At 70.7% G+C, this 48,472-nt stretch carries 18 protein-coding genes; 10 read left to right on the top strand and 8 right to left on the bottom strand.

The genetic code is table 11. From position 1 onward, the window contains the following. Both AOK09_RS18110 and AOK09_RS18105 read left to right on the top strand, forming a co-directional pair. Positions 1-1,164: N-acetylglutaminylglutamine amidotransferase (locus tag AOK09_RS18110; RefSeq protein WP_107101367.1), on the top strand; the 1,164-nt coding region annotated here is incomplete at its 5' end. Beyond that, positions 1,137-3,362: a prolyl oligopeptidase family serine peptidase gene (locus tag AOK09_RS18105; protein ID WP_055588247.1), complete on the top strand. Its 2,226-nt coding sequence runs from the start codon at positions 1,137-1,139 to the stop codon at positions 3,360-3,362. The genes AOK09_RS18110 and AOK09_RS18105, both read left to right, overlap by 28 nt. A 157-nt stretch (positions 3,363-3,519) precedes the next feature. On the opposite strand, the gene AOK09_RS18100 is transcribed toward AOK09_RS18105, so the two are convergent. After that, positions 3,520-4,107: a PadR family transcriptional regulator gene (locus AOK09_RS18100; protein WP_055588246.1), complete on the bottom strand. Its 588-nt coding sequence runs from the start codon at positions 4,105-4,107 to the stop codon at positions 3,520-3,522. Positions 4,108-4,196: 89 nt separating this feature from the next. Here AOK09_RS18100 and AOK09_RS18095 point away from each other — a divergent pair, with 89 nt between their 5' ends. The 3 genes from AOK09_RS18095 to AOK09_RS18085 all read left to right on the top strand — a co-directional run bounded on the left by AOK09_RS18095 (position 4,197) and on the right by AOK09_RS18085 (position 9,091). Next, positions 4,197-4,895, top strand: coding sequence for an ABC transporter ATP-binding protein (locus tag AOK09_RS18095; RefSeq protein ID WP_055588245.1), 699 nt, complete (start codon positions 4,197-4,199; stop codon positions 4,893-4,895). 5 nt (positions 4,896-4,900) lie between these two features. Next, a complete protein-coding gene (locus tag AOK09_RS18090; protein ID WP_055588244.1) occupies positions 4,901-7,696 on the top strand; it encodes an FtsX-like permease family protein in 2,796 nt (931 codons plus the stop codon). A gap of 186 nt (positions 7,697-7,882) precedes the next feature. Next, a complete protein-coding gene (locus AOK09_RS18085; RefSeq protein WP_055588243.1) occupies positions 7,883-9,091 on the top strand; it encodes an acyl-CoA dehydrogenase family protein in 1,209 nt (402 codons plus the stop codon). Positions 9,092-9,439: 348 nt separating this feature from the next. Here the strand turns inward: AOK09_RS18085 and AOK09_RS18080 are convergent, their stop codons facing one another. Together AOK09_RS18080 and AOK09_RS40185 are read right to left on the bottom strand one after the other, a co-directional pair. Beyond that, positions 9,440-10,282, bottom strand: a complete 843-nt coding sequence (locus AOK09_RS18080) for a helix-turn-helix domain-containing protein (RefSeq protein WP_169797042.1) — start codon at positions 10,280-10,282, stop codon at positions 9,440-9,442. Between the two features lie 1,122 nt (positions 10,283-11,404). Beyond that, positions 11,405-11,548 carry a hypothetical protein gene (locus AOK09_RS40185; RefSeq protein WP_157875938.1) on the bottom strand — a complete coding sequence of 48 codons (144 nt, stop codon included), beginning with the start codon at positions 11,546-11,548 and terminating at the stop codon, positions 11,405-11,407. Between the two features lie 653 nt (positions 11,549-12,201). On the opposite strand from AOK09_RS40185, the gene AOK09_RS18075 reads away from it, so the two are divergent. The 4 genes from AOK09_RS18075 (at position 12,202) to AOK09_RS18060 (ending at position 21,577) form a co-directional block, all read left to right on the top strand. Beyond that, complete coding sequence (locus AOK09_RS18075; RefSeq protein ID WP_055588241.1) at positions 12,202-14,859, top strand: outer membrane protein assembly factor BamB family protein; 2,658 nt, start codon at positions 12,202-12,204, stop codon at positions 14,857-14,859. 324 nt (positions 14,860-15,183) lie between these two features. Next, positions 15,184-16,248 (top strand): MsnO8 family LLM class oxidoreductase, encoded by a 1,065-nt coding sequence (locus tag AOK09_RS18070; protein ID WP_245687345.1) that lies wholly within the window; start codon positions 15,184-15,186, stop codon positions 16,246-16,248. Positions 16,249-16,687: 439 nt separating this feature from the next. Further along, entirely contained in the window at positions 16,688-20,773 is a 4,086-nt protein-coding gene (locus AOK09_RS18065) for a discoidin domain-containing protein (protein WP_055588240.1), read from the top strand. 438 nt (positions 20,774-21,211) lie between these two features. After that, positions 21,212-21,577, top strand: coding sequence for a hypothetical protein (locus AOK09_RS18060; RefSeq protein ID WP_063795994.1), 366 nt, complete (start codon positions 21,212-21,214; stop codon positions 21,575-21,577). Between the two features lie 235 nt (positions 21,578-21,812). Here AOK09_RS18060 and AOK09_RS18055 read toward each other — a convergent pair whose 3' ends face one another. The 4 genes from AOK09_RS18055 to AOK09_RS18040 all read right to left on the bottom strand — a co-directional run bounded on the left by AOK09_RS18055 (position 21,813) and on the right by AOK09_RS18040 (position 46,739). Then, entirely contained in the window at positions 21,813-41,528 is a 19,716-nt protein-coding gene (locus AOK09_RS18055; protein WP_055588239.1) for a toxin glutamine deamidase domain-containing protein, read from the bottom strand. Positions 41,529-41,622: 94 nt separating this feature from the next. Continuing rightward, entirely contained in the window at positions 41,623-45,684 is a 4,062-nt protein-coding gene (gene eccCa / locus AOK09_RS18050) for a type VII secretion protein EccCa (RefSeq protein ID WP_055588238.1), read from the bottom strand. Continuing rightward, a complete protein-coding gene (locus AOK09_RS18045) occupies positions 45,685-46,164 on the bottom strand; it encodes a WXG100 family type VII secretion target (protein ID WP_055588237.1) in 480 nt (159 codons plus the stop codon). Positions 46,165-46,166: 2 nt separating this feature from the next. Further along, a complete protein-coding gene (locus AOK09_RS18040; protein WP_157875937.1) occupies positions 46,167-46,739 on the bottom strand; it encodes a WXG100 family type VII secretion target in 573 nt (190 codons plus the stop codon). 170 nt (positions 46,740-46,909) lie between these two features. On the opposite strand from AOK09_RS18040, the gene AOK09_RS18035 reads away from it, so the two are divergent. Continuing rightward, on the top strand, positions 46,910-47,554 hold the full coding sequence (locus AOK09_RS18035) for a hypothetical protein (RefSeq protein ID WP_055588235.1): 645 nt from the start codon (positions 46,910-46,912) through the stop codon (positions 47,552-47,554). A gap of 44 nt (positions 47,555-47,598) precedes the next feature. Here AOK09_RS18035 and AOK09_RS18030 read toward each other — a convergent pair. Continuing rightward, a partial coding sequence (locus AOK09_RS18030) for an AAA family ATPase (protein ID WP_157875936.1) occupies positions 47,599-48,472 on the bottom strand: 874 nt, incomplete at its 5' end.

The raw sequence follows: 48,472 nt of genomic DNA, 5'->3' as shown, positions 1-48,472 counted from the left end.
GTGCGGGTGGTGGAGCCGGACGGCCGCCACCAGGACCATCTGTACTGGAAGCCCTCCTATGTGCGCAGCCCCGAGCACCGGGGTATGGACGCGGCCGACTGGAGCGAGGCGGTGCTGGAGGCCCTCCGTACCGCCGTCCGCCGCCGTATGGTCGGCGACGTGCCGGTGGGGGTCCTGCTCTCGGGCGGTCTGGACTCCAGTCTGATCGTGGCGCTGCTGGCCGAGGAGGGACAGGAGAACCTGCTGACGTACAGCGTCGGTTTCGAGACCGAGGGGTGCGAGCAGGGCGACGAGTTCTTCTACTCCGACCTGGTGGCGAAACGGTTCGCCACCGAGCACCACCAGCTCATGGTCCCCTCCGACCGGCTGGCCACCGCCGTCGACGGCGCCGTGGCCGCGATGAGCGAGCCCATGGTCAGCCATGACGCGGTCGCCTTCCACCTTCTCTCCGAGCAGGTCGTCAAGGAGGTGAAGGTCGTCCAGAGCGGGCAGGGCGCCGACGAGGTCTTCGCGGGCTACCACTGGTACCCCGACCTGGCGGCGGTGGAGCGCGAGCGGGCGTCCGAGCGGTACGCCGAGGTGTACTTCGACCGGCCGCACGCCGACCTGGCCCGGATGCTGCAACCGGACATGCTGGTCGCCCAGGACGCGTCCGCCGCCCTGGTGAACGAGCAGATGGCCGCCGACGGCGCCGAGACGGCGCTGGATGCGGCGCTGCGCCTGGACACCCACGTCATGCTGGCCGACGACCCGGTCAAACGGGTCGACAACATGACCATGGACTGGGGTCTGGAGGCACGCGTCCCGTTCCTCGACCATGAGCTGGTCGAGCTGGCGGCCGCCTGCCCTCCGGAGTTCAAGCTCGCCCAGGCAGGCAAGGGCGTGCTCAAGGACGCGGGCCGCCGCCTGCTGCCGCGCGAGGTCATCGACCGGCCCAAGGGCTACTTCCCCGTCCCGGCCGTCCGCCACATGGCCGGACCGGTCCTCGGCCGGGTCCGTGAGGCGCTCTCCGCCCCCGAGGCCCGCAACCGGGGCCTGTTCCGCGAGGAGTACGTGGCCGAGCTCCTGTCCGCACCTCGGGACCACCGCACCAGGCGCGGGGCGAACGCCCTGTGGCAGATCGCTGTGCTGGAGATATGGCTGCAGACACACGGAATCAGCTGACCGCGGACCTGAGCGGGCGGGCGCCGCAGACCGCCGCCGCGCCCTCCGCTCCCCCGGTCACGCCCTCGCCGGGCCCCCTCCCCGGGGTGCCCGCGGCGCCCGTCGCGGTGCCGCTGCCCGATGCGCAGGGCTTGGGGGACGCCCACGACCCGGTGCCGGCCCACGGCTGCTGGTACCCCTCCGCGGACCCCTCCGGTGTGCACCTGGCCTTCATCTGCAACCGCGGCGGCGTACCGCAGCTGTGGACGGGACCCGTCAACGGCGGAGAGTCCCATCTGCTCGACTCCGGGCCCGACCCGGTGCGGGAGGTGTCCTGGTCACCGGACGGCCGCTGGATCGCGTACACCACCGCTCCGGGCGGCGGCGAGCACACCAGGGTGCTGTGTGTCCACCCCGACGGCACCGGCAGGCGGATCCTGGGCGGCGCCGAGCCCGGAACCACCGCCTACCTGGGCCGCTGGGCACCCGACGGGACGGCCGTGGCCGTCACCGTCGCCCCGGCCGCCGGGCCCGGCGCCCCAGGGCCGGACGGCGCAGCCGTGACGGTCGCCGAGGAGCCGCTCACCACCTTCCCGGGCACCGGGTCCCGCCCCCCGGGGTGGGACTGCCGGGACGGCCCTGCCGTGCTGCTCGGCGGCGCCCCGTGGGAGGGCGCCGGGCCCGTGCCGTCCGCGCCGGGAGAGCGTCTGCAGATCCCGGCCCCGGCCCTGACGCCGCTCCCCGCCGCCGGCTCGTCCCCCGGGGGACTGGCCGCCTATCTGGTCGACCCGGACGGGGTCTCGTCGCCCGTCCTGCTGGCCGCCGAGGTGGGGGCGGCGGTGCTGCGGGTCTGCGACCTCACCTCCGACAGCCGGTTCGCCCTGCTGCTGCACGGCCCGCGTGGCCGGCGCGAGGCGGTGGTGGTGCGCACCGCGGGTCTGGAGGCGGCCTGCACGGTGCCGGTGGCCGACGGTGACCCCTGGATCGGCCGCTTCTCCCCGGACGGCCGCCGGGTGTGGCTGCGCAGCGACACCGGCCGGGAGTTCGCCGCCCTGCTCACCGCCGACCTGGGGCCGGAGGGGGAATGCCGGGGCCTGTCCGTGGCGGCCGGGCGCGACGACGCGGACCTGGAACTGCTGTCCTTCACCCAGGACGGCCGGTCGGCGGCCCTCGCCTGGAACGTCGGCGGCCGCACCGAGCTGGAGGTCGTCGACCTGCCCGGCGCCGGACAGGCCGGCCCGCTGGGGCCGGCCCGCACCGTGGAACTGCCGCACGAGGTGGTCACCCGGATCAACCCGGCGGGGCCCGGCGGCGGGCTGACGCTGGCCCTGTCCGGATCCGTACGCCGCCCCGGCGTGTGGTGGACGAGTGCCGACACCGCTCCCGTCCGCACCACCTGGTCGTCACGCGACCAGGACGCGGTGGCTCCCGGACGCCCGCCGGTGCGGCCCGACCTGCTGCGGCTGCGCGCCCGCGACGGCCTGCCGCTGGGCGGCTGGTACTACCGCGCGCCGGGCGGCGGACCGGAGCGTCCGGCCCCCTGCGTGATCCACCTGCACGGCGGCCCCGAGGACCAGGAACGGCCGGTGTTCGACCCCCTGTACCACGAGATCCTGGGCCGGGGCATCGACGTCTTCGCCCCGGATGTGCGCGGCTCCTCGGGGTGGGGGCGGTCGTTCATGGACGCCGACCTGGGGGGCGGCCGGTTCTCCGCCATCGACGACGTCGCCGACTGCGCCGCCCACGCCGTCCAGACGGGGCTCGCCGATCCGGGCAGGCTGGCGGTGATGGGCCGCTCCTACGGCGGCTATCTGACGCTGGCCTCCCTGGTGTGGCATCCGGAGCTGTTCCGTACCGGGGTCAGCGTCTGCGGCATGTCGGACCTGCTGACCTTCTTCGCCGGGACGGAACCCTGGATCGCCGAGTCGGCCGCCGCCAAGTACGGCCACCCCGAGCGCGACCGGGACCTGCTGCACGCCCTGTCGCCGATGAGCCGTGTGGCGGCCCTGCGGGTCCCGCTGCTGACCGTCCACGGCGAGCACGACACCAACGTTCCGCCCGGCGAGTCCGAGCAGATCGTCCGCGCGGCGCGTGAACGCGGCATCCCCGCCGAACTCCTGGTCCTGCGTGAGGAGGGACACGAGTTCCTGCGCACCGGCAACCGGGTCCTGTTCCGCCGGACCGCGGCGGACTGGCTGGAGGACCACCTCACCGGCTGAGCCCGGGGCCGCGCCGGGCACGTCACGGGCACGCGGGGTGGGGCCGGACCGCAGAGATGTGGAAGGCGCTCGGGCCGCCAGGCTGTCCGCCTTGCCCCGGCTGCGGAAGGCCGCCTCTCGGCCCGGCGTCGTGCCGGTGCGGCCCCCGTCGTCCCGGCTACCTCGCGACGCGCTCCTGGTCCTCCTCGGCCGGGGTCGTGACGGCGGTGGCGTCCGCCCGGGCGCGGGTGAGCGGCGCGAGGCGGCCGGTGGCACTGTCGACCAGCTCCAGGTCGGCCTTGGTGTGGGCGATGGCCGCGTCGATGAGCAGCGCCACCAGCGGGTCGTCGGCGTGGCCGCGCCGCAGCCGGGTGAGGCCTGCCAGCTCGGAGAGGTAGGTCTGGCGCTGGGCCGCCACCAGCGTCTCCAGCTCCTCGGGGCCGATGGAGGCCGCTCCGAGGAGCTTGAGGAACAGCTCGTCACGGAATCCGCCGGTGCGGGTCCAGGCGGTGGTGGCCCAGGAGCGCAGCTCCCCCTGGCCGTTGGGGGTGAGGGTGTACCGGGTCTTGTCGGGGCGGTCCGACTGCGTCACATGCGAGCGGGTGACGAAGCCGTCGCGGACCAGGCGGTCCAGGATCTGGTACAGATGCCCGATGTTGAGGCCGCCCCACTGGGGGCCGATCGCGGCCTCGAAGCGCCCCTTGAGCTCGTATCCGTGGCTTGGGCCGTCGGACAGCAGCGCGAGCACTGCGTGATGCAACGGCATGTCAGGCCCCCTTTGTATTGCGACACTCTAGCTGTGTATTGTCACAATGTACTGCAGCATTGTGACAATGTAGACAGGGCGGGAACGGCATGGGCGTGACCTTGCGGGGGGTGACCCGGCAGTACCCGGGCATCAGGGCACTCGACGGCATCGACCTGGCCATCGAGGACGGTGTCTCCGTGGCGCTCACCGGACCGTCAGGAGCAGGCAAGTCCACCGTGCTGCACCTGATCGGCGGCATGGACCGGCCGGACTCCGGCACCGTGGAGATCGACGGGACGGAGCTGACCCCCGGCCGGCTGGACGCGCACCGCCGCCGGATCGGCTTCGTCTTCCAGCGCTTCCACCTGCTGCCGGCGCTGACGGTACTGGACAACGTCGTCGCGCCCGTACTCCCCCGCCGGGTGGACTTCGACCGCAAGGCCCGCGCGATGGAACTGCTGGAGGGCGTCGGCCTGGCGAACCGGGCCGGCGCGCTCCCCTCCGAGCTCTCCGGCGGCCAGCAGCAGCGGGTCGCCGTCGCCCGTGCGCTGATCAACCTCCCGGGCCTGCTCCTCGCGGACGAGCCCACCGGCAACCTGGACAGCACCACCGGACGGGAGATCATCGATTTGCTGCTCACCCTGAGCGAGCGGTACGGCATGACGATGCTGATCGCCACGCACGACGCCGAGGTGGCCGCCAACTGCGACCGGGTCGTACGGCTGCACGACGGACGGATCGTCTCCGACCAGCAGGTGACGCCCGCGGCCGACGTGCTCGACCGGCTCGGGGGGCTCCGTCCGTGATCGCGATGATCCTCTCCCAGTTGCGCCGGCAGCGCGCCCGCGCGCTGGCCCTGACCGCCGGCATCCTGGTGGCGGCCACCAGTTTCACTCTGCTCACCTCGACGGTGACGACCAGTCAGGCCCGCACCACCGAGACCGTGCGGGCGAACGCCCGCTCCGCCTACGACGTCCTGGTCCGCCCGAAGGGCAGCCAGACCGAGGTGGAGAAGACCGACGGCCTGGTCGAAGCGAACTTCCTGTCCGGCATCTTCGGCGGGATCACCCTGGGCCAGTACGGCGCGATCAAGAAGATCCCCGGGGTGGAGATCGCCGCCCCGGTGGCCAACGTCGGCTATCTGATGGTCCAGGGCAAGATCAAGCTCGACCTCTCCCCCTTCCTCGCCGGCGGCTCGTCCGCCCAGATGCTCCGGATCAGGCCGACGCTGACGGCCGGGCCCAACCACTACCAGGCCGCCGACCAGTACCTCTATCTGAGCCGCAACCCCATCAAGGAGGCCACGGCCTACACCGACACCACCTTCGACGGGCTGCAGCAGGAGCAGGTGGGCCATAAGAAATATCCGGTGTGCTGGTACTACAACAACAACAAGACCGAGTACCACACCCAGCTGGGCGACAACAGCACCCTCGTGCCCCTGCAGCCCACCCTCATACCGGAGGACCGGCGCAACGAATCGCCCTTCGACCCGGACATGAACTCCTGGCTGACCTGCAAGCCGGGACGGAACAACGCCGAGGTCGAGATCCCCGTCAACTACCCGGTGCTCCTCTCGGCTGTGGACCCCACCGCCGAGAACCAGCTGGTGGGACTCGACCAGGCCGTCACCTCCGGACGGATGCTCAGCGAGCGCGACCAGCCGCAGTGGAACCGCAAGGAGAACTGGTCGGACAAGCCGTACTGGAAGGTCCCCGTCGTCCTCAGCGACCAGACCCTCACCGCGGGCACCTTCAACGCGACCGTCGAACAGCTCGACACCGGCGACCCCGCCGCGCTGCCCGCGAAGCTCGGCAGCCCCGCCGCCCATGACTTCGTCAACGCGCTGCCCGGCACGTCCGTCGGACACGTCAGCGCCGACCTCGCCAACTCCTTTCCCGACACCTCCCTCTTCGCCCCCTTGTTGGACAGCTACTGGACGGTCGGGCCCGTCGACTACCGCCACACCGAGGACGGCCTCACCCCGCAGTCCCTCCCCAAGCAGTCGCCCGAAGTCTGGCGCACCAACCGGGAGCGCCAGTTCGTGGACCTGGTTCCGGAGGAGAACACCGGCACCCAGTTCCGCAAGGTCGTGAGCCACCCGGGTACTGCCTGCTGGGGCACCCTGGACTGCCCGAACGAGGACTACGGGCGGACCCCCATCCCCTATCTCACGCCCGTCGGCCGTTTCGACGCCGCCAAGCTCCCCGGCTTCTCCACGCTCTCCGTAGTCCCCCTGGAGACCTACCGTTCCCCCCAGGTCACCGGCGCCGACGCGGCCGCACGCAAGGCCCTGCACGACAAGCCGCTCGCCCCGGACCGCAACCTCGGCGGCTACCTCACCCCGCCGCCGACCATGCTCACCACGCTCGACTCGCTCCGCGTCCTCACCCAGAGCCGGCGCCAGCCCACCGTGCAGGACAAGGCCCCGGTCAGCGCGATCCGCATCCGGGTCGCCGGAGTCACCGGCGTCGACCCCGCCTCCCAGGCCCGGGTCAACGCCGTCGCCGGCCGCATCCGCACCACCTACCCGGGGCTCCAGGTGGACATCACCGTCGGCAGCTCACCGGCACCGCAGACCATCGCACTGCCCTCGGTGAAGGTGCAGGAGTACTGGACCGCCAAGGGCGTGGCCCTGCGCATCCTCAAGGCCGTCGACACCAAGAGCGCCGTGCTCTTCGTCCTGGTCCTGGTGGTCTGCGGACTCTTCCTCGCCCAGGCCGCCCTGGCCTCGGTGCGCTCACGCCGCACCGAGATCGGAACGCTGCGCTGCATGGGCTGGACGGCGTCGGAGGTGCTGCGGCTGGTCCTCGGCGAACTGGCCGTCATCGGCCTCGCCGCGGGCGCGGCCGGGGCAGTCCTCGCGTTCGTCCTGGGCTGGGCACTGGACCTGCCACACGCGGCGCTGAAGGCCGCGGCGGTACTGCCGGTCGCCCTGCTGCTGGCACTCGCCGCCGGTGTGGTCCCCGCCTGGCGTGCCACCCGCCTGCGACCGCTGGACGCCATCAGGCCCCCCGTGGTCGCGACCGGACGTGCCGCGCCGGTACGCACCGTCCTCGGCCTCTCGGTGCGCAACCTGCTGCGGGTGCCGGGCCGCACGGTCCTGGGTGCGGCCGGACTCGCGCTCGGTGTCGCGGCGTTCACCGTGCTCCTCGCGCTGACGCTCGCCTTCCGCGGCGAAGTCGCCGGTTCCCTGCTGGGCAACGCCGTCGTCGCGCAGGCGCGCACCGCGGACTATCTGAGCGTCGCCCTGTCGCTGCTCCTCGGCGCGGCCGGAGCCGTCGACGTGCTGGTGCTCTCCCAGCGGGAGCGCGCCGCCGACCTGGCCGTCCTGCGCGCCACCGGCTGGACCGGCGCCGAACTCGCCCGGCTGACCGCGTACGAAGGCGTCCTGCTCGCCCTGCTGGGAAGCCTCACCGGGGCGCTGGCCGGGCTGGGACTGGTCCTCGGCATCGGCCGCGGGGTGCTGCATGGACACCTGCTCGCGGTGGGCGGTGCCGCGCTGCTGGCCACCGCCGCCGCCGTCGTCCTGGTCAGCGCGGCCCTGGCGTTCCCCATCCGCGCCCACTCCCGGATCGCCCCCGCCCATCTGCTGGCGGCGGACTGACGGCGGCGCGGGACCCGCACACGCACATCCCCGCCACGTCCGGGATTCCCCCCGGCTCGGCACGGAGGTACATGGCCCTGGCGCGGAAGTTCTATGACGAGACCTGGTAGGGGCTGAGGATCCACATATCAGGGGCATGCCTGTCGCCGGTGTGTCGTCCGGAGCACGAGGAACGGAGCCGTCAGGATGAGCGATGTGCGGTCGGGGGATGACGACGACCCCGGACAGCGACGCAGGCTGGTCGCCGCAGCCGCTGAGCTGGTGCCCACCCTGGAGCGCTGCGCGGCCGAGGGAGAGCGGTTGCGCCGCCTCCCCGACGAGACGGTGACGGTGCTGCGCGACGCGGGCATGTTCCGGCTGGCCGTGCCTCCCGCCTACGGAGGACATGGCGCCGGTATGCGCACGATCGTGGAGGTCACGGCGGAGCTGGCCCGCGGTGACGCGGCGGCGGCCTGGGTGGCCATGGTGATGACCGGCGGCGCCTACGCCGCGGGTCTGCTGGACGACCAGGGCCGGGACGAGATCTGGGGCAGCGTGCCGGACGCCGCGATCGCCACGTCCCTGACCCCGGCGGGGACGGCACGGCCGACCGGGGACGGCGGCCTGGTGATCTCCGGCCGTTGGGCGTGGGCCTCGGGAGCGGACGCGGCCGACTGGGCCGCCTTGTCCGTTCCGGTGCTGGACGGGCAGGCCGGTCCGCCGGAGGTCGCAGTCGTTCTGGTGCCGGCCGACCAGCTGGCCGTGGAGGACACCTGGCATGTCGCCGGTATGGCCGGCACCGGCAGCAAGACCTTCGTCTGCGAGGAGGTGCAGGTCCCGCCGAGCCGTGTCCTGTCGCTGGGCGGGATCTTCTCCGGAGCCTACGCGGACCGGCATCCGGAGGAGCGGTTCCTGCGCACACCGCTGTCCGCCCTGAGCGCGCTGCCGCTGGTCGGTCCCATGATCGGTATGACCCGCGCCGCCCTGGACGCCACCCTGGAGACGTCCGGGCGCAAGCCCATGTCACTGAGCTTCTACGAGCGTCTCGCGGACTCCCCGAGTACGCAGCTGGCGCTGGCGGATGCCGCCTCCCTGCTGGACACGGCACTGCTGCACGCCCACCGCGCCGCTGACGACGTGGACCACTCCCTGCGGGAGGGGCGGGCGCTGACGGAGCTGGAGCGGACCCGGGTGCGCATGGACACCGGAGTCGCCGCCACACGGTGCCGGGAGGCGGTGGAACTGCTGCTCTCCGTCACCGGAGCCGGCGCATTCGCCTCGGCGAACTTGCTGCAGAAGATCTGGCGCGACCTGGGAACCGCGTCCCGGCATGCCGCCTGCAACCCCAACCTTGCCCGCGAGCTCTACGGCCGCGCCCTCGTCGGCGCGGACGAACAGCCCTCGTTCCTCGTCTGAGCCCGGCGCGGGAGCCACCCAGTCTCCGCCCGGGGAACACCGTCGTCCGACCACGACGGTGCTCCCCGGGCGGGCAGATCTCCCTCAGCCGACCACGCCACCGGCACACATCAAGGTCCGCCGCACGGAGTACGAAAACCGACCGGCCCGACCCGGCCGCCGACGCGGGACCCGGGCGCCACCCAGTCTCCGCCCGGGGAACACCGTCGTCCGACCCCGACGGTGCTCCCCGGGCGGGCAGATCTCCCTCAGCCGACCACGCCACCGGCACACATCAAGATCCGCCGCACGGGGTACGGGAACCCGACCGGCCCGACCGGGCCGCCGACGCGGGGGCCGCGAATGTGGTCAGCGGATGACCGAACTGGGCGTCTCGCCGAACTGCCGCTTGAAGGCCCGGCTGAAGTGACTCGCGTCGGAGAAGTGCCATCGGGCCGCCACTGCGGACAGGGTGTACCTTCCTCCGAGAGTGCTGAGTTCCTCGCGGGCCCGCTCCAGACGGCGCCGCCGCGCATAGGCCATCAGGGATTCGTCGGAATCGGCGAACGCCCGGTGCAGTGTGCGCACCGAGACCGACAGGGCCCTCGCTATTTCGGCGGGAGACAGGTCGGGGTCCAGAAGTCGGGAATCCACGCAGTGACGGGCGGCTGCCCGCAGCGAGGGACGGAATGCCGGGTCGGCGGAGACCCCCTGCGCCATGATCGTACCGACCAGCAGTTGCAGCACGGATTCCTGGGCGGCGCGGACGCCGGCCGGACTCAATTCCCCGCGCGTCTCGCGAATCAGTTGCAGTTGCCCCATCAGAAGTCGCACCTCGGGTGCGTTCTGGGAGATGAGCGTGAGCGTCGGCAGCTGATCGAGCCCGGCGGCGGCGAGCATCTCGTACGGCAGCAGCATTGAGTGCCCCCGTGTGCCGGGCAGGCAGGAGAACTCCCACGGCAGCTCTGCGTTCCGCACGCTCAGCGTGCCCGGCGCGATCTGGACCGTTCGCCCCGAGGCGGTGAGGCTCAGCCCTCCGGTCTGCATGAGGTTGACCACCAGACGCCGCTGCGTGGCCCCCTTCATTCCCGTTCCCCCGGAGCTTCCCTCCAGAGCGTCGCCGTATTGCTCGCTGATCGAGATGTCACCGATCGACGAGGGCTTGAACCAGCACCGGTAATGCCCCGCCGCATGCCGCTTGGGGATTCGCAAGGAGTGCACATGCCAAAATCCACTGCTGTTCAGATCACGCCAGCGCTGTCTCAGCAACTCGTCACGCTGCGCGTGAGCCGCTGGGACCTGAATATGTATTTCAGGTGAACTGGACATGAGTGGCGAGCTGACGCCCGAGGTTCCTGACGTAGTCACAATCCAAAGTATATATCCTTATCTGAGATGAATTTTGCCTGGTGGGAAGCCCTGCGACGGTGCGGATCATTCCGCGGGACGGCCTCCCAGCCGACGGCCGACACGGTCAGCGGCCGCCGACTCACGGACTCAGGGTCGTGCGCCGCACGACGCGGGCGCTGCAGCCATCCCCTACCTGACCGTCCCGGCACTCCGTGACCGGCCGATCCCCCGCCTCCTCCCGGAATACCAGTGCCGACTACTTGAACCTGCGCGCCATGTCTGCCGGAATTCAAGGAGGACGCATGCCCGCCGACCCGCTTCGCGCCCCGTGCGGCGCCGCGGTTTCCGACTCGAGACCCCACATTCCTCGAAATGATTTCCCACGGTCCCGGGCGGCGATTTAAAGAATGGTCACTTCAGCCTCGGACCACCGCTGACTGAACGGCCCCGCCGTTCCATCACAATGCCCCCCGCGGAACCGGCTCGCCCGCCCCTCCAGGGCCATGGAAGCCACTCCGACAGCACGCTCCCCGGGCGCGGTGAAAAATTCGACACGCCCAGAGATCGCCGCCGGGCCGGCCCCTGGGACTTCGAGCAGAACTTCGCCGACATACGGTTGTTCCACCAGTCTCGGCAGACCGGACGCCGGGTAGGAGTGATTGCTCCGCGCAGCATCGCGGCGGTTCGGGAAAGCAGCAGGCCCTGGAGCCGGCCTTGCGTTGAATATGCGACGGCTCCCCCCGTGAAGCAGTCGGCAACGCCCGTCTCATGCAGTCGCCCCCCACCAGAGGGGATGCACCGTAATATGGCAGGCATAGCCCCTCTCCTCTCATACGGGAGGTGGGTGCCCGACCATCGCGGTCCGACAGCCTCAGCACACAGGTGAAGCGTTGCCGCACCAGGGCGGGGAGCCTCGGGGCCGAGCAGGCGCACGAGCAACGCGGACCGACCCCGGTCCCGCGGTGCAGTGCACGTCATCGCAGGTCATGACAGGTAGATGAGTGGCGCCAGCCGCTGCCGGGCGCCTCCGTCGGCCCCCAGGACGGGCAGCTTCCACTCCCCCGCCGCCGGACCGTTGGAGATGTCGGCGGGCCAGGCGGGTCGCAGCACCGGAAACGAGAACGACACCGCTCCGCTCGCAGCGAAAGTCCGCCATGTCACCGCGCCGGTCCGAGTCACATGTGATCGATCACCCGGCGCATTGGGAAGCCGCGACTCCTTCGCAGGATTCCCCCGCACCTCCGGACCCGGGTCCTCCGCGCCGGATCGCCGAATGCGGCGTCCGGACGCAAGAGACCGGCCGGATCACCCGCCGACGCAGCCCCGGGTCCGCCTCAGGTTCGCAGGGCGGGCAGGGGGCTGAGTGCTGCTCAGGAGAATCGCGGTGAATATGCGCCGAAGCGACCACTCCCATCCGTTCGCAGCAGCCCCCTTGATGCCCCGTCCAAAATTCTCGGATCCATCAGGCGGCACGAACCCCACGCAGGATTCACCCCGCCTGCAATGTGATCAGCGGCCCGGAAACCCGGTCGGCCAGGAAGCGCCCTCCTCCCACGGCCCCGGCACTCACGGACCGTCACCCGGACCTCCCCGAAAAGGAGCCCGCCCCGCCGCTTTCCCTGCGGGCCGACCACCGTATTCCGCATCCTGAAGGTGAACATTCGGCCCGGTGGCGGTGCACCTATGCTCTCGACCGCAAGATCACCAACAATTGGAGATGCTTCCCCATGCCCATATCCCGGATACCCGCCCGCCCCGGGCGAGGTCGGGTGCGTGCCCTCGTGACGGGGCTCGTCCTCGCCGGAGTCACGGCGGCCCTGTCGACCACCGCGGTGGCGGCCCCGGCCGCACCGGCTGTGAGCGCAGCCGCGCCGGTCACCCCCGTGGCCTCCGCGTCGGACTGGCCGTACGCGGGAGGTGACCTCGGCGACACCCACAACGCGGCCGCGGAGCGCACCATCGGCAGCGGCAACGTCGCCGGCCTGCAGACCAAGTGGACCTTCACCACCGGAGCCAGCGTCTCGGCCACGCCTACCGTGGCGGACGGCTATGTGTACGCGCCGGACTGGGCAGGCAACCTCTACAAGGTGCAGGCGACGACCGGGCAGCAGATCTGGAAGCACCAGGTCAGCGACTACACCGGGATCGCCGGGGACATCTCACGGCTCAGCCCCGCCTACTGGAACGGCACGATCGTCACCGGCTCCGGTGAGCAGCGCAACAGCAGCACCGCCGGCGCGTTCCTCTTCGGGATCGACGCCCTGACCGGCAACAGGCTCTGGAAGACCCAGATCGACGCCGACCCGGCGGCCATCGTGACGTCGTCGCCCGTCATCGCCGACGGTGTCGTCTACGTCGGGGTGTCGTCCAAGGCCGAGAAGTTCGCTCCGCCGTACACCTTCCGCGGCAGTGTCGTGGCCCTGGACGCCGTCACCGGCCAGAAGCTGTGGAAGACGTACGTGGTACCGGAGGGCTACACCGGCGGCGCCGTCTGGGGCAGCAACCCGGTGGTCAACCCGAAGACCGGCCTGGTGTACGTCGGCACGGGCAACAACTACACCGTGCCGCCCGGTGTCTGCACCTCGCCCGACGAGACCGGCTGCGACCCCGGGGCGGAGGACAACTACCAGGACGCCATCGTCGCCTTCGACATGCACACCGGCGCGATCGTCTGGGCCACCAAGACCCTGACCGCCGACACCTGGACCGTCGGCCAGCGGTTCGGTGACGACTTCGACTTCGGCGCTGGGCCCAACCTCTTTACCACCACCGTCAACGGCAAGGCCACGGACCTGCTCGGCATCGGCCAGAAGAGCGGCGTCTACTGGACGCTCGACCCGGCCACCGGAAAGATCGTCTGGGCCACCGCGGTGGGCCCCGGCGGCAACCTCGGCGGCCTCCAGTGGGGCTCCGCCGTCGACGGCAAGCGCATCTACGTCGCCAACACCAACACCAACCACCTGCCCGTGCAGCTCACCTCCGCGACCGGGGAGACGTCGACCACCACGGGCGGTTTCTGGGCCGCCCTGGAGCCGGCCACGGGGAAGATCCTCTGGGAGACCGCGACGCCCGGCTCGGCGTCCCCCATGTCCTTCGTGTCCAGCGCGAACGGCGTCGTCTACGGCGGATCCACCAACCCGGCCGGCAACAACATGTACGCCCTCGACGCTGCCACCGGCGCCGTCAAGTGGGGCTTCCCCAGCGGGGGCGCGGTCCTCGGCGGCGCGTCTATCGTGGACGGTTCGGTGTACTGGGGCTCCGGCTACCACACCCAGAACCTCGGCCCGTTCTTCCCGGCCAACGGTGACAACAACAAGCTCTACGCCTTCTCCCTGCCGCAGTCCCTGCCGCAGACGGTCTATGTCTCGCCGACCGCGGCCACGTCCGCAGCGGGCACCAGCTGCAGCACCCCCACGTTCAGGTCGATCAACGCGGCGATCCGGGGGGTGGCGGCCGGTGGTCGAGTCGTCGTCTGCGACGGCACGTTCCGCGAGGACGTCTCGGTCACCAAGCCGCTGAGTCTGGAGGCACGCTCGAACGTCACCGTCGACGCCACCGGCCTGGTCAACGGCATCGAGATCAGCGCTTCCGACGTCACGGTGACCGGCTTCACCGTGAAGAACGCCGTCGGCGAGGGGATCCTGGTCAACAGCGTGAAGAACGTGACCATCGCCAACACCATCGTCTCGGACAACAACACCGGCACCGGCCCGAACGCCGTCGCCAACGCCTACCCCCCGTGCAAGGGGGCCGAGGGCGAGCCCGGTGACTGCGGCGGAGGCATCCACCTGCTGGGCAGCTCCAACGTCACCGTGACCGCCGGAACCGTCAGCGGCAACAGCACCGGGATCCTCATCAGCGACGAGACCGGTCCCGCGTCGGGCAGCACCTTCACGGGGAACTCCGTACACGGCAACGCCTCGGGCTCCGGCTTCACCCTGGTCTCGCGCAACGGCGCGGCGGCTCCCGGCGGCGTACGCGCCCCCGGCGCGGGCGGTGTCTTCGGCAACACCATCACCGGCAACAACGTGTTCGACAACGGGCTCGGCGCGGGCGGAGGCGGGGTGACGCTCGCATCGGCCTCCGCCGGAGGCGCGGTCTACGGCAACACCGTGCAGAACAACGTCATGACCGGCAACGGCTGGGCCGCCGTGACCGTGCACGGCAGTGCCTCCGGCTCCGACCTGGGCGGCAACATCGTCCGCAACAACCAGATCGGCACCAACAACACCGTCGGGGACACCCGCACCGGCACCACCGCCGACCTGCAGACCACGGGCGTCCTGGTGAGCACCGTGGACCCGGTGTCCGTCCAGATCACCGGCAACACGATCGCCGGCAACGTCTTCGGCATCTGGACGCACGGCCCCGTCACGGCCACCAACGCCGCCGGCGCCAACACCTTCAGCAACGTCACCACTCCGGTGTCGGCGCACTGATTGGCGCGGAACCGTCACGCCGTCAGGTGATGACCGCGGAACCGCGTCCCGACGGCGGTCGGGACGCGGTTCCGCTTCTCTGGAGCGGAACTGACGCCCCGACAGGGCGTGCTGCAACACAATTCCGGCGCGTCCGCCGGGGCGGGGCCCGGGGTTCCGCGACCCCGGGCCCGCGCCCCGTTCGGCTGGTGCACCCGTCCGGGCGCCCACGGCGTACGGGGGCCGCCTCGGGCGGGCCCGGCCTGCGGGCGGTCCGCAGGAGACCCCACCGGCCGGCCTCACGAGTGACCGGCCGGCACACCGCATCGTTCAAGGAGAGCTTTCGTGGAAGACAGTCAGTACCGACGAAGCGAGGTCCCCTCGGAGAGCGGGACCGGGAAGCCCCCGTCCGGAGCCGGGCTTCTGCCGCCGTTGTCCGTCCTCGAGCTGGCGTTGACGGAGGAGGGCACCAGTGCCCGCGACGCCCTGGCCGCGGTGGTCTCGACCGCGCGGCGGGCAGCTGAGCTGGGATTCCGCCGCGTGTGGGTGGCCGAGCACCACAGGTACCGGCCGGTCGGCAGTGTCGCCCCCTCCGTGCTGGCGGCCCATCTGGCGGCCTCGGCCCCCGGCGTCAGGGTCGGCTCGGGTGGGGTGCTGCTGACGAACCACTCCCCGCTCGCCGTCGCCGAGCAGTTCACCACACTGGCGGCGCTCCATCCCGGCCGCATCGACCTGGGCATCGGCCGCGGTCCGGGCACCGCCGACCTCGACACCATCCGTCTGCTGCGTCGAGGGGCCGATCAGGCGACGGGCCAGGAGTACCGCGCCGACCTGGTCGAGCTGCTGGGGTATCTGGCCCATGCGGACACCCGGCGCGTGCTGCCCGGAGCGGACACACTTCCCGCACCGTGGCTGCTCTCCTCCGGCGCCGCCGGTGCCGAGCTGGCCGCCGAGTTCGGACTGCCGCTGGCCTTCGCCCATCACATCCGGCCGCACAACACGCTGGAGGCGGTGGGTCGTTACCGGGAGCAGTTCAAGGCCTCGCGGTGGTGCGAGCAGCCCCGGGTACTGGTGAGCGTGGAGACGCTCTGCGCCCCCACCGACGCCGAGGTCGCCCGCCTCGGCCGCCCGGCGCTGCTGGTCATGGCTGCGCTTCTGGAGGGCCGTGGCGCGGAGACGCCCCTGCTGTCCCCGGAGAAGGCCGCGGCGGAGCCTCTTGACGAGGCGCTGGCGCACCAGCTCGGCCAGATACGTGCCACTCAGGCGTACGGGACGCCTGACCAGGTGCGCCGACGGCTGTCGGACCTGGCGTCCCAGACCGGGGCGGACGAACTGATGCTGTCGACCCCGGTGTACGCCCCTGAGGACCGGATGCGCTCGCTGTCCCTGATCGCTGCTGCCGGCTCCTGAGTGATCCGTCATCCGAGTGCGCCGCCTCGACCCGGGCCGCTGCAGCGGCGTCCGACGGACAGGCCGGACGCCGCTGCAGCGCACAGAGGTGGTCGGGACGCGGGGAGACCGACGGCGGTGTGAGCAGAAGCAGCAACAGCGGGCCTTTCGCCTGCTGGCACCTGACTTGCGGTCACCAGGAGAGGGACTCACATGCTGTAAGGATGTGGCGCTACGGCCGGACGGACAGGTCCTGCGGCGCCACAGCGACGACTGTGACACCTGCCCGACATGACGTCAATATCTTTTCGTAATTTACGAGAAACATCGCCGAAGTGCACTCCGGCACCTTGACAGTCAGCTGCGCGCGGCGGCAGTGTTCGGCGGGTTGGCAACGTTGTCATCCATCCTGGTCGACCGGCCCGCCCACTCTTGGTCTTCCCCGATCGGAGCCTTGCTCATGACCAACCAGTCCTCTGCCCCCTCACGGCGTACCGTGCTGTCGGCAGGGTCCACGCTGCTGGCCGGGTTCGGCCTCGGCATGGGGCCGCTCGCCTCCGCCGCCTCGGCCTCCGCCTCCGGCCCCGGACACCCCGGGCCGACCACTCCCCCCGCCGAACTCGCCGCGTACCGGCCGGTCTCGGTCTCCTCGACCGACTACGCGCCGACACCTGCCGAGTTCACCGTGGACGCTCTCGCGGTGCCCGGGGTCAAGGGCAGCGGGTGGCGCGCAGCTGCGGGCGACCCCCAGTGGATCAAGGTGGACCTGCAGGCGCTGTGCGAGGTCTCCTCGCTGCGGCTGGTGTTCGAGGCCACCTCGGACGACCCGCCGTTCACCGATTCCCCGTCCGGCAGCCCCCGCGACAACACCACCGGCCAGGAGATCCTCTCCAGTTGCGCCGTGGACTTCGTCATCGAGACCTCACGCGACGGCAAAGCCTGGACGGCGGTGTACCGCACCGACTCGGGCAAGGGCGGCGCGATGGAGATCGCCCTGCCCCAGCCGGTCACTGCGCGCTGGGTGCGCATGACGGTCAACAAGCGCTCCAACACCAACCCGCTCGGTCTCAACGGCTTCCAGGTCTACGGCACCTGCGACACCCGGCGCCCCGAGGTCACCGGGTGGACCGACTGGGGTGTCCGCAAGCGGCACCCGGAGCCGTTGACGGTGGCCGCCGACGGCACCGTCCCCCTGGAGTCCGGCTGGGACCTGACCATGGACGACTGGGCCGGCGCGGACGGCGCCGCGCTGTCCCGTACGGAGCACGACACAAGCCGCTGGCTCCCGGCGACCGTACCCGGTACCGTGCTGACCTCCCTGGTCGACCAGGGCCGTCTGCCCGACCCGGTGGCCGGGTTCAACAACCTCCACGTGCCCGAGGCCCTGTCCCGGCACTCCTGGTGGTACCGGCACGAGTTCACCCTGCCCGCGCGCCTCCGGACCGGCGCGGGCCGGCACGTCTGGCTGGAGTTCGACGGCGTCAACCACGAGGCCGAGGTCTGGTTCAACGGCACCAGGGTCGGCGCCTTCACCAACCCGTTCTCCCGTGCCGCCTACGACGTCACCGAGCTGCTCGCCTCCGGCGGCCAGGCGCTCGCCGTCAGGATCACCCCGATGCCGTTCCCCGGCAGCCCGACCGACAAGGGCCCGGCAGGTCTGGCGTTCGTCGACGCCGGCGCCAACATGATGAACCGCAACTCCCCCACCTACCTGGCCTCCTCGGGCTGGGACTGGATGCCCGCCGTCCGCGACCGCGCCGCCGGCATCTGGAACCACGTCAGGCTGCGCTCCACCGGAGCCGCCGTCATCGGCGACCCGCGCGTGGACACCGTGCTCCCCGAACTGCCCGCCACCAGCACCGCCGAGCTGACCGTGGTGGTCCCGGTGCGCAACGCCGGCAGCACGGCCAAGAGCATCACCGTCACCGCGGCGTTCGACAAGGTCAAGGTCAGCAGGACCGTGACGGTGCCCGCCGGTGACAGCACCGACGTCACCTTCGCCCCCGCCGACCACCCCCAGCTGCGCCTGCGGGACCCCGAGCTGTGGTGGCCCAACGGCTACGGCGAGCCGAACCTGCACGACCTCACGCTGACCGCCTCCGTGGACGGCAGGGAGAGCGACCGCCGCACCACCCGATTCGGCATCCGCCAGTTCGGCTACGAGTACGGGGCCGTGCCGATGACGTTCCGGTGGGGCAGCGACATGTTCACCCAGACCGTGGACCTCCCCCGGCAGAAGGCGCGTTACGTCCGCATCCTGTGCCACACCCGCGCCACCCAGTGGGGCTTCTCGATGTGGAGCCTGTCGGTCCTGAACAGCGCAACTCCCGACGACGACCTGGCCCTCGGCAGGCCGGCGGACGCCTACTCCCACGACGACCCCTCGCACGGGGCCGCCAATGTCACCGACGGCAGCAACGACACCCGCTGGTCGTCCTCCTACGACGACGAGCAGTGGGTCCAGGTGGACCTGGGCTCCTCGGTCTCCTTCGACCGGGTCGCGATCACCTGGGAGCAGGCGTACGCCAAGACGTACACCGTCCAGGTCTCCGACAACGGCGACGACTGGACCGACGTACGGGACGTGGACAACGCCGCCGCGCCGCTGCCGTTCAACACCTCCGGCGCCGCAAGCATGCAGAACGTCGAGTTCGACGCGTTGACCGCGCGGCACATACGGGTGTTCTGCCGGACCCGCGCCACCGGGTGGGGCTTCTCGATGTGGGAGCTGGCGGTCGCCGACAGCGCCCGACCGGGCACCAACCTGGCGCTGCACAAGACCGCCCACGCCTCCACCGAGGGCGAGGGGACGGTGGCCGGCAACGCTGTGGACGGCGACGTCAACACCCGCTGGACATCGGCCTACGAGGACGACAGCTGGATCGCCTTCGACCTCGGCGCACCCGAGCGTTTCGACCGGGTGGCGATCACCTGGGAGCAGGCGTACGCGAAGACCTACACCATCCAGGTCTCCGACAACGGCACCGACTGGACCGACGTCAAGTCGGTCGACAACTCCATCGCGCCGCTGAAGATCAGCGTCAACGGCGTCCGGGTGTTCTGCCGCGGCGGCAACTGGGGCTGGGACGAACTGCTGCGCCGGATGCCGGCGACGCGCATGGACACGGCCGTGCGGATGCACCGCGACATGAACTTCACGATGATCCGCAACTGGGTCGGATGCAGCAACCGCGAGGAGTTCTACGCCAGTTGCGACGAGCACGGCCTGCTGGTGTGGAACGACTTCCCCAACGCCTGGGGCATGGACCCGCCGGACCACGACGCCTTCAACGCCACCGCGCGGGATGTGGTGCTCCGCTACCGCATCCACCCGAGCGTGGTCGTGTGGTGCGGCGCCAACGAGGGCAACCCGCCCGCCGCGATCGACGACGGCATGCGCGACGCGGTCCGCTCCGGGGCGCCGGGCGTGCTGTACCAGAACAACTCGGCGGACGGCATCGTCACCGGCGGCGGCCCCTACGGCTGGGTGGAGCCGGACAAGTACTTCTCCGCGGCCACCTACGGCAGCAAGAACTACGGCTTCCACACCGAGATCGGCATGCCGGTGGTGTCCACGGCCGAGACCGTGCGGCGGCTGGTCGGCGACGAGCCCGAGTGGCCGATCGGCGGCGCCTGGTACTACCACGACTGGAGCACCAGGGGGAACCAGGCCCCGCAGAACTACCGCGCCGCCATCGAGTCCCGGCTCGGCGCGGCGAAGGACCTGGACGACTTCTGCCGCAAGGCGCAGTTCCTCAACTACGAGAACCACCGCGCCATGTTCGAGGCCTGGAACGCCAACCTCTGGGACGACGCGAGCGCGCTGCTGCTGTGGATGTCCCACCCGGCCTGGTACAGCACGGTCTGGCAGACGTACGACTACGACTTCGACGTCAACGGCGCCTACTACGGCTCCCGCAAGGCCTCCGAGCCCGTACACGTCCAGGCCGGCCCGGTCGACGGGCAGGTCATCGCCGTCAACCACACCCCGCAGCCGATCCGCCGGGCCACGGTGACCGCCCGCTGGTACGACCTCGACGGCCGCCGGGTGGCCGACGAGCAGAGCGCCACCGTGGACATCGCGGCATCCGCGACCGCGCGGGCCTTCACCGCCGACCCGAAGGGGCCCCTGCCCGGCCTGTACCTGCTGCGCCTGCAGCTCACGGACGAGCACGGCAAGGCGCTCGCGGAGAACACCTACTGGCGGTACCGGACCCCCGAGGACATGCAGGCGCTCAACGCGGTCCGGCAGAGCAGGGTCTCGCTCGACGTCACCGGTTCGACGGGCGGGGCCGGCGGGCGGCGCGCACTGACCGCCAAGGTGACCAACCGCGGCTCGTCGGTGGCGGCGATGGTGCGCCTGTCCCTGGTGGACACGGAGTCCGGGGACCGGGTGCTGCCCGCCGAGTACGGCGACAACTACCTGTGGCTGCTGCCCGGCGAGTCCAGGACGGTCACCGTGTCCTGGCCCGACCACGCACACGCGGGCCGGCCGGGGCTCAGGGCCGAGGGCTACAACGTGCCCGAGGTGACGGGCCGGGCGTAGCGGAGTCGCCCGGCTGGGCACGACTGGGAGCGCAGGCCGGTCCTGGACGCCGGACGGTCGGTGCGGGGTGCCGTCTCACCCACACCGACCGTCCTGCGAAGCCCGGACGCGCGGTCCGAGAGCATCACGACTCACACGGAAGACGGCCGTCGCCCGGGACATGGCACCGGCGTCCGCGGAGCCCCCCGGGCTGCGCGGACGCCGGTGCCGTCAGCGGTTCCGGCGAGCTCGCGAGGCGACCGCCTCGCCCGACACGGCCGCCTCGTCCCCCGCCGTCGACAGCTCGGTAGTCGTCACCGACGGCACCGCATAGGCTGCGCAGAAACCAGGTCGAAGCAGCCGGACTGTCACCAGAGAGGCGCTGGAGTTGTCACACACAGCCGATCACTGGTCTCCCTGTCGCCGGGGCGCACTGTGACTCGGGACGACCTCATCGCCATGCTCCTCGAACGGACTCCGGCGTGCGGGCCCGCACGTGACGCCTTGATCGCCGGGGCTGACTTCGTCGTCTGGGACGGCCTGGTGCCGGCCAACCAGCACGCGGGCGTCTTCCGGCGTCGAATGCACAACTCCCTGAAGCGCGGCCACACGATCGATGGCCTGGCCGACAGCGTCGACATCCTTCGGCGAGCCGGGGAAGAGCCGCTTCGTACCGGATCCATCAACGCGGTCGACAGGTCATCCTGGTTCACGATCTTCCTGAACTTCGCGGCGACAGAAGTGGTGGCCTGCTGCGGCGGACGCCGACCCACCACCACGGGGTCGGCCGGCACCCCCGAGTCCGGCACCCAACCTCGCGGGTGACAGCAAACCTGGCTGTGTGACAACGATCGCGCTCCGGCGCACCAAGACCACCCCTTGATCCGATCGAATACCCGCCTAGGACGTGTGCGCCGCCCGCCGGGCCGTGCCGGATCGGCTTTCCGGCCGGCCTGGGGGTGCGGGTTCGATCCGCTGTGAGCGGATGCCGTCGGCGGTGTCGGGCCCGTCGGCGCGCCCGCTGTCGATAGTGCGGGCGCGCCGACGAGCTGATCGCTGGTCACTGCGGGCAGATTTCCACAGGGTTCACTGCTTCGCTTCCGATGAGGGCCTTGACGCGGTGGCGGAGTCGGTTGGCGATGAGCTGGGAGATCGAGATCCAGATGGCCAGCGCTCCGCTCTCGGGGCCGGGCAGTGTCAGCAGGACATCGGTATTGGTCATGCTCCGGCCCGAATCCTGCGCGACCGTCCAGAGGATCGCGTCGGCGGCCCGCTGGGCGGCGAGACCGAGGGCGGTCTCCCTGGAGGTGGTGTCCATACCCTGGATCTCCTCGGCCTGCGCCGCGCTCAGGCCCGTGATCTCCTCAGCCGTGAACCGTGCCGGGTGCTTGATCGCCTCCACCGACAGCCGCATCCCCGGCGCGGGGACCGGCACCTCCATAGTCTCCTCAGCAGGAGGCGCGCCCCCTACGAGCGTGCGGCCGCCGCTGGTCGACGAGTTCGGCTGAGCTGCGAGATGCTCCGCCTGCCCGCCTGCCGCGTCCTCGACGACCACCTCCGGCGTCGGACCCTGACTCGGCGCACCCTTCTCCAGCACCTCGACCGGAGTCAGGACCGGCCCTTCGTCGACCAGCACCGGCACTTCCCGCCGGGCCTCTTCCGGGCCGTTCCTCGTGGTCGTGGCGGCCGGCGCCGTGTCCGTCACGACGCCCTCCTCGCGGGTGATCGCCTCTGCACGGGTGTGAACCGGCCGGTCCGACCCGCGCTGGGCCACACCGGCCACGGTCCGGTCACCCGGCAGGTTCTGCCGGTTCCGGGCGCTCTCGGCGACCCTTCTGTGCAGGCCGCGGGGTGCGTCCAGGAACGCCTGCATCGCCGCACTCTGCCCGGTGCCCGTCGAGCGGGTGGAAGGACGGGCGGCGTCCGACGCCCTGTCGCCGGTCCGGGCCACACGCTGCTCGTACCGCGCGACTTCGCGGGCGAGCAACGGGCTTTCCAGCAGCGCCTCGACCACCTGTCGCGCAAGCAGGACGGTGTCCGCGAAGGTGGCGGGAGCGCCGTCGGCGCCGGCCTGTCGGGCCGCCTCCTCGCGGATCTGCTCGTCCGAGAGCACCGACCCGGTCTCCCCGAGCATCTGCTCCAGTCGGCTTCTGACAAGGATGATCAGAGAATCATCGTGAGAGGCATCGTCCGTCTCCCAGTCCTCGTCCTCCCTCAGCGAACCCTCCTCGGAGACCTCGTCCGTCTCCCGTTCCCTGCCCTCCCACCGCCAGTCGTCCTCGGAGGCAGCGTCCGTCGCCCGCTGCTTGCCCTTCCACCGGGAACCCTTCTGCACCTCGGTGTCGAGGTGCTCGGGTACGGGGGTCTCCTCGACCGGCGCCGCCTCACGGCGGGAGGCCGGCTCGGGTTCCTCCGGGATCGTGGTCAGCTTGTCGGCCGGCGGGGTTTCGACCTCGCTCGTGAGGTCCTTCGGCGGCTCTGTGGCGGGCACGAGGATGCGGGCCAGCGGGGTCGCCAGATCCTCCGCGAGGGCCCCGCTCGACTTGAGCGGAAGCATCGCGTAGAGGCCGCCCGGAACGTCGACGCTGAGCGCGTAGGCGGCGTTCTCGACGGGCCTGGCGATCATGCGCACGTCGATGCGGTAGTAGCGGAACTCCCTGGTTGCCTCACGGTTGTTCTCGTACGTCTCCGAGGCGCCGCCCTCGAACCGTGAGCTGTCCCGCTCGGACCGGTCCCCCACGGCGTGGGCCAGCACCGCGCTGTGGTCCGAGCCCCCGCCCCCGTCGAGGCCACCGCCCTGGAGGCGCCCGCTGCTCCACTCGACACCGCGCTCGATGTCATGGTTGTCCTGTGTGTAGCCGCGGCCCTTCATCCTCGGGGTGGGCTCGAACTCCTCCGCTCGTACGAGTTCGAGTCCCACCCGGACCTTCGTCCCGCCCGCGTCGACGATGTAGGCGTCCTTGAGCAGGTCCTTGATGTTCGCACGCACCATGTCCTGACTGGTCTGCGCCTGGTGGGCCAGTCCGGACAGGCTGGTGAAGTCGGGACGTGGCAGGCCCTGGATTCGGGACGACACGAGATCCGCGGCGGAACCGGACTGCCGTGCGGCGGTCTTCACCCATTGCTGGAGAGCGCCCGCGGCGGGGACGTCCCAGGGGTGGAGGTGCTCCACCAGCGCAGCGTCCAGCGCGGGGGGAAGGTCAGCGCTCGGGAGGCGGAGCCAGCGAGCGTTCTCGCCCCAGGTCCGCTCGAACGGTGCGGGCATCGGACCCACGGCAGGAGCGGGCACGGTGAGATGCTGCGGAATCAGGAACCGCACCTCGCCCGGTACGGTGCGTCCCGCCCCCATGCCGTTGTCGTACCACGTCCACGGCGTCGGTTCCTGGGTCACGGTCCCCGCCCTGGGAGCGTCCGCCAGGGCGTTGCCGATGACGTTGTAGAGGACGTAGCCGTAGTGGACGAAGGGTCGGAGGAACTCCGGCATCTTCAGGGTCATGCCGAGCTGGACACGGAAGTGCATCCTGTGCTCGAACTCCACCGAACCGTCCTTGGTGTTGGCCCGGTAGATCTGCGTGCTCTTCTTGACGGAGGTGTTCGTCTGTCCCCGCTGCCAGTCGGATCCGCGGCTGTACTCGATTCCGCCGTGTCCCTGCTGGTTCGTGACCGCCTGGTGGTCTCCCGCACGCCCTGACACGGTGACGCCGACCGATGCCGAGACGCCCTGCTTGCCGACGTCCTTGACCTCGGTGACACCTTCGCTGCGCAGCGTGAGGGTGATCTCGGCACGGTCGCGCTGCGCGTGCGCGGGGTCCAGACCCTCTGCGAATACGTTGATCCACACATAGCGGACGGCGCCCCCGCGTTCCGTGATCGGGAACCAGCCTCCAAAACCGGAACCGAGCAGGGCGCTGTGACCGCTCTTCAGTGCCTCCGACCGGAAGACCGCCGCCACGGTCTCGCGGAGCCGCACCTGCTCGATGCTCTCCTTGTCCTTCTCCAGCGGGAGGATGTTCCGCTCCCTCAGCCGCTGAACGATCTCGGGCACGACACCGTCGGCCTTCAGCACTTCCGGCCAGACGGAAGTCGTCCACAGCCGGTCGCCCAGATAGGTCAACCGCTTCGAAGGGTCCTCAACGGGCTTGGCACCCTCGGCGCTGAGGTCCTGGGCCGGGTCCGTCGCCTTCCCGGGCAGTCCGAGGTCCTCGATCCGGCGGTTCGGGACGAGAAGGTCCATCGCCCCGCTCACCCTGACGAAGCGCCTCGAGGTCTCCGTCCGCCCGCCTCGGCGACGGGTGATGGTGGCCAGGAACCCCGGATCCGACCGGTAGCCGGCCACCGCCTCCGAGTCGTACGTACCGCGTGAGATCTCTATCGCGCCGTCGGTCTTCTCGTGGGTGGAGCCCCACTCAGCGCCCACGTCCCCATGGGCGAGCGCCACCAGGCGACCACCGGGCGCACGCGACTGCGAGTGCGAGGGCTGCGCGACGCGAACCTCCGCGTGGTCCGCCAGGACGATGCCGCTGCCGCCTTGGTCAGAGCCCAGGCGGACCATGGCGGAGGTGGATCCCTGGAGGCTCACCGACTTGCTCTGGGCCTTCGCGGTCCCGTACTTGGACTGGTGCTTGAGATAGTGCTCGATCTCCGTCTTGGCCTTGGTCAGCTGGAGGGGACGTGGCGCATAGGCCCGCATCTGCAGGTTGAGGGTCGTCTCCCAGCCGTCGTGGTCGGGCAGCCGCACCTCACGGCCGAGTCCGTCGGTGAGCAGGCCGAAGAACTGCTCCAGTCTCGCCGGCCGGGTCGCGTCGACGATCTCACTCGGCCACTGAGTCCAGTCGTCCGTCCAGCGCAGACCATGCAGATCGAAGTAGGTACGGGCGACCATGCCCGTCAGCGCGGGCATGTTGACGAACGCCGGGTACAGGCCCGTCGACCCGGTGCTGAAGTCGATCTGCGTTTCCTGCCGGTCGGGCCATTTGCGCGCGAACGTGGTCTTCCCCGTATCCGCCAGTTCCTCCCTGGTGACGCGCTGGGCCGGGGTGAAGGCGCGCGGTGTGACGATCTCGGCCACCAGGTCGCCGGGCCTGTCCAGCCATACCCGTTCGTCGAACCGGCCGTCCTCGGTGCGCACGGTGATCTCGTAGACGATGTCCCGGGTGGTCACGAGAGGGGGGTGCTCAAGGCCGAGGTTCTCCTTTCGGCGGTACCCGGTCACCGCGTCGGACAGGCTCTGTTCCTTGCCGCCCGAGAACTTGGCCTGCAACCGGACGGCGCCGAACTGCAGCCGCAGCCACTTGGCCGCACTCACGCGCGCGGCGGCCCCGCCGGCAACGGTGACGGCCCGTCGGCTGTCGGAGCTGCTGCTCAGCGCGCTGGTCATGGCCGCACGGGTGTTGACCGTGAGGTTCTCCGACGTGAAGGAGTCGCGAGGGGTGGAGAGGGTGCCCTTGAGGAACACCGTGACGGTCTTCTTGCCGACACTGATGTCGAAGCTCATGCCGGCGAGCACATTGTCGAGGTCGCCCTCGAGTACCGCCCGTCCGACCCGGACCCCCAGCTGCCGCTCGACCGCCGCCCAGTCGACCTTCGCCCGCTTGCCGGCCAGGCCCTTCAACGTGGCCAGGAGGTAGTCCTCGATCAGCTGCGCCCCGGGCAGGCCGATGGCGGTGCCGAAGCCCAGACCGCCGAGGGCGAGGTGCAGCGGTTCGTCCTGGGCAGGCCTGGGCCGCGGGATGTCCAGCCGCGCCGGCCGTACCACGCTGACGTCCGGCCTGACGCCGGAGATCTGGAGGAGCGCCCTGACATTCGGTTGGGCGGCCACCTGGGTGGCCAGATCATGCAGGCTCCCCTGCTGCACGACGGGGGAGGCGACTCGGCCCAGTCCCCGGCGCTCGAACTCGGCAGCGCCGCGCCAGGGCACACCCAGCTCGGCGGGGATCTCGACGCTCGTCGAGCGAAGCCCGCGATGGGTCGGGGACGTCCACGTGATGGTGTACTCGAGCGTGGCCAGGTAGCGGGCCATCGGCCCCGAGGCCACGAGAACGGTGTGGTTGAGCCCGGTGTCGGTGAGGCCGTAGTTCCAACGCCGGTGGCTGTTGCCGCTGACGCTGACGTACGGCGCCACACCCTTCACGATGTGGTTGTCGATCAAGGGGTCGACAAGGCCGGTCACATTGGCGGCGAACGTCATCGCCGCCGAGCTCGTACCTCCCCTGCCGTATCCCCGGGCCGCACCGGCACCGAGGTCCGCGCGTGTGCTGACGGCGTCCCGGACATCGACGAGCTGTGCGGCCTTGAGGGTAATCCGGGACCGGCCGTGCACGATAACGCCGTTCCACTTCGGGACGCTTCCGATGCGGATGGAGTTGGTGACGTCTCCGCCGCCCAGCTGCCACGCCTGCCGGTTACGGATGGTCCTTTCGTTGACCAGCTGTTCTTGGACCTGGTGCGAGATCGCGATCACCTCGGCGGCGTCGAGCCCGGCACTGCGCAGATCGCGGTGCAGAGCGGCGACGACCGGTGTCACGTCGATCGCGTTGAGCACCTCTTCCGACATCCGGGGCCTGGCGAAGGCCGCACCCTGGTTCGCCGAAGTCGTCCCGGTCCGGCCGGCGTCCAGGATCGAATCCTGCGCGGGTTCCAGGTTCCGCTTCCCCTGGTCGACGAAGACCGAGGGGAATTCGATCGCCAGACCGACAGGTGCGGGCTTGCTGCCCGTTTCCTGCTCAATACCGTCCACGAAGACAAGGACCCGCGTCTCGGAACTGAAGAGCGTGCTGCTGGTGACGAAGAGCTTTCGGCCGCTGATGACCGTCTGCCGGGAGGCGGAGTCGCGTTCCACCCCCGCCTCGAGGACGATACGTGGAGCGCCGAGCACAAACGCGGAGGCGGCGGCCGACGAGAGCATCAGGGCTGAGAACAGAGCCGTTTCAGCGGCGCGCGACGACATGTGCGAGTGCTTCTGAGCTCCGCTCGTCGAACTCCACTTGACGCCGTACTTCCTCACAGCGTCGGCCGCCTTCTCGGGCTTCACCGACTGCTGCACCGGCTGCACGTTGTGGACAGCGTCGGCCGCCTCCTCGGGCTTCACCGGCTGCACGTTGTGGACAGCGTCGGCCGCCTCCTCGGGCTTCACCGACTGCACGTTGTGGACAACCGGACGCAGCCAGACCACCTGGCCTGCCGCCTCGATCGTCTTGCCGTCAACGAGCAGGTGGTACCAGTCCTCGGGGGTGTTGACCGCGATCATGTCCAGAAGAGCCCTGCGGATCCCGCTGCGGACGGCGCTGCGGACGGTGTCCGGAAGGGCCTTGACGACCTCGTCGGCCCACTCCTCGTTGGCCTTCGTGACCGCACTGACCTTGACATCGGTCACCGAGAACTCGCCGAGCATGCCGCCACTGCCGTGGCCGACATACCACGGGGGTACCACCTCGGGCTTGGGGGGCTCCTGCACGTCGGTTGCTTCGGTGACCTTCGGAGGCTCAGACAACTCAGTCGCCTCAGCAACCTTGGAAGGCACCAGCACCTCAGCAGCTTCGGTGACCTTCGGAGGCTCAGACAACTCAGTCGCCTCAGCAACCTTGGAAGGCACCAGCACCTCAGCAGCTTCGGTGACCTTCGGAGGCTCAGACAACTCAGTCGTCCCAGCAACCCCGGAAGGCACCAGCACCTCAGCAGCTTCGGCGGGGATGAGGACCCCGGTCTCGTCAGCCCCGGCGGGGATGAGGAACCCGGTTTCGTCGTCGCCTTCCAGCAGGTGCTCGAGCCGTTCGGTCCTACGGGGAAACTCCGCCTCGAGCCTGCGCAGAGCCTCCTGGCGGGGAAGCAGGCCCGGAAGACGCTGGTACTCCCACCGCTTGCGCCGGACCTCGGCCGTCGGGTTGATCAGCCAACCATCGGCGTTCAGGTCGATCGAGGCCACAGAGAGAGTGGGATCAGGCTGCTCCACACGCGTACCGGCGCGGGCGTCCATCCACATCACGCTGCCGTGATGGTTGACGGCGTGCAGCGGCCGCTCGAGTCCGGTGACGAATGAGCTGGATCCGTGGTCCTGGTCTTCGAGCATCCGCTGGAGTTCACTCACCGGCCACCAGCGGAACGCGCGCTTCATGACCTCTCTCGCGGTGGGGCGAGACCAGGTGAAAGCCCTGGCCGAGGCGTCGCCGATCCCGACCGTCGAATGTGTTCCGGAGGTCAGGTCGGCGGGGGCCGGCGCCGTGCTCGGGGTGTGCGTGGCAACCCCCTCGGGCGCGGGCGGCATCGGGAGGGGCCCGAAGGAGGCCTCCCGAGCCGCACGCTGGTCTCGCGCACGCCGACGGTTCTCGCGAGCCGCACTGGCGGCGCTGTCCGTCAGGTTGAAGAAGTCGGCCGCCCTCTCGGCCGCATCCTGCTCCGCCTGCGCCGGATCCTGCGTCGTCCCGGTCTCACGAACAGGCAGTTGCGGAAGCACCCTGGGCCGCCGAACCGTGTCGGTGCCCCTGCTCTGCTCCTGGGTGTGCCCCCCGGACTCCGACTGCGCCACCGGTGTCGACGGAAGCCGCCTGACAGCCCGCTGCGGACCCTGGGCCTGCGCCACCGGTGTCGACGGGAGCCGTCTGGCAGCCCGCTGCGGAGCCTCGGCCTGCGCCGACGCTTCCACCTCATTCCTGGCAGCATGCGACTGCGCGGCAAGCATCGCCCTCGCCTGCTCCAGGTTCCAGCCCGGATCTGCGGGCCGAGCCGGCATCCAGTGCAACGCCTCGTCGTCACGCACCAGGTGAAGCTCCGTCGGTCCGTCACCGATGCGGTGCACCGCCGAGCTCGCAGCCTCCACCACATTCAGAGAGAGGCCGAATACACGCGCCGCGAGTATCGGAGCGACATCGCCACCGGTATTGGCAAAGCTGCCCGACGAGCGGATGTCATGTGCAATCGCGGAAACCACCACGCCATAGCCCCCGTCCGGGCTGTCAGCCAGCTTCTGCGCGATGCGATCCGCCTCGGCAGGGTCAGGCGTCAGCCCATCCGCGTACATGGGGACCAGGTGGTACTGCATCTCATCCCAGTAATCCGGCAGGACATCAGCCAGATGGTTGCGCAGACTCTGCGCTGCCTCCGCCAGCGACTGCGTCTGGTCCCACCCCATCAACGAGGCGAGCGAGTAGTAGAAGCAGTTGCCATCACCTCGGACATCGTGCGCGATCAGACCCGCATGACCCGCCACCGTCCTCATCCGGGCATACTTGCCTCCCACAGGACCCGCCGACTGGACACCGCCGTGTCCGTCGCGCGTCTGCGATGCGGAGGACGTGGAGGCGACCGGCGTGTGAAGGTCCCTTGACGGACCCGGCCGCGACGTGAAGGTGTCGGCCTGCAGCCTCGGTCGGCCCGACTGCGGGGGTGGGTCCAGCCGCATGTCACGCAGATCGTCGAGGATCCGCTCGGAGTCCATGGCTGCGGCGGCAGCGTGGTCCACCTGGCTGGGAGACGGCCGGACTCCGCGGCTCTGAGCCGTGACCTCCTCGAGCAGGGGCCGGCGGTCGATCGGCCGGCCTTCCGGGTCCAACTCGATGGACATGAAGCTTTCGCCCTGATAAAGCGGACTCTCGTTGGTTCGCCCGCGCTGTCCGTCGGCCCACACGACTCGCCCGTCGTAGTTGAGCGCATTGACGGCATGAACAGCGCCCCCCGGCAGCCGGAAGACCACGATGGCGGACGAACCGTGACCGCCGTCGCGCACCCGCGCGGCTACGGCCTCCCAGTCCTGGCCCGTCCGCCAGCCCGCGTTGAGCCACCTGGAGACACGTGTGGGGCCGTCCTGCTCCACCCTCAGCGGCACACCGGGTTCGGCGTGCACGGGGGCAGCCATCGTGGGCTGTCCGTACCACGAGGCGAGCACGCTGGCGGCGGTGTCCAGGCAGTTGTACAGGCGGGCCGGGTCCTGCCGCCAGCCCCTGTTGATGCGCTGCAGCCAGCTCGCGCTGCCCATGTCCGTCAAAAGGGCGTTCCGCACACGAGCCGCATTCAACGAGCGGGCAAGACCCGCCGCCGGGTAGGTGAGGCCACGCGGGTTGGGGAAACGCTCGAACCTGCCGTTCTCGGCACGGGGGAAGACGTCTTCCAGCGCCAGCTGATCCGATTCCGCGGGCCGGCGCAGCCCGCCCGGCCGGCCGTAGATCCGGGTGTCCTGCAACCGCCTGCGCACAGGCTGACGGGTGACATCGGCGGGCGCTCCACCGGCCGACTTCGCGGGCTTGGGAGCAGTGAGCGGAGCGACGGAGCGCAGCCGCGCGAGGTGGTCGGCGACCGCGAATTGCCGGTCGGCGGCGCTGCCCTCGATGAACTGCGCACTCTCGGAGACGGCCAGCACCGCGTAGACCTGCCGCACCGCCTCGGGTGATGCGGGAGCGTGCCGCAGCCTCTCGAGCCGGGTGTTCACCGAGCGGACGAATCCGTCCGCCTCGGCCTCTCCCGCCGGGAGCTGCCGCAGCCACGGCTGGGACACGCCCGACATCGACTCGGACGAGTCCGTGGCCTCACGCTGCGCAGCCGCGGACTCCTCCTGGAGGCTTCGACCTTCCAGATGCTGCACACCAGGCACCTTCACGCCCTCGGGCGGCGGCGGAAACCGACGCGCCCGGCCCTGCGGCGCGTCCGTCTGCTGCATGAAGTCGCGGAAGCCGTCGTACATGGCGTTGTCGGCACGCGTCGCCGTGACCGGGTTGGCCGAGCCCCGGTACAACGCCGAGGGGTCCTTCCCGAAGAGCCGCTCCATCAGCGGTACCAGTTCGGGCACATGCCTGCGCACCCAGACGTCCCCGTTGTTGCGCCGCTTGCCGGTGTCCGCGTCGATGCCGGTGTTGGCCCCCAGCCACACGTTGGTCAGCTGGGCGAAGTACTCGTACTCGTTCTGAGCGGAGTAGCTCTTGGTGACGACGCCCTTCTCGACCTTGTTGGTGCCGTCGGGCCAGCTGGCCTTCGGGCGGTCGGTCCGCCGGTCGAAGCTGTCCTTGATCGCTGCCCGATCCTTCTCGGTGATCCCCAAACGGTGCAGGACGTGGGCGAACTCATGAACGGCCGACGAGTAGCCGTCGGTGAGGGCCCGGCTCGAACCCACGGTGGTGTCCTCGCCGAGCAGGTTCTCCTCCGACACAGCGGCATGCTCCGTGGCAAGCCCTCGCATGTCGTCGTAGAGGCGGCCCTGCCCTGCGGAATCCTGTGCACGCACACCACTCCACTGCCGGAAGGGCGGCAGATCGGTCGCGGACACGTCCCTGGGCACCACGAACACCTGCGAGCCGTTCTTCAGCAGCCGGGCCGCGACATCCGGGTCCTGCACCATCCGGAAGACCTGCGCCTGGGCCTCCTGACGGGCCAGGGCGGGCTGGTGTGCGCGTGCGTCCACCTGCACCAGCAGCGCGGCCGCGGTCTCGGCGAACTCCCGCGGCGGCAGCGCCGCACGCAGCCCGTCCACCAGCGGGGCATGCTGCGCGAGCCACCGGCGGTGCCCCAGGCTGAGGCCGTTCAGCACGTTCGCGCGGTCCTGCGGCGACATGAGCGGCAGCTCACGGACCAGTTCCTGGGCGTGCGGCGGCTCGGCGACCGCGTACAGCTGCTCCGTACGGTCTGCGTCCGACACCTGCCGCCGCGCCTGCGGACCCAGCGGCCGGGACACCTCCGGCACCACGTCGGCGGACTTCGCGGACCTCGGAACAGCGAGGGGAGCGAGGGTGGTGTCCCCGGCTGACAGATGGAAGGCGACGTCCTGAATCCGACTGTTCCTGCTCTCACCGGTGAACGTCGCACCTCGGGAAGCGACCAGATCCCGGTAGGCCTCCTGCGCCCCCTCCAACGTCACCCGCCGCTCCTTCGGCAGCCGGCGGTTCACCTTCGCGACGAAGTCGTGGTCCACATCCGTGGTGGCCGACTTCCCACCCATCAGGACATGGGCGACCAGATTGACCCGCTGGTCCAGCGGCCGCGCACGCGCGGGCGACTTCAGCTCGTCGTAGGCCTCCTGCACCCGCACCTCGAGGAAGCCGTCCTCCCGGACAGCCGTGGGCAGCTGCCCGGCGACATCCCCCAGACCCAGCTGCTCTCCGAGCGGCAGCCGCTGCCACGCACTACCTGTGGCCAGCGCCTCCGCCTCCCGCTGCAGATCCGTGATCCAGTCGTCCATCCGGGGCTGGACCAGCGCCATCAGCAACGTGTCGATCGGGCCGACGAAGTTCTTCGCCTCCTTCTGCTCCTTGCCCGACCATTTCACCGTCTCCGCCTGGAATCGCGCCTTCTCGAAGACGAACAGCTCCTGACGCCGTGTCTTGATCTCCGCAGCCAGAGCCCTCAGGCGGGCGAGGTCGTCCACCTTGCCCAGAGCCTCGATCTCGCTCCGGATGGCCTCACGCAGAGTCTCCGTCAGCGCGTTCAGATAGTCCTTCATCTTGTTCGAGGACTTCAGCCCCAGAACGCGCGTGATCTCCAGGTTCACCGTGGAGTAGTTGCCGTCCAGTTCCTCGCGCGCCTTCAGCGCGTATGTGGAGGCCAGCGTCTTCGGGCTCGGCGGAGCCGCCTCGCTCCGCAGCAGGTTGATCCAGTTCTTCGCCGGTTTGTCGATGAACTGGTTCACCATGTCGACAGCCAGCTGACGGCGCTCCAGGACCGCTCTCCGGACATCGGCCGACCTCGCCGCCTCAGGCGCGGCGGCCGCACTCGCCTGCGCGATCAGGTCCTCCAGGCCCCCGCGCAGTGCGCGCCGCTCCTTCTCGAACTTGTCCGGGATTTCACGCAGCTGTCCCTTGTCGGCGACATTGCGGAGCTGACGGATCTCGCCCTTGAGGTGCCTCTCGATCCTGTTCCACACCTGCCGGAGCACCGCCGTGTCCGCGGCCTGGCCCTTGGTGGCCGCGATGTTCCGCATCGCCTGGGGCAGTTCCCAGTCGCGCAGTTCACTGCGCGGCAGCGACTGGTACGCACGCGCGATCTGCTTGGCCTCACGCCCCGGCTGCATCACCGCGGCACGGCTGCGGACCCTCACGAAGGTCACCGAGGTGTCCGTCGAGGTCGTCTCGTTCTCCTGGCCGATGAACTCCCATCCGCCGGGCCCGTACCACATGAGGTTGGCGACCTCGAACATCTCGCCCTTGGGGTTGGCGTACTCACCCACGCCGAACCAGTCCAGCGGTCGCTGCTCACGCCTGAACTGCACCGGGCCCGGCATGTTCGAATCCGGCGACTGGTAGTGCCACACCTTGATCTTGTCGGGATCCTGATGCCGCGTCAGGGTGTACGCACACCCGTTCATCGTCGGCGTCACCACCAGGCGAGGATCGGACTCGCCGGGCCGGCGCAGCATCGCGGTGTGCCCGACCTGCTGCGCGTAGTCCCGCGTCGTGCCCGTCAGGTACGGGACGTACACGGCGTTCACGTACTCGCCGTCGGCACGCACCGCCGGAAGCGACAGACCCTCCGGGAGGTTCAGCTCCGTGGCGCCGTACTGCTGCACATACCACTCGACCGCGGGCGCCAGCACATACCGCGGCTTCCCGTTGGTGTCCTCGCCCTGGCGCACCACCACGAACCGGTGCTCCGGCAGATCCTTCGCGTCCAGCGCCTCCAGGAACTGGCTGCGGTCGTACGCCGTCACACCGGGGGAATGGATCTCCAGCGCCGCGCTCATGTTCATCGACAGGACGTTCGCGTTCAGGAACGCCTTGGGGTCGGCAGACAGCAGCACCTCAGGCGTCCCGTGGACCGTCGCGGGAACCGTCGTCGCGGGAACCGTCGTCGCGGGAACCGTCGTCGCGTGCGCCTGGTCGACGGACCGCGTAGCCGTCGCGGGGCTGCCGCCGAGCAGGCCCGGCCTGCTCCACTCACCCGCGAGCCTCCCGGCGAGCCGCTCCGCCGCGGTCCTACCGCTCCCGCGCAGCTCGCCTGCGATGCGGCCCAGATCGTTCAGCCGCTGCTGACGCTGCGCGGCAGCCTTGGCGTCATTGCCGACCACGGTTCGGCGGAGCCCGTAGCGCTGCTCGATGTCGAGGGCCTGCTCGACCTCGGCAGAGGTGAAGCCGCGCAGCGCGGACTCGGTCCGGATGGCTTCCTCGCGGGCCTGCCTGCGTGCCTCCTCGACGACCGCCGCGGTGCGTGCCGCCTCGGTCCGGACAGCCTTCTCGACGGCCTTGGCCTGGGCTGCCTTGTCGACGGTCGTCCTGCGTGCCTCGGCGACGGCCGCTGCGGTGCGTGCTTCCTGGGTCCGGTAGGCCTCGTGGACGGGCTCGGTCAGCGCTTCGAGGTCGGTCTCCTTGTGCTTGGCCTTCGACTCCGTGCGGTTGGCGATCAGGTCCTCGATGTTGAAGCCGGCGAAGTCTGTCTCGTACTCCTCGTGGGGGACGGGTCGTGTCCGGACGACCTGATCCGCCACCGCCTTGATCTGCGCACCCGGCTCCAGCGAGGTGAACTCGGAGCCGTAGTGCCGCAGCAGGTGGCTGTGGGCATCCGCCGCCTGCCGGAAGGTGGCCTCGGTACCGGTGAGCGCGCTCAGCAACTCGTTGACCTTGGGGGCCATCTGCAGCAGCTGCACCAGGCGGTCGGCCAGGGCGTCGGCCCGTGCGTCGAACGTCAGGCGCCAGAAGGAGGTCCCCTCCTCCTCTCGCAGTCTGCGGTGGACGTGGGTCACATGGCCCTGCGTCAGTCGGCCGCCGGTGTTCATGCGGGACCGGACGTCGCGGAGGACGTCCCGGTCGGTCACCGTCATGACGGCGACGATCCCGGCCTGGTCGGCGACCGGGAGTTCAAGGAACCCTGCGCCGAACTCGTCCACCAGTTCCCGGTGCGCTCGCTGGATCTCGGAGTCCTCGAGTCCGCTGCCCCAGTACTTCTTCACCAGCAGCTGGTTGGTGGCCTTCGCCAGCTGCTGCATGGGCTCCACCAGGTGGAGACCGACCCGTACGGCCAACTGCCTCCGGGGCAGGTCGGTGATCTCCGCGTGCTGCTCCGCCAGCTCCGCGACGGCCTGCTCGACCTGCTCACGGGTGAATCGGAACGCGGTGTGCCGCTGCAGCAGGGCGTCGACGGCGTGCGCCAAGGTGGGGGCGTCCGCGACGGGGTCCCGGTGGAGTTCCGCGAACAGCTGGTCGGTGTCCTTGCCGACGAGGTGGTCCGCGACCGCCCGCGCCCAGCCGGCGGGGTTCAGGTGATCGGGCGCGAACCGTCCGTGCGCCTCGACGAGATCGACGTGGGCGTCCTCCACCTGGGTGGCCGTGAAGTCGTCACGCACCGCCTCGGGCAGCTGGCCCTTGACCTGCTCGACCAGGGCGGCCCGCCGTCCGGCCTGCGCGTAGTCGCCCAGCCCGAGCTCCCGGCGGAACAGCTGGTCGGTGTCCCGGCCGACGAGGTGGTCGGCGACCGCCTCCGTCCAGCGCTCCGACCCCAGCCGGTCGGGCGCGGTCTGCCCGTGCGTCTCCACCAGGGACACGTGGGCGTCCTCCACCTGGGTGGCCGTGAAGTCGCCGCGCACGGCCTCGGGCAGCCGGTCCTTGACCTGCTCGACCAGGGCGGCCCGCCGTCCGGCGTGCGCATAGCCGCCCAGGCCGCGCTCGCGGCGCACCCCGGCGAACACCTGGTCGGTGTCCTTGCCGACCAGGTGGTCCGCCACAGCGGCGGCGCGGTCGGACAGCGGCATTCCGTCGAGAAGCGGCTGCCCGTGCCTCTCCACCAACTCGGTGTAGGCGTTGTCCATCTGCTCGCGCGAGAAGTCGTCACGGCTCGCTTCGGGCAGATGGCGTGTGACCCCGGCGGCCACCTCGGCCCTGACGAGATGGCCGGCGACGGCCTCGGGCGAGACCTGCGGCACGTCCTCGAGCGTCGGCTGTCCCTGCCTCTGCGCCAGCGCGCTGTACGCATCCGCGATGGCAGCGTCGGTGATCCGGCGCTGCAACGCTTCGGGGAGGTGCCGTCTGACGTCCCGGGCCTGCGCCGCCTGTGCGGCAGCCGCCGCGGAAGCGGCCTGGTGGTCCTTCAGGACGCGCGACACCAGCTTGTCGGTGCCCTTGCCGGCGAGATGGTCCGCGACGACCTTCACCCCCTCGTCGGGCGACATCAGGTCGACCACGTACTTGCCGTGCCTTTCGAGCACCGCGTGGTAGGCGTCGCCCACCTGATCGAGCGAGAAGTCCTGCCGCATCGTGCCGGGCAGCCGGCTCTGGACCTGCTCGGCGACGAGGTGGGTGGCGACGGCCGATGCCTGGTCGGCGTCGGAGAGCGAGACGAACGCCTCCGGTCCGCCGTCCCCGGCCAGGGTGCGGAAGGCATCGCCCATCTGCCCGGCCGTGACGTGCCCTCGCATCGCTTCGGGCAGCTCATGCCTGACCTGGTTCAGCAGGGAGGTCTGCAGGACCTGCCGGTAGACGTCCATCAGCTGCTCCCGGCCGGACGCCCCTGCCCCGGAATCGTCGGCGGCCCTGGCCGGCGTGCCGTCGGGGTCGGCCAGCGCGTCGTGCACAGTGGCACCCCGCTGAGGAAGGACATCGAACGGCGAGCCGGAGAGGACGTGGTCGAGGTTGGAGCGGAAAGTGCCGTCCCCCGCATGCGCCAGCCAGGCGTCCGTCCGGTGGCCCTCGGGGCCGTACAGCGCGTCGTACCGGGTGACGCGCTCCACCCGGAAGTCGTTGCCCAGCCTGTCGATGGTCTCGGTGCGGAGTTCGGTGTACCCGAAGCCGTAGTCGTGACTCATGACCTCGTTGAACCCGACCGCAGAATCGGTCACGTTCACGTCCTGGAGACGGGCGTCGTGAAGAACCGTGTCGGGCAGGGTCGACCGCAGCCAGTCGCGCTCCGTGGTCCACGGCTCCGCGGGGCCGTCGCCGGTGCGCCGCCGGGGATCCAGGTTCAGGTCGAAGTGGCGGCCGGCGGAGATCCGCGCGTTGTCCAGGTAGTCCGCCAGCACCCGCTGGCGCCCGTCCTCGCCGAGGGACGTCAGAAGATCCTCACGCTGGCTGGACAGGAACCTGTCCGCGAACCCGGACTCCGACTCCACCGCGGCCTGGATGAACTTCTCCCGGTCGATGCGGACCGGGAACTGGTCGACGGCCCTGTCCACGATCGTCACCCAGAGGTCGTCCGAGTGCTCGTTCATCGTCAGGAACCCGTCCGAGGGTTCGGCGCGGCCGTTCGGGAACCACGTGTCGTGCTGGTCGCGCAGGTCGCGCAGGAAGTCCTGCCGCAACCGGGTCGCGGAGTCCGCGGTCAGCGTGTCCGAGATCAGCGTCTCCGCGCCGCCCTCCAGGTGGCGCTCGATGAGGTCCTCGACCCGCCGCCCCACCACGGCCTGGATGTCGTGCTCCCGCTGGGCGATCCGGTCGAACTTCTCCTGCATCCCGCCCCAGAGCCGGTCGAGCTCGCGCTGCGTCCCGGAGCTCGGCCCACCGTCGTTCTTCGCGTCGTGGATGTACTTGCCGTACACCTCGTTGAGCTGGTCGACCCTGTCGATGAAGTCCCGCTCCAGCGGGTTGAAGTCGTGGGCCTTGTCGCGGAAGTGGTCGACGGGGACGTCGGAGTCCGACTTGTACTCGATGAAGGTGAAGTCGTCGGGGTCCGAGCCGTCGCGCCCGCCCTTGAGCTTGCCGACGGGCCCCGAGGGGGTGTCCTCGGGCTGGCCGTAGAGCTTCAGGTCGTCCTTGACGTAGGTCTGAAGCTTGGAATCGTAGACGTACCTGGAGGGTGCCCGGTCGTACTCCGGGAGGAACTCGCCGTACCTGCCCCCGCCGTTCCGGTACGCGTCGGCCTGCTGCCTGAAGTGGGCGGCGAACCGTTCGATGTCATGGGCCCGGAGGATGTGCTTGTAGGCGTTCTTCTCGGCTCCGTCGACGATCCGGTTGTAGGCGCCCTCGGAGATGTGCCCGTTCTGCGCCACCTCGTTCCGGAACTCATGGGTGATGGCCCTGCGCCACCCGTACTGGGCGCCCTTGACCAGGTGGCCGTCGCGCGGCGGCTGGGCGCCCTGGCCCAGCAGCTCCCCCACCCGGTTCTGCTTGACGAACTTGTCGTAGCCGCGCTGCCAGACCGCGTCGAGGTCCACCGACCTCTCCAGCCGCGACTCCGCCTCAACGACGGGGGCGTGCCGCTCGACCTGGTTCTGCTTGAACGTGTCCCACTGCGCGTTCCGCGCGGTCATGTCCTCGGGGCTCACGGGCGCGGGCTCGTGCCGCAGGGTGTCGCCGCTGCCGCTGCCGCTGGCCGCGACGTCGTCGCGGGTGTGGATGCCGGTCGCGCCCGCATCGCCGGTGTCGCGTACGGCCGGGCCGTCGGGGCCGCTGCCGTGCCCGTGTGCCACCGAACCCTCAACGACGTCGGTGCCATGGCCCTGGCTGCCGGCGTCCGCCTGGGAGTGGGCAGGAGCAGTCTCGTCGGGCTTCACGGACGAGCCGGAGCCCACGTCGTGTCGGCTGATCCCGGGCGTCGCGGACGCGTCCGACGCTAGGGAGTGCGTGACCAGGGACAGGCCCTCGACCGCCTCGGGGTGCGTCGGCATCGCGAAGAACGTGTCATTCGGCCTGCGCTTCGCATGGTCGTCCTGGGAGTCCGCGACAGGGCGACGGCTGATGGTCTCAGGCTGCGCCTTGACCGGCTCGACGATCGGGGCGTCCCCCGCGGCGCGCCGTCCGCCACCGACACCGCCTCCGGCGGGGCGCTGGCTCTGGGACACGTCGGAAGGCGTCGTGCGAACGGCATCCGGCACATCCGGAACCCCGCTCCGCCCGAGGTTGCCGGGGCCGGCGTCGGACACCGCGGAACGACCGGCACCCGGGGACGGCTCGACACCGAGAACCGCGTCGGCGCCGCGTCCCACGCTGCTCGGGCCACCGCCCTCGAGGTGCGAGTAGGCGTGCGACCTCGGGCCAGCCACGCTCGAACCGCCTCCGTAGAGGCCGCCCTGGTGCCCGGCACCGGCGCCCGGCGCCGCCGTACGACCGGCAGCCGGGGTCTCGGGACCGCCGCTCCGCAGCACACTGCCGGAGGGTGCGTCAGACGCCGCACGGCCGGCGCTCAAGGGCGGCTCCGCACCGGAAGCCGCGTCATGCGCCACGGGGCGACCCGGGCTCGGTACCGGCTCCCTTGCGGAACCCGCGCCCGCACCAGCGGCACGTCCCGGGCTGTCCAGGCCGCCGCCGGAACGGGTCCCGGCGCCTTCCACCACGTCGGCGCCACGTCCGGCGCCGCTTCGGTCACCGCCGGCGAGATGCCCTGCGTCGGCGGCCGCGGCCAAGGGCTTCCCGACGGCCGACGCCGCCACCGACGCCGGGGGGGTGGTCCCGGAGTCGGGCAGGTCGTGGCGCAGCTTCGGGGGCTCCGGGACCACGGCCGCCCACGTCGAGTCCCCGCTCTCCTTGATCCACGTGTCCCCGTTCCGGTCGGTCCGGTACTTCGTGCCGCCCGGCGAGGTGTACTCGCGCACACCACTGTCGTGCTGCCCCGCAGCCGGGGTCGCGGGAACCGCGTCCGGGGCTCCCGCGTCGGTCGAGACGTTCCTGCCCCCGCCGGTGTTCGCGTCGGGGCCGGACGGTTTCCCGGCGACGTTGCCGGGACCGTCGGCGGCGCTGCGCGGCGGCCCGTCGAGATGCGCGGTCGTTCTGGTCGTCACCGGCGTGGTGTGGTCCCTGACGGAGTTCGGCGGCGTCCCCCCGCCGGCGTTGGTGAGCTGCCGTCCGGGGACGACCGGCGCGTCGGGGTTGAGCGCGGTACCCCCGGGCCGGGTCCCGCCGGGCGCCTGGGTGGGGTCGCCTGCCGTGACCCGCACGTCGCCGGGCGTCGGGGTCCCCGGCCGCGTGCCGCCGGGCGCCTGGGTGGGGGCGCCCTCCGTGACGTGTACCTCACCGGGCCGCGGTATGCCGCCACCCGCGCTGCCCGCGGTGGCCCGCGGTGTACCCGACACCGGGTTGGTGGTGCCGGCGTGCATCGGCGGCAGGGCGTTGTGCTCGATCACCGAGTTCACGGGGAACGGGGAAAGGTGTGTGACATCGGGGATGGCGACGCGGGAGGGCCCGCCGATGTTCGTGTTGGCGAGGTTCGGCGTGTCCGTCTTGGGGGGCGTGAACACGTACTTGTCGATCACACCGCCGATGCCGTCGTCGAGCGACTTGCCGCCCAGCACGTGCGTCTCGACACCGCCCATCCAGGCGTTGGTCCAGACGCTCAGGCCCATGTTGATGGCCTCGCCCTGCCAGTCCATCACGAACGGCACACCTGCGGCCCTGGCGGCCGCCACCTGGGAGGCAACGTCGGTGCCGAGCGTCACGCCCGCGTTGAGCACCGAGTCCATGAGGAAGGCACCGGCCCGCCCGATCAGGTTGGCGGCACGGGCGGCGACGCCGATGATGGCCATGATGGCCTCGACGATGCGGCCGACGGTGGCACCGATCTGGCTCAGCAGGCCGCCGATACCGAACGACGCGATGCCGAGGACGGTACCGAAGATCGTGCCGAGGGCTTCCACCAGGTGCGCACGGTTGATCTGGTCGATCGTCTTCTGCAGCTCGTCCGCGTAGTCGAGGATCGCGTTCCCGAGCTGTTCGGCCACCCAGGCCGCTTGGAAGATCGAGTTGTAGACGTTGAACGGCGCCGACGCACCCGCGCCCTCCGAGTCCCACACGAACTGCACATTGCGGCCGGTCTTGCCGGTCCACGCCGTCGCCATGGACGCGACACTGCCGTGCATCGAGGTGAGGCACTCATAGATCCTGTGGGCGTATTCGACCCACTGGTTGCCGAGGTCGCGGATGGGGCCAACGTCGAACTCTGCTGCCATGGCGGGTAGTCCTCACAGGCGGGCGGCCCCGGTGGGGGCCGCCCGGTCAATGGTTTGCGGTGGTGTCGTATGCGGGGCGGGGCGGGGTGGACGGTCAGTCGTCGGCCGTGTCGTGCACCGTCTGGACGAGCGCGGGGCCGTGGCGGCGGGAGACGAGGATGCCGCGCCCGGGGGGCATGCGCCGCGCCCGCTGGTCCGCCAGGACGGCTCCCTCGCGGGGGTCGCCGGACAGGATCAGGCCCCCCGACCCGAGTTCGCGGATCCGGCCGGCCACCGGGTCCGTGAGGGAGCGGCTCACCCCGCCGCTGCGGCGGGCGACCACCACGTGGAAGCCGATCTCGGCGGCCTGCGCGAGGTAGTCGGCGACCGCGCTCAGCGGTCCGCGTCCGTTCGTCCCGCCCGTTGCCACCAGGTCGTAGTCGTCCACGACCAGGTAGAGCTCCGGGCCCGTCCACCAGCCGCGCTCCCTGAGCTCGCGCGGGGTGATGTCGGGGGGCGGCATCCGCTCCCTGAGCTTCTCCACGACCTGCCCGATGTACAGGGCGGCGGAGTCCGGGTCGCCGGCCATCGCCCCGATGTAGTCGTCGGGCACCGCGCCCAGAAGTCCCCGCCGGTAGTCGACGACGACGAACCGCACGTCCCACGCCGACCGGCGGCGGGTCATGGCCCGCATCCACGAGCGCAGGAACGAGGTCTTCCCCGCCCCGGACTCGCCGTACACCAGGAAGTGCGGCCCGTCGGCCTCCAGATCGAGGACCGCCGGGCGCAGATCGGAGTCCCTCATCCCGATCGGCACGGCGCCCGCCGGCAGCGCCCCGGTACCGCCGGGCAGGGCCTCGCAGGCCTGCTCCAGCTCCTCGGGGAGGACCAGTTCGGACAGGACGCGCAGCTGGGGGGCGGTGGCGCCCTTCCAGCCCGCGGCCAGCTCGTCGACCACGGCCTGCTGGGCCTTGGTCAGGTTGTCGGGGGACGCCGTCCCGTCCAGTCGCGGCAGTGCCGCGTGGAAGACGTGACCAGGCGTCACCAGGCCGCGACCGGGCAGGAAGGCGCGCAGCTGCTTGGCCAGCGGACGGGAGATCTCCGACTCGGCGGGATCGGCGAGGCGCAGTTCCAGGCGGCCGGTGACGGCGTCGCGCAGGTTGGCCCGCAGCTCGGCCCAGCGGTTGGCGGAGAGCACCAGGTGGATGCCGACGCCCAGGCCCCGCACCGCGACCTCCGGCACGACCTCGTCGGCCTCCTCCACGGCCGCGCGAAGGCCCGCCCAGTTGTCGATGACCAGCACGATGTCGGCGGCGTCGACGCCGTCGGGCAGCGCCTTCTCGTCGCGGAGCCGGCGGAAGTCCGCCGCGGAGTCGATCCGCAGCTCCTGGAACAGCTTCTCCCGCTCGTTCACCAGCTGCCGCGCCACGGACAGGGCGCGCCGGGTGCGGGCCTCGTCGTGGCGGGTCGTGATGCCGGACACATGGGGTGCCCGCTCCAGCCCCATGAGGCTGCCGCCGCCGAAGTCGATGCCGAGGAACTGCAGTTCGTCGGGGGTGTGGGTGAGCATCGCGCTCATCATCAGGGTGCGGAGCAGGGTGCTCTTGCCGGACTGCGGCCCGCCGACCACGATCACATGTCCCTGCTGCCCGGACAGGTCCAGCGTCATGGCGCGCTGCTCCTGGCGGCTGGGCAGGTCCACCACGCCGACGGGGAAGGAGAGGTTACCGCCCTGCGGCACCAGCGCGGAGTGGAAACCGCGCTCGTCGTCGGTGGCCAACGGGCCGAGCATGGAGTCGAGTTCGATCGCCGACGGCAGCGGCGGCAGCCACACCTGGTGCACAGGATTGCCGTGCGCCTTCACCTGCGCCACGGCCACCTGCATCTCGGTGCTCTGGCCGGGCCGTGGCCGGGAGAGCGTCACGGACGGCTCGCTCTCGTCGGTCTCCTCGGTGGCGGCGTCCGCCGCGGTGCGCAGGCCGAACGGCACGGGTACGGGGGTGGGCCCGCTGACCGGCCTGCGCTCGTGCTCCTCCTGGTACGCGCCGCTGACGTGGGCGACGCGGAAGCGCTCGTAGACGGTCTCGTCGACGCGGAGGTAGGCGGAGCCGGGGATCGGGGGGAGCCGGTAGGCGTCGGGGGTCCCGATCACCGCACGGCTCTCCTGGGCGCTGAAGGTGCGCAGGCAGATCCGGTACGACAGGTGCGACTCCAGGCCGCGCAGGCGGCCCTCGTCCAGCCGCTGGGTGGCCAGCAGCAGGTGCATGCCGAGGCTTCGGCCGACACGTCCGATCTGGACGAAGAGCTCGGTGAAGTCGGGGCGCTGGGCAAGGAGTTCGCCGAACTCGTCGACGACGACCATCAGGTACGGCATCGGCTGCAGCGGCCTGCCGTCGACGTCGGTGCCGCCGGCGGCCTGAAGGATCTGGTACTCGCGGACCGAGTCGACGTTGCCCGCGTTGCGCAGCATCTGCTGCCGGCGCTGCTGTTCGCCCTGCAGCGCCGTACGGACCCGGTCCACCATCGCCAGGTCGTCGGCGAGGTTGGTGATCAGGCCCGCGACGTGCGGCAGGTCGGTGACGCCGGCGAAGGTGGCGCCGCCCTTGAAGTCGACCAGGACGAAGCTCAGGTGCTCGGGGGCGTGGGTCATGGTCAGGCCCGTGACCAGGGTGCGCAGCAGCTCGCTCTTGCCGGAACCGGTGGCGCCGACCACGAGGCCGTGCGGACCGATGCCGCCGAGGGCGGACTCCTTGAGGTCCAGCACGAGCGGGGCGCCGTCGCCGGTGAAGCCGATGGGCAGCCGCAGCAGCGCCTCGTCGTCGGGCTCCCGCCACAGCTCGGTGGGGTCGAAGTTGCCGAGGTCGGTGACGCCCAGCATCTCGGGCAGGGCGACGGCGCGGGCCAGGACCTGCTCCTGCTCACCGGAGAGCTTCAGCGGCGCCAGCGCTCTGGCTGCCTGCTCGGCGAGCTCCGGCGGGCACACGTCGGCGACCGCGCCCTCGACCGCCTGGACCAGGACGGGGTAGCGGGTCTCCAGGGTGAGGTTCCCCTCGGCGTCGACCCGGGCGCGGGCGTCGACCCTGCTGGGTTCCTCGCTCTCCTTGCTGACGACGCAGACCACATGGAGGCCGCTCTGCGGACCGGCCTCGGCGAGCAGTTCGGCCACGAGCGGCAGGCGTGCCCACTCCGCCCCCGGCCGGAAGCCGTCCAGCACCACCACGAGGTGCCGGGAGGCGCTGCTCTCGCGCCGCAGGCCCAGGGCTCCGGAGCGCTCCGCGCGTTCCTCGCGGGCCCGTTCCACGTGGGCCTGGAGCAGGTCGGCGATGCCGTCCATGCTCTCCGCCACCATGGGGACGAGGTCGGACCGGCCCGGCTGGCGCGCGTGCGGCAGCCACTTGACCCAGGACCAGGAGTGCTCCGCGCCCTCGGTGAGTGCGGCGATCTGGACGTCGTCGGGGGCGTGCAGTACGGCGAGCTGCATCAGCAGGGATCCGGTGAGCTCCGCGGTGAGCTCCTTGGGGCCCAGCAGGGTGAGCACACCGGTGTTGGCCAGGTCGACCCAGGCCGGCTGGAGGCTGACGGACTCGAAGTCGCCGGCCAGCCGCTCGGCCCGGCGGTGGGAGTCAGGGTCGTGCTCCGTGGTGGGGTCGCTGTGCCTGCTCAGGGTGATACGCATGGCCGGCACCCCGCGGCCGAGGCCGAGGCGGAGCTTCATGAAGTCCGCGTCGGCCGGGCGGCGCTCCCAGATCCGGCGCGGACCTGTGGTGGCGATCGCCCACAGCCGCTCGGGGCTGGGGTGGACGAAGGCGCTGACGGCGCGTTGCGTCGCCGCCGACTCGCGGGCCTGGCTGCGGATGTCGGCGAGGTACTCAACGTACCGGTCGCGCTGGCGGTACTGGGTGCGCCGGCTCGCGTTCCTGGTCTGTGACCGGACCATGACCATGACGCCGATGGAGACGACGACGAAGCCGACGCCGAGCAGGGTCATCCACGGTCTGCCGAAGGTGACCATGTACGCGGCCATGCTGACGCTGCTGAGCAGCGGCAGCAGCATGTACAGCCAGGTCTGGGCCTGGTTCTGCTGGGCCTTCTGCGGCGGGGCCGCCAGCGCGACCTGCTGTTCCGGGACCGACGGGGGGAACGTCCTCGCCGGTCGGTGGAAATCCGTCCTGGTCATTTAGGCGTTCGAACCGTTCGGGTAGTCGGTGGTGATGGGATAGTCAGGGCCGGTGTGGTCCTTCGGGTAACCGTCGTCACCGCTGCCGGACAGTCCGTCGTCGCCGCCACCGACTCCGACGCCACCACCTGCCATGCCGAGCTGGAAGTCGTTGAAGGCCTGCCACAGCTGGTGTTCCACATGGCTGAATCCGACAGCCGTTCCCATGACTCCCCCGGCGAGGGCGGGCAGCGCGCCGGTGGCACCGTCCTTCTCCCCGAACATGTCCGTCATCACCTTGGTCCAGCGGTTGGCGAAATCCTGCGCCTCGTCGGCGCTCGGGGACACCCATCCCAGCTTCAGCCCGGCGGCGGTGTTGTTGATCCGGAGGATCGCGTCACCCATTTCCTGGGCGAGCTGCACCAGAGATTTCCCCTCCGCTCCGAGCGGCTCCGGGTCGATCTTTATCGTACTGACGTCGTAGTCGGCGCTTCCGGGCATGCTCAGCCTCCCAGGTTCTTACTGTTGGAACGCTCTGCGTTCACATAGTTGTCGTAGGCCGTCTGCATGCGCCCGGCCATCTCGTTCAGCAGCTCCTCCAGCGCACGGGAGGAATTTGTGAACCAGGTGGCCATCGTCTCGAAGCTCGACGCCGAAGGGCTCTGCCAGTAGGAGTGTGCGGCCTCGAAACGGCCCTGGATCTGGCCGATCAGACCCGATACGTGGCCGCTTTCCGATCTCACGACCTGGATCGCGGCATGCAGATCGCCCAATGCGACCTCGAACTCACCCAGTGACATTTGCCCTGAGCTTCCCCCGGAACCGCCCCCCTTCGCGCCTCCGGTGCCGCCGGACCCGCCAGATCCGCCGGACCCGCCCGTGGTGGAGCGCACCCCCAGGTGGGTCGCCGCACCGCCGTTCCCCGACTGGCCAGGGGCCTCGGCAATGAGCGCCCCCATGAGCGTCGCATCGCCGTTTCCCGCCTGAGGGTCCGCGGAATATCGGGCGGACATGGTATTCGCCAGTTGCTCCACTGCGGCTTTGAGATCATCCGCCGACGTGTCCGGCATGGTCATGCTCCTTTCACGCGGCCCGCGCTGCGCGCCACGCATTCTTGCCGGTTTATCGAGGTCCAGTGCGGGGCTTTCGCAACCGAACCCCGGTGTGCCAAACTGACGTCATTCGGCGACTGCCGACCTGAGTTTCGGACCGGCCTCACTGGCGGGCTCTCGCACGGGAGAAGAGAATGCCCAGCACCAATACCAGCCCCCTCCACATCGATGACGGCGACGCGGACGGCGACGGCGTCGTCGACGATCCGGACGCCGGTAAAGACCTCACCTATATGGTCCCCACCGTCGGTGTGGGCTGGGACACCCCGCCCAGCTTCAACACCGACCCGGGCGGCAGCTCCGGCGGCGATGCGCTGACCGACATGATGCCCAACAGCGAGCCGATCAACTTCGACGGCGGCACTGTACGGGCGGCCGAGAGCAACCTGCTGGCCCAGGCGCGCAACGGCGTCTCGAACTACGAGGGGCTGCGCGCGAAGGTCGACAGCGTGGTGCACGGCACCTTCTGGGGCCCGCCCCAGCCGGACCAGCCGATCGCCTCCTATGTGAACGGCGGTCAGGCGGCGAACCCCACAGGAGGAGGGTCGGGCCAGTCCATCGACGACCAGAACGCAGCCGACCAGCGCACCCTCGCCGACATCGGCGAGGAGTTCGCCCGGAACATCAACCCGCTGATGCAGAAGGCCCTGGCCATGCAGAGCGCCGCCTTCCAGCAGCTCGGCAGTTACATCGCCCTGATCAACGCCTCGGGCCAGGCCTACGCCCACACCGACCGGGCCGCCCGCTTCCCCGACCCGCCCGGCCCCGTCACCAGCTGAGTGCCGCACGGCAGCCCGCCCGGCGCGCCTCCGGTGAGTGGTCATCAGACCACCGCCGGAGGCACGTCGGCCGGCAGCAGCACCGTCAGGTCGTCGTCACCCGGATCGGCCAGGTCGGACACCCGCATGGCGTGCCGCTCGGTCATCTGCTGGAAGGCCTGGCGGGCGGTGCGCCCGTTGCCGAAGCGCTCGGTGCGCACGATCGAGTCGAAGTGCGCCAGCAGCGCCGCGGCCGTCTGCTCGGGAACCCGGTACTCGTGCTGGGACGCCTGGTACTCCACGATCCGCACCAGATCCGACGACGCGTAGTCGTCGAAGCTGAGGGTCCGGGTGAACCGTGAGGCCAGACCCGGGTTGGAGTCGATCAGGCGCTCCATGTCCTCGGGGTAGCCGGCCGCGATCACCACCACGTCGTCGCGGTGGTCCTCCATCAGCTTCACCAGGGTGGAGATGGCCTCGTGCCCGAAGTCGTTGCTCTGGCCCACCGGTACCAGGGCGTACGCCTCGTCGATGAACAGCACGCCGCCCAGTGCCTGGCGGAAGACCGCGGTGGTCCTGGGCGCGGTGTGACCCACGTACTCGCCCACCAGGGCGCTGCGGTCGGCCTCCACCAGATGTCCGCTGGCCAGCAGCCCCAGGGCGGCGAGGAGCCGGCCGTACAGCCTGGCCACCGTGGTCTTTCCGGTGCCGGGGTTGCCCGCGAAGATGAGGTGACGGCTGAGCGGCGGCGGCTGCAGGCCTGCCTCCTGACGCCGCTTGACCATCTGCATCAGCTTGGCCATGGAGGCCACTTCCCGCTTGACGCTCTCCAGGCCGACCAGACGGTCGAGTTCGCCGAGCAGTTCGGGCAGCCGGTCCTCTCCGGCGCCCTCCTGGAGGCTGACCCCGGCCTTCTTCGCCGCGGCGGCGCGCGCGCCG

The sequence above is a fragment of the Peterkaempfera griseoplana genome (assembly GCF_001418575.1).
Taxonomy (GTDB): Bacteria; Actinomycetota; Actinomycetes; order Streptomycetales; family Streptomycetaceae; genus Peterkaempfera; species Peterkaempfera griseoplana.
This window is presented reverse-complemented; position numbering and strand designations above follow the sequence as displayed.

Excerpts from the sequence above, each read along its gene's own strand:
- AOK09_RS18105 (WP_055588247.1), top strand. The coding sequence starts at position 1,137 with ATGGCTGCAGACACACGGAATCAGCTGACCGCGGACCTGAGCGGGCGG.
- AOK09_RS18100 (WP_055588246.1), bottom strand. The coding sequence starts at position 4,107 with ATGCCGTTGCATCACGCAGTGCTCGCGCTGCTGTCCGACGGCCCAAGC.
- AOK09_RS18095 (WP_055588245.1), top strand. The coding sequence starts at position 4,197 with ATGGGCGTGACCTTGCGGGGGGTGACCCGGCAGTACCCGGGCATCAGG.
- AOK09_RS18090 (WP_055588244.1), top strand. The coding sequence starts at position 4,901 with ATGATCCTCTCCCAGTTGCGCCGGCAGCGCGCCCGCGCGCTGGCCCTG.
- AOK09_RS18085 (WP_055588243.1), top strand. The coding sequence starts at position 7,883 with ATGAGCGATGTGCGGTCGGGGGATGACGACGACCCCGGACAGCGACGC.
- AOK09_RS18065 (WP_055588240.1), top strand. The coding sequence starts at position 16,688 with ATGACCAACCAGTCCTCTGCCCCCTCACGGCGTACCGTGCTGTCGGCA.
- AOK09_RS18060 (WP_063795994.1), top strand. The coding sequence starts at position 21,212 with ATGCTCCTCGAACGGACTCCGGCGTGCGGGCCCGCACGTGACGCCTTG.
- AOK09_RS18055 (WP_055588239.1), bottom strand. The coding sequence starts at position 41,528 with ATGGCAGCAGAGTTCGACGTTGGCCCCATCCGCGACCTCGGCAACCAG.
- eccCa (WP_055588238.1), bottom strand. The coding sequence starts at position 45,684 with ATGACCAGGACGGATTTCCACCGACCGGCGAGGACGTTCCCCCCGTCG.
- AOK09_RS18045 (WP_055588237.1), bottom strand. The coding sequence starts at position 46,164 with ATGCCCGGAAGCGCCGACTACGACGTCAGTACGATAAAGATCGACCCG.
- AOK09_RS18040 (WP_157875937.1), bottom strand. The coding sequence starts at position 46,739 with ATGACCATGCCGGACACGTCGGCGGATGATCTCAAAGCCGCAGTGGAG.
- AOK09_RS18035 (WP_055588235.1), top strand. The coding sequence starts at position 46,910 with ATGCCCAGCACCAATACCAGCCCCCTCCACATCGATGACGGCGACGCG.